Below are 55,632 nucleotides of genomic sequence, written 5' to 3' on the forward strand. Positions count from 1 at the left end.
TTTTTGGATTTGACTACCGCATTGAAATCTTCGTCCCTGCCGCCAAACGTCAGTGGGGCTACTACGTCTACCCTCTCTTGGAGGGAGATCGGTTTGTTGGCCGTCTGGAAGCCAAGGCCAACCGCAATAAAGGGGAGATTAGCATCACACAACTTTGGTCCGAACCCGGCATCCGCTGGACCGACGCGCGGGCAAAAAAACTGGACGCCGAGCTCACCCGCATGGGCCGCTTTATCGGTGCGCCAAACATTCTTTGGAACTGCCCTCGCACGCCAAATACTGGCTAAATCAGCCCCCGCCAGCGCAGCACAAGGATCACCAGCACCACAACAACCATCACGTTAAAGCTCAGCGCAGCCGCAAGATTTAGCAACGCGGCCTTGCGCCGATCCGCCACGTCAATGGTCTCCAGATGCGCAACAATCTCATCAAACGCTTTGTTCACAGCCACATCATCAGCCTGCATCATCAGTTTTGGATGCCCACCCAGACGTTGCGCCGCGACAAACACCTCGGCTTGCCGGTGCAGCCGCGATGGCACACGTCGTCCAATTTTCTTCATGGCACGGCTCAAAGTCTTGGCCCGCACACCAAATTTCTCTTTGGCCAATTCCAAAAGTCGGGCCTCTTTGGCCTGAATGTCCTGCGTCGTCATCATGCGCGCACCCTAGACTGCGGCCACAGAACACTCAACTCTGGAACCTGCCTGCGGAGCGCGCTATCACACCGCTATGTTGAACTTCATCGAACATGGCGCTGCCACTGCTGAACCGGATCTTCTCATTGTGCACGGGCTGTTTGGCTCCGGCCGCAACTGGGGCGCTATCGCAAAACGGCTTTCGGCCACCCGCCGTATTCTCTGCGTGGATCAGCGCAATCACGGCCTCAGCCCTTGGTATGACAACCATTCTTACGAGGATATGGCCGCTGACCTCGCCGAAGTTATTCAGGCGCAGGGCAAACCAATGGACGTTCTTGGACACTCCATGGGGGGTAAGGCTGCAATGGTTCTTGCCCTCACCCAACCGGAATTGGTCAACCGCTTGATTGTGGCTGACATCGCCCCGGTAGCTTACAGCCACGATCAAAACCAAAACATTCAGGCTATGCGCGCCGTTGACCTCAGCAAAGTCACCAAACGCTCCGACGCAACCGCTCAGCTAGCGCAATATCTCGACGACACCACGCTGCAAACTTTCTTCACCCAATCCTTGGACGTGAAAGAGCAGCGTTGGCGGCTGAACCTGGATGTGCTCAACCGCGAGATGCCCAAAATCCTTGATTTCCCTGATGTTGGCGGCCTCTACGGCGGCCCAACATTGTTTTTGTCGGGTGCGACCTCAGACTATGTCAGCCATGAGTACCGCCCCATCATCCGCGACAAATTTCCAAAGGCCCGCTTTGCCAAAATCACCGGTGCAGGCCATTGGTTACACGCGGAGAAACCACGCGAGTTCATCGCATCGGTGCAGGCGTGGCTGGACTTGGATCAGCGCGCGTAAAGCGCCTGTGCCACCTTCCAGCTCACCGGGAAACCAATCACAAAGCCAGCTAGCGCGACAAGAAACAACCCCATTCCGGTGTTCACACCGGTTACCAACGCGGCGATCACGCCAACACCGGCCAACGTGGACCCAATAAACAGATGTAGAATTGATGCCAAACGCAACATGGGCTGTCTCCTTCAGTTGATGACGGAGGTTTTGACAAAGATATGCGCCGCCAGCTTTGATTTGGATCAGCCCACGCTCACTTGTCGTGCGTCACTCTGCCAACAATTGCATTACCACCGCACCGCTGGTGTCAAGCAGCACCTTTTGCCCATCACGCACGCCATACGCGGTCACTTTTGCCAAGGTCTGAAAAAACGTGGTCTCTTGTTGGCCTAGATCTCCGGGGCACGCCATACGGGTTGTCGCCAGAGGCCCAAACTCCAATTGACTACCCTTTTCGGTATAGTTTCCAGTGAATCGATTGCAGCCGCTGGTGCCGCTCACACGACCATCCGGCGCAAACTTCAACTCTGGCACCCGTGCCTCTTGAACGGTGTTGCCATTCATTTGCACAACCACCCAATCGCTGCCGCTCAGGGCATTTTCAGCACGTTGAACCATTTTTTCCACCACAACATCCACGGTCTCGGGGGCATCTTCAGTCAGCGCCGCAAAACTCTGCGTGCTACGCCACATCACATTGTCGCCCACTCGGATCACCGCGCGCACGGAATAACGCCCGCGCTCATCGACCATCCCATCATCATACGTCAACTGATAGGCCACTGGCACCTGTCCGCTTGGCTTCAAGGTTTGACGCGCCAACACCGTGGATTTCACATCCATCTTGCTGACATCTTCCAGCGTGACCTCGACCAAAGCCTCCGGTGGCAACGCAATCTTTTCCCGGTATAAGACAGATCCATTGAGCGTCTGAAAATCAGCCATCGCACTGCCAGCTCCAAGGCACATTGCCAAAACCATACCCACCTTCAGGCCTGCGGATGTCTTCGTTATACCTACCATATCACTGTTCCCAACTACGTTTCTCATGTTGTCCTCAACTACCTATGCGCGAGATCCTGTTGCACCAAGGGGGAAACATCTCTTCGGCAACTCCCCGCCAATAGGCCCTCCCGAAACAAAACCCAAATTTCCGCACGTGTTACGACCTTTGCCCCCCTTGGCCTGCTTGCCTGCTCTGCTAGGCTGCCGTTATGTCCAACGATACCAAATCCCCAGTTTTGAACCGGTTCGCCCACGCGCTTGTGGTCGATGACCATCCGCTGTTCTGTGACGCCTTGGTCATGACCTTACAGGCCATCGCTCCAATTACAGAAGTTGCAACAGCCCCCTGCCTCGCCGACGCGCTAGATCGGCTTGAACACGGGCCGCACCCTGATTTGGTGGTGCTGGACTTGAACCTCCCGGACGTGGACGGTTTTGACGGCCTGCTGCGCCTGCGCAAAGCCACAAATGCCAAAGTGCTGGTGGTCTCTTCCATGGCAGACACGCGCATCATCAATGCAGCGCTCAATGCCGGTGCCGCAGGATTTGTTCCCAAACACAGCCAACGTGACATGTTTCGCCGCGCTCTTGAGGCGTTGGCACAGGACCGGATCTTCGTGCCAGAAGGCCACATGCCAACCTGCAACGAGCACGACCCAACAAAAGACGCGGTTGACCGTTTGGCCAGCTTGACCACTCAGCAAGCCCGCATCCTGGACCGCATCTGCGAAGGCAAACTCAACAAACAAATTGCATTCGAGCTGTCGATTGCTGAAACCACCGTGAAAGCCCATGTGACTGCAATCATGCGCAAACTTGGCGTTCATTCGCGCACACAGGCCGTGTTGATTGCCAAAGAAGCCAGTTTTGAGGAACACTTGCGCAGCAGCGGGTAGGCAGCCTAATCTGCCACGAGCGGCTTTGAGGAGAGCTGCGGGAGGAACGCCAGCATGGATGCCAGCACACCCTTAGCCGGGTCTCAAATTGTGCACACAGGGTTTGCGCCATGTGACGCCCCGGATGCCGTGGATCAATTGGTCGCCGCTTTGGGGACAGAGCCGTTTGCTTTGGTGATCCTGTTTGTTTCACCCAAAGCCGATCTCGATCGCTTTGTCACAGACATCTCTGGACACTTTGGCACGGCCGAAGTTGTCGGCTGTACCACAGCCGGGGAACTGGCCAAAAACGGCTATACCGAAGGTGAGATTGTGGCCGTTGGCCTGCCCCAGACCCACTTTGCCGCCCGCACATTGCTTGTGGAGGACCTCACGGACATCAACGCGGAAGCCCGCATCACTGAGATGATCCAAAACCGCAAGGCCTTGGCCGCCGACCACCCCCGCTGGACGTCAGAGTTTGCCTTCCTAATGGTCGACGGGCTCTCCACCCGCGAAGACGCACTTGCCGCAGACCTTTCCATGGGCTTGGGCCCAGTGCCATTGTTTGGCGGATCCGCCGGCGACGGCGAAGACTTCCAAAAAACCCATGTCCTTTTTCGCTCCCAATTTCACAGCAATGCTGCCGTGCTTGTACAACTGCGCTCAAACTGCCCGGTGCATGTTTTTAAAACTGACCACTTACGGCCAACCGAACAACGCATGGTCGTGACCGGCGCCAATCCAGCCACACGACGCGTGTATGAAATCAACGCCGAACCCGCCGCCCGGGAATATGCGCGCATCCTTGGCAAAGATCCCGAACAGCTCTCTACATTCACGTTTGCAGCACATCCCGTGGTCGTGCGCATAGGGGCACAAACACACGTACGTGCCATTCAGCGCGTTGCACAGAACGGCGATCTGCAATTTTTCTCTGCCATCGACGAAGGCGTTGTGCTCACCTTGGCCAAACCCGAAGATATGGTTGCACACCTGGACAGGGAGCTCAGCGCGCTGACCGGTCCAACGCCGCCCGCCATCATTTTGGGATGTGATTGTGTTTTGCGCCGTGTCGAGGCCACGCAAAAGCAGATCACCGGAGACATCTCACGCGTGCTTGCCAAACATAACGTGGTTGGATTTTCCACTTACGGGGAGCAAGTCAATTCGATGCACGTCAACCAGACGTTCACGGGCGTCGCCATCTACCCTCCGGAAACGGACTAGAACCAAAATGACAGACGCCACTCTGATCGACCCCAAAGACTCACTGGAGCGCCAAAACCAGAAACTTCTCAAGATTGTCGATACCCTCATGCGCCGCGCCGAGGCCGGCCCGGACACAACCGGCGTGGCTTATGCGCAATTTGAACGTGCTGTGATGCTTGAGGAGGAAGTCCAAACCCGCACCCGAGAGCTGGAACATGCGCTGGACCTGCTCAACACATCCAACGCATCCCTCGCCCAAGCCAACGCCGAGGCAGAAGCTGCCCGTGCCAACCTCGCCAACGCGATCGAGACTGTGCAAGAAGGTTTCGCGCTGTTTGGCGCCGACGAAAAGCTGGTGCTCTGCAATTCACGTTTTGGCAAACATATGCGCGACGTCCACGCGCGGTTCAAACCCGGTTTGCGTTTTAACGACTACGTCGACATTGTCTCCCAAAGCGCCTTCCTGGAACTGCCAGATGGCATGACTGCTGCCCAATGGGCAGAGCAGCGCATGCTACGTCACAAAGAGCAGCACGTTGTTTTCAACGCCCCTCTCGCAGGGGATCGCTGGATTCAGGTCTCTGAACACCGCACCCGCGACGGTGGCACGGTTGTGTTGCAAACAGACGTCACCGACATGATGTTGATTGAGCGACAAGAACGTGAACGCCTGCTCGACGATCAAGCCCGCCTGATCAAGGCCACTTTGGAACATCTGGATCAAGGGGTGGGGGTCTTTGACCGCGAAGCCCGTCTGGTTGGATGGAACCGCCGCATGGGGGAACTGCTCTCCATTCCGGTGCGCCGTTTTCATCTTGGCCTGCCATTTGACACGATCTTTGATCAGCTCTCCCGCAAGCTGGCCTTTCTGGAAACCGCCGATGCTGAGGCGTTGGCCAATTGGGCTGCACACGACGGGCGGCGTGCGCCATTGTCCTTTGAAGTGGAACTGGGAGAAGACCGCATCCTGGCCGTCTTTGCCCAACATATGCCGGACGGCGGCTTTGTGATCTCATTTACAGACATCACAACAGAACGCCGCGCGCTTCGGGCCACGTCCCAAGTCAACGAAACGCTTGAACGTCACGTGCAGGAACGCACCCTTGAACTACAGGATGCCTTGGCAGAAGCTGAACGTGCAAACGCCTCCAAGTCCCGTTTTGTCGCGGCCGCCAGCCATGATCTATTACAACCTCTTTCAGCAGCCAAACTCTACTTGGCTTCGCTGGAAACAGATCTGGCAGAACCAGACCAACGTGAAAGACTGACCAAAGCGGGCTCCGCCTTGCAAAGCGTCGAGCACATCCTTGGCGCACTTCTCGACATCTCCCGGCTGGACAGCGGTCGCGCCGCTGTACACGACACCCAAATCCCTCTTGGCGCTCTACTTGGGCAACTGTATGACGAGTTTGCCCCAATCGCCCGCGACAAAGGCCTGCGCTTTGATTTGCGCACCACGGACCTCTCGGTGCAGTCCGACGCAACCTATCTACGCCGTATTCTTCAAAACTTGATCGCCAACGCCCTGCGATACACCGATCATGGACGCGTCCTCGTTGCCGCTCGACGACGTGCCGACAAAATAGTTGTCGAAATCTGGGACACTGGCCCCGGCATTCCGATTGAACAGCAAGCCAAAGTGTTTGACGAATTTCACCGCGTGAATGCCGCCGCCAGCCCCGCCGAAGGTCTCGGCCTTGGCTTGGCCATTGTAGAACGGGCTTGCCGACTGCTGGCCCATCCGATGCACATGCAATCCGAACCTGGGCGCGGCACACGATTTTGCATCACACTCCCAATTCACACAGACCAAGCTGCGCCCTCCCTCCCCTCACTGGCAACGCCCAAAGCCGCCAATCCGCTGGAGCACCGCATTGTGCTCTTGGTGGAAAACGACGCCGAGCTGCGCAACGCTATTGCCATGACGTTGGAAAACTGGGGGGCGGATGTACTGGCCTGCAGCAGCGATATCGAAGCCCTCGACCTGCTGCGCGAAATCGACATCGCGCCGGACATGGTTTTGGCGGATTATCAGCTGGATCATGCAGCCACAGGAACTGACCTTATTGGGCGGCTGCGCAAAGCCTACGGGCCACTCCCTGCCTGTGTGATCAGCGCCAACCGCGGTCCCGAACTGACCGAGATTTGCCAAAGCTTGAACGCCACGTTGTTGCACAAACCGTTGGATCTGGATCAGCTGCGCACAGTGCTTACCCGCGCGTAAACACATGCCGCAAAACTGCAGAATTCGCACCACCGCAAAACAGTCGCGATACAGACGCAATACCGACGTACCTTTTGCCTCTTCCCGTTGGCCACACCAACACTTAAAACCGACCAAAGAAAAGCAGCTCGGAGCCAGCCTATGACCCGTCTTCAAATCGCCTTGGATGCCATCGATACCGCCAATGCCAAAGACCCAAAATTGGACAACGGACAACCCGAAGCCCTGCTCTACGGGCAGCGAATGACCGAAGAATGCAAACGGCTTTTTCCCAATGCTTCCGAAGCGTTACAAGTAGCGTCCAGAGGCCAACACGTCGAACGCTGGGTGCTCAAACGCGCCGATTATCCTGAAGGCCGTGCTGGCTACTTGAAATGGCGTCGTGACCTCGGCGCCCACCACGCAAACCGGGTCTCAGAAATCATGGCGGATGCAGGTTACTCTGAAGAAGATGTGACCGCAGCAGGCGCAATGTTGCGTAAAGAAGGCATCAAGCGCAATGAGCAGGTACAAGCCCTTGAAGACATTATTTGTTTTGTCTTCATCAAGTACTACTTCGCGCCTTTCGCAGCCAAGCACAGCCCTGAAAAAGTACTGAGTATCGTCGTCAAAACTGCGCGCAAAATGTCCACCGACGCGCGATCTAGAGCTTTGCAAGAATTTGACCTACCAGACGATCTCGCAGCAGCATTTGAGGCCCCGGCGGCATAAGCAAAACACCCCGCGGAGCGCTGATTGTAGCTGACTTCCAACCGTCGGCCCCGCTGCCACCAATGCAGTGGCTACAGGGCTTTGCAGTGGCTATGAGCCAGCGGCTTCCCAACTGAACCATTCGTGCCTCCACCCTTGTAATGCCAAACGCATGGAAGCGGCAACTGTCTGAAATCGCGCCAGGGTTTCCGATGTTTCTGATGTTCATGGCGGGTGGATTCTTTGTGTCAAAGCTTCTGCCGAGCCGCCTTAGCGACACAGATTTGCACCTTTTTCCGCCGTTGGGGTTTCACCCCAAATTGCCTGTAATGGGTGTCGATGGGATCAAATCCGCTCTGGCAGACCGCAAGTGGACGCAGGGTGAAAGTCACCTTCTATTGGCGGCGCACAGCTGGCTGCAGAGGCGATCCAAAACAGAGGTTAGAGCGACCGCCCTGTTGTAATTTCCGGCTCCAACTTCAACAACTGCACTGGGCTGTCCGAGCCCTGTGCAGCAAGAATAATTTCTGCCGCTTTCTGCCCAATCTCAAACCGGTGCGCATCGGTCGTCGCCAGCGGCATTGGCAAACCTTTGAGCAAATTCAAATTGTTAAATCCGGCAATTGCCAGATCCTTGGGCACTGAAAGCCCTTTGGAAAGACAAAACATATAAGCGCCAATTGAAAGAACATCACTGGAAAAATAGATGCATTCGAGTTCCGGAGAGCGTTGCGTTAACAGCTCTGTCAATGTGTTGCCGGTCTCAATAGAAGACACTCCGGAATAGAGTTCTTGATCAAACAGCGACAAGCCAGCTTCTTTGAGCTCCAGCTCAAATCCCTGCATACGTTTTTCGGCGCGGAAATCCTGCGGCATTTTTGTACCGACAAAACCAATTCTCTGGTACCCCGCCTTCAGAATTGTACGCGCCATTTTGCGTCCCGCGTCTAGATGCGAGATTCCGACACAATGTTTGATTGGATCACCGTCAACATCCATAACTTCGACGACCGGACAATCAGCATTGGCAAGCATTTTGCGCGCTGTGTCATTGTGCTCTAAGCCAGCGATAACAACACCCGCGGGCCGCCAGCTCAGCATTTCACGGATTACCTCTTCTTCTTCCTGCAAGTCATAGCCGGTAACGCCAATCACAGGCTTCAAAGCTGTGGCCTTTAAGGTCGAGCTGATGCCCGACAACACCTCTGGAAACACCGAAGAGTTCAAACTGGGGACGACCACGCCGACCAGGTTCACCGTTTTGGAAGCTAGCGCTCCGGCAATGCGATTCGGCACGTACCCAACGTCACGCGCAATCTGCTCAACTTTTTTTCGAGTGGATTCTGATACGTCCTGCGCCCCTCGCATTGCGCGTGAGGCCGTCATTTCGCTTACACCTGCCAGTTTGGCGATGTCCTTGAGAAGAAGCTTTTTTCCCATGGGCGGATGGTCTGACACAACCCAAGCCAAAGCAACCCCGAAAGCGCGCTGTCCGGAAGTTAGTTCCTCCCCTTGATTCCCATCGCATTTCACTGTAGCGATAGCGCTAACGGTGGCGCTATCGGAGCGCTGATTTGCATGTTGGGAGAATGACATGACCATCAAAATTGCCATCAACGGATTTGGCCGCATTGGCCGCGGTGTTCTGCGCGCCCTCATCGAAAGCGGCAAAAACGACATTCAAGTCGTTGCAATCAATGACCTGTCCCCGAATGATCACCTTGTTCATCTACTCAAATACGACAGCGTTCACGGCCGCTTGAACTGCGATGTCACGTTGGACGGCGACATCATGAAAGTTGCTGATCAAGAAATCCGCCTCACGGCCATTCGCGATCCTCAGGATCTGCCTTGGTCCGATGTTGATGTGGCGTACGAATGCACCGGTATCTTCACTTCAAAAGACAAAGCAGAGCTGCTTTTGAAGTCTGGCGCAAAACGTGTTTTGATTTCCGCTCCGGGCAAAGACGCTGATAAGACAGTGGTTTATGGCGTGAATGATGCAGAACTAACTCCAAAGGACATCATTGTGTCCAACGCGTCCTGTACCACCAACTGCCTTGCGCCTATTGCAAAGGTACTGGACGATGCTTTCGGCATTAAAACTGGCTACATGACCACGATCCACGCCTACACAGGCGATCAGCCAACACACGACACCAACCACAGCGACCTCTACCGCGCCCGAGCTGCCGCGCTGTCGATGATCCCGACGTCTACAGGTGCTGCCCGCGCAATTTCCCTTGTGCTTCCGCACCTTAAAGGCAAGCTGGAAGGATCCGCTGTGCGAGTTCCAACCGCAAACGTTTCCATGGTAGACTTGGTGATCAACACCAATAAACCGGCCTGCGTTGACGCCATCCACGCAGCAGTCAAAGCCGCGGCGGAAGGTCCTCTAAATGGAGTGCTTGGCTACGAGGAAGCTCCCTTGGTTTCCGCTGATTTCAACCACGATCCACATTCCTCAATTTTTGCCCCCGCCCAGACCAGTGTGACGGAAGAAGGTCTCGTTCGTGTGGTAAGTTGGTATGATAATGAGTGGGGATTCTCCAACCGCATGCTCGACACTGGCCGCCGTATGGGCGCCCTTTTGAAAGGCTAAGTTGTTATGGTTGCGCGCGTAATTCCGGTTGAACCGTTTGATCTTGTGATTTTTGGCGCTACTGGCGATCTCGCCCGGCGCAAAATTTTGCCGGGCCTGTTTCACCGGTTTCGCGCGGGCCAGATGCCGCCGGACGCTAAGATTATTGGTTCGGCACGTTCAGATATTGATAGCGCTGGATTTCGTGAGCTAATCGCAGCCGCGATAGGCGAGTTTATCCCAGAAGAATTACGGCCAGCTGAGCTGGTATCGGAATTTTTGAACCACTTAAGCTACGTACATATCGACGCGATGGGGGAGACTGGTTGGTCGGAGCTCAGAGGCATTTTGCGCCCAGAAGCCGTCCGTACATTCTATCTTTCTGTGTCTCCGTCGCTGTTTGGCGCCATCGCTGAACGCCTTAGCCACAATGATATTGCGACGCTGGAAAGCCGGATTGTGGTCGAAAAACCCTTTGGGCACGATCTGACAAGTGCACAGGCGCTTAACAAAGATCTGCTGCGCCACTTTGATGAGCAGCAAATCTACCGGATTGACCACTACCTCGGCAAAGAAACCGTTCAGAACTTGATGGCATTGCGCTTCGCCAATTCTCTTTTTGAGCCCCTTTGGAACTCAACACATATTGACCATGTACAAATCACGGTTGCTGAAAGCATCGGTGTCGCCGGTCGCGGCGGGTATTATGATCAATCAGGCGCCATGCGAGATATGGTGCAAAACCACTTGATGCAGCTGCTTTGCCTGATCGCAATGGAGCCTCCCAGCAAATTCACGTCGAATTCTGTGCGCGACGAAAAAGTCAAGGTTATCGAGGCTTTGGAGCCTGTCGCCTTGGACGACATTGTGCGCGGCCAATATCGGTCGGGCCGGGACAATCAGAGCTATTTCGACGACGTCGAAAACGCAAACAGCCGCACCGAAAGCTATATTGCGCTAAAATTAGCGGTTGGAAACTGGCGATGGGCGGGTACGCCGTTTTATCTGCGCACGGGCAAACAGCTGCGCGATCGCGCGTCCGAAATCGCTGTAGTTTTCAAGGATCCTCCCCACAATATCTTTCCAAACAAAATGGAAGGTCGCAAAGGCAATGCATTGATCATTCGTCTGCAACCGGACGAAGGCATCACCCTGCGAACAACCATCAAAGAACCCGGCCCTGGTGGCATGCGGCTCACAGAAGTTGACATGGATATGTCCTTCGCCGACGCCCTCGGTGACAGTCTGATGTCTCAGGATGCCTACGAACGTTTGATCATGGATGTGATCCGAGGCGACCAAACGCTGTTTATGCGTGGCGACGAGGTCGAGGCTGCCTGGGCTTGGGCAGACCCTCTGATCGCAGCTTGGGAAGACGCAAACCAACGTCCAGTCCCTTATGATCCGGGCAGCTCCGGCCCCGAAGAAGCCCTGATGCTGATGCATAGAGGTGGCCGCCGCTGGCGCCCCATCGGCGACTAAATCCCACAAACACGCCCCCAATTAGGAAGGATGGTTCTAATGCCACTCCACCCAACCGTTAAAAAAGTCACTGATCGTATTATCGCGCGCTCCAAACCGCATCGTGACACCTATTTGGAACGTATGGCACAAGCAGCGAGCCAAGGCCCCGCCCGGGCGCATTTGAGCTGTTCCGGACAAGCCCATGCCTACGCCGGTGCTGGCGACGACCAATCAACTCTGGCCACCGGCACCGCAGGCAACCTTGGCATTGTCACTGCTTACAACGACATGTTGTCCGCACACCAACCGTTTGAACGTTACCCAGCTCTCTTGCGTGACGCCGCTCGCACTGCCGGTGGAACTGCACAAGTCGCAGGTGGTGTGCCATCCATGTGTGACGGCGTCACCCAAGGCGAAGCCGGTATGGAACTTTCGCTGTTTTCGCGCGACGTCATTGCGCTAGCGGCGGGTGTCGCGCTCAGCCACAACACTTTTGATGCCTCCGTTTACCTTGGCGTCTGCGACAAGATTGTCCCAGGTTTGGTGATTGCGGCGCAGAGCTTTGGCCATCTTCCAGCTGTGTTCTTACCAGCCGGTCCCATGAGCACAGGTATCTCCAACGACGAAAAAGCCATGGTCCGACAGCGCTTTGCCGCAGGCGAAGCAGATCGCGCGGAACTGATGGCTTCGGAAATGGCCGCCTACCACGGCCCTGGCACCTGCACATTTTACGGCACCGCGAACACCAACCAAATGCTGATGGAATTCATGGGGCTGCACCTGCCCGGCTCCAGCTTTGTCTCCCCCAACACGGACCTGCGCGATGCTTTGACCGAAGAAGGCGCCCGGCGCGCGCTTTCGTTATCTGCGCTCGGGAACAACTATACACCGACGTGCGACATCTTAGATGAAAAAGCCTTTGTGAACGGTATTGTCGGCCTCAACGCCACAGGTGGATCCACCAACTTGCTGATACACCTGATTGCAATGGCTCGTGCTGGCGGTATCGTGTTGACTTGGGAAGACTTCGCTGAACTTTCCGACATCACACCGCTCTTGGCGCGTGTTTACCCAAATGGTCTGGCGGATGTGAACCACTTCCACGCAGCGGGCGGCCTTGGCTACATGATTGGCGAACTGCTGTCTGCCGACTTGCTGCACCCCGATACTAAAACTGTCGCGGGCGAAGGCCTTGAGAACTACACGCTTGAGCCAAAACTGCTCGACGGAGCCCTTACCTGGCAACCAGGGACCAAAACCTCGCTCAATGACAAGATTGTGCGCCCAGCTACAGATCCGTTTGCCCCCACCGGGGGGCTCGCCCGGCTGTCAGGCAACCTCGGCACGTCTGTGATGAAGATCTCCGCGGTAGCGGAGAAGCATCGCCTGGTTGAAGCGCCCGCGCGGGTGTTCCATGATCAGGACGAAGTCAAAGCTGCGTTCAAGGCAGGCAAACTGACCGAAGATGCGGTGATTGTCGTGCGGTTCCAAGGTCCCAGAGCCAATGGCATGCCGGAGTTGCACAGTTTGACTCCGCTGATGTCGATCATGCAAGGCAAAGGGCTCAAAGTTGCTTTTGTCACCGATGGACGCATGTCCGGTGCCTCTGGGAAAATTCCGGCAGCTATTCATGTCTCCCCAGAAGCGCTGGATGGTGGACCAATTGCCAAACTGCGTGACGGAGATTTGGTTCGCGTAGATGCCGAGGAGGGCACGCTTGAAGTGCTGGCTGACGACTTCGACAGTCGTCCACTGGCCACAGCCGACCTGAGCTCTTATCAACACGGAACTGGCCGCGATCTCTTTTCTGCCTTCCGCAACGCGGTGGGGCCAGCCACCACCGGCGCATCTATTTTTGAAGGATAAAACTTGATGTCGATCACTCCGCAAACCGCCAGCGAAAAAGCCCGTGAAATTTGCAACGCGGCTCCGATTGTTCCCGTACTAGTGGTCGAAGACGTCGCCCACGCAAAACCACTCGCGGAAGCCCTGGTTGCAGGCGGGCTGCCCGCTCTGGAAGTGACCCTACGCACCCCAGCCGCATTGGACGTGATACGCGCAATGGCCGACGTTCCTGGCGGTATGGTCGGCGCGGGTACGTTATTAACACCTGACGATGTTAAAGCTGCAAAAGACGCAGGGGCCACCTTCGGTGTCTCTCCGGGTGCAACCGACACATTGCTGGAAGCCTGCGAAACCGAAGGCCTACCTCTGCTCCCAGGAGCCGCATCCGCGTCAGAAGCCATGGCTCTACTGGAGCGCGGCTACAACATGCTTAAATTCTTCCCGGCCGAGGCCGCGGGCGGCGCCAAGTTTATTGGGTCCCTCGCCAGCCCCCTGCCCCAGATCAGTTTTTGCCCAACAGGTGGCGTGAGCCCTCAGAACGCCGCCGACTATCTGTCATTGTCTAACGTGGTTTGTGCGGGCGGAAGTTGGGTCGCTCCGTCCCAATTAGTCAAACAAGGCGCCTGGGACAAAATAGAGTCCCTGGCTCGCGAGGCCTCTCAACTCCCACGCTGAGCTACCAATTGCGGCGCCCGCTGATGTGATGTAGCGCGCTTTCTTCGGCAAATGGATCAACCGGTTCAGGACGGCTGAGCCGGTTGATAGATTTTATGGCCATCATCACCGCAAGCACGGCAAAGAACGCCCCGCCGATGGCTTGCCCCATCAACACGCCTGACGCGCCCCAATAGAGCCCGCCCAAAAGCGCGAGAGGCAGGGTTCCAACCGTATGCCGCCCCCAATTCACATAGGTTGAGTAAATCGGGTGCCCAAGATTGTTAAAGCAGGCGTTGCACACAAAGATCACGCCGTTGAAGAACTGCAAAAGCGCAATTGGCCCGCAAAAAAGATAAATTAAGGTCCGCATCTCACCTTCCGCATCAAACGTGTCCGCAATCAGCCCACGCGCCAGAAACAAGATCAGTGCAGACAGCAGTGTGTAGGCAAGCAGGAACTGTAACCCGGCTTTGAAGGTACCACGTACACGATCAAACAGGCCTGCCCCAAAGTTCTGTCCCACAATTGGACCAATGGCTCCAGACAAAGCAAAAACCACGGCAAACGCGACAGGCATCAATCGACCAATCACCGCCATCGCAGCCACGGCATCGGTGCCGTATCGCGCCATCTCTCGTGTGACAATTGCCGCGCCAACTGGCGAGGCCACATTTGTAAGGATCGCCGGCCCGGCAATGCCACTGATCGCCTTGGCATCCCGTTTGAGTTGACCTATTGCAGGGGCCGCATATCCTTTGTGAATCCGAATGACACACAGGACGGCGTAGCCACACATGATAAGCCGCGCCGTGACAGACGCATAGGCCGCTCCGTCCAAGCCCAAATCCAACCCAAAGATCAACACCGGGTCTAGCGCCGCATTGACTGCGCCGCCAAGAACCGTGCCCATCATGGATCTGCGCGCATCTCCATGAGCCCGCAGAACCGCCATACTGACCATGGCGAGGGACATAAAGGGCATGGTTGGGATCACAATCCACACATACCGTTTTGCGAGTGCCAATGTGTCGCCTTCAGCCCCCAGCCAAGACAAGATCGGATCAAGAAACACCAGAACACCAATTGGAATGGCCACACCAGTGAGCAATCCCAAAATAGCAACAGACGTCGCGGTCTCACGGGCCTTCTGCGGGTTTTCAGCGCCAATGGAACGCGCGGCCAACGATCCCGCCGAGATCGACAGACCGATGTTGATTGCATTGGTGAAGAACAACAACGTTCCGGCATAGCCAACCGCTGCGGCAAGCGCCTTATTTCCAAGCATAGAGATGAAAATCATGTCGACAAAGTCGACTGCAAAAATCGCCATCAACCCCACCGAAGATGTCAGCGACATCACTGCAACATGGCGCATCAACGCGCCTTGCAAGAACACAGCTTTGGCCATCAGGTTACCTGTTCGCTTTTGGTTTCCAGAGACGCGCACACTGCCACTGTGTCAAAGCAAGGCCAACCCGATTTCACACATCCTCAAAAGAAAACGCCGCTCACGAAGAGCGGCGTTTTATGGTTTTGTCTCAGCGGTTATCCGCCAAAGTCATCAAGCATGATGTCCTCACGGTCCACGCCCAAATCAAGCAGCATGTTGATCACAGACTGGTTCATGATGGGCGGACCACACATGTAGTACTCGCAGTCTTCTGGTGCCGGATGGTTCTTGAGGTATTCCTCAAACAGAACGTTATGGATGAAGCCAGTGTAGCCTCCCCAATCGTCTTCTGGGAGGGCATCAGACAACGCCACATGCCAGTCGAAGTTGTCAAACTCTGCGGCCAAACCATCAAAATCTTCGACAAAGAACATCTCACGCTTAGAGCGCGCGCCATACCAGAAGGAAATCTTCCTATCGCGGTTCTGCAAACGCTTAAGCTGATCAAAGATGTGCGAGCGCATCGGCGCCATACCTGCACCACCACCAATAAAAACCATCTCTTTGTTCGTGTCGCGTGCGAAAAACTCACCAAATGGCCCTGAGATTGTGACTTTGTCACCTGGCTTCAGGTTGAAGATGTAGGACGACATCAGGCCCGGGGGAATACCCTGACTGCCCGGAGGTGGCGAGGCGACACGCACGTTCAGCATGATCAAGCCTTTTTCATCCGGGTAGTTCGCCATGGAGTAAGCACGTTCAACAGGCTCCGTCACGGTGGACTCGTACTGCCACAGGTTAAACTTGTCCCAGTCTTCCTTGTATTCGTCCTCAATGGCAAAATCTTTGTAGCTCAGCTTGTGGGCGGGCGCTTCAATCTGAATGTACCCACCAGCGCGGAAGTTTACGTCCTCGCCTTCCGGCAACTCCAGAACCAAGTTTTTGATAAAAGTTGCAACGTTTTCGTTGGAGCGAACAGTGCACTCCCACTTCTTCACACCGAACACCTCTTCAGGCACTTCGATGTCCATGTCCTGCTTTACAGCCACCTGACAAGACAACCGGTCGCCACACGCAGCCTCACGCTTGGTGATATGGCTTTCTTCGGTTGGAAGGATCGAACCACCACCGGAGTGCACACGTACCTTACACTGCGCGCAGGTACCGCCCCCTCCGCAGGCAGACGGCACAAACAGTTTTTGCTCCGCCAAGGTTTGCAACAACTTGCCGCCAGCGGGCACTGAAATGGTTTTTTCGCCGTTGATGGTGATTTCGACGTTGCCCGTGCTCACCAGCTTGGAGCGCGCTGCCAGGATGATGGTGACCAGCGCCAAAACGATCAAGGTGAGGAGAACAACACCTAGAGTAAATGTTTCCAACTCTTCTACTCCTTAAAGTTTTACGCCGGAGAAGGACATGAAGGCCAACGCCATCAGACCTGCGGTGATAAAGGTGATGCCTAGGCCTTGAAGACCGTCGGGAATGTCGGAGTATTTGAGCTTTTCGCGTACACCGGCCATTGCTGTGATCGCCAATGCCCAACCAAAGCCGGAACTTAGGCCGTAGGTCATGCTCTCAGGGAAGTTGTAGTCACGTTCCACCATCAAGAGAGAGCCACCCAGGATGGCGCAGTTCACGGTGATCAATGGCAAGAACACACCCAGCGCGTTGTAAAGCGGCGGGAAGAACTTATCGAGCACCATCTCGAGGATCTGGACCATCGCCGCAATCACGCCGATGTAGCAAATCAGACCAAGAAAGGTCAGGTCCACATTTGGAAAGCCCGCCCAAGCCAAGGCACCAGGCGCCAGCAGATAAGTGAGAAGCAGGTTGTTGGTCGGAACCGTAATGGCTTGCACAAGCATCACAGAGATACCAAGGCCAAGCGCGGTCGAGATCTTCTTGGACACGGCAATGAACGTACACATGCCGAGGAAGAAGGAGAGCGCAAGGTTCTCAACAAAGACAGCCTTTACGGCCAGAGAGAGAAGCCCTTCCATTAGTGGCCCTCCACAACTTGAATTTTATATTCACGTTTTTCCACCTGCTCTGGTTTCCAGGCGCGAACCGCCCAGATCAGCAAGCCGATGATGAAGAACGCCGAAGGTGGCAAAAGCAACATGCCGTTAGGCACATACCAGCCACCGTTGTTCACGGTTGGCAGGATCGTGACGCCAAACAAACTGCCAGCGCCAAACAGCTCACGAATGAAACCCACAACCAGCAACAACGCGCCGTAACCAAGACCGTTGCCAACCCCATCAATGAAGCTGTCAATTGGCGGGTTCTTCATCGCAAAGGCCTCCGCACGGCCCATAACGATACAATTGGTGATAATCAGGCCAACAAACACGGACAGAGTTTTGGAAATCTCATAGGCATAGGCCTTGAGCACTTGGTCCACGATGATCACGAGGCTAGCGATGATCACCATCTGCACGATAATGCGGATGGAACCGGGAATTTGGTTGCGCAACACTGAAATGAACATCGAGCTGAACCCGGTAACCGCTGTCACTGCGAGTGCCATAACAAAGGCAACTTGCAGCGAAGATGTCACCGCCAGCGCAGAACAGATGCCCAACACTTGAAGCGTGATCGGGTTGTTGTCGACAAGCGGATCGACCAGAAGGTCTCGTTTTGTCTGGGCCATCAGATGCCTCCCGACTTCAGATTTTCAAGGAACGGGCCAAATCCAGCTTCGCCCATCCAGAACCGCACAAGGTTGTCGACACCAACAGACGTCAACGTCGCGCCAGCAAGCGCATCAACATGGTAGTCAACGCCAGCAGGAGGCACGGATTTGGCAACAGTGATCTGCAAGCTGCCATCTTCATCTGCCAGCTTCTTACCACCCCAAAGAGTTTTCCAACGTGGGTTGTCCACTTCAGCACCCAGACCCGGTGTCTCGCCGTGGTCGTAGAACTGTAGGCCAAAGATGTCGTTGCCATTTTCTTCAAGTGCGATGAACCCATAAAGCGTTGACCAAAGGCCATAGCCATGGATCGGCAGGATCACTTTATCCAGAGACCCGTCGTCATTGCGCAGCAAGTAGACCGTAGCGAATTTTGTCTGACGGCCAATGCCTGCCGGGTCGTCACTTAGACGCACGGAAAGCTCAGGGTCAGCCGCCGCGGCGCGGTCATCAAAGGTTGCCGCGTCAAACGCGTCGGTGAAGGTGCCAGTTTCCAGCTCAACCACCTGAGGTTCAAACACACTGAACCCCTCCAGCACGTCCATGCCCGGCTCAAAAAGACCAGCCACCTGAAGAACGTTGGCCTGTTTATCCTTGAGCTTATTCTGCTCCTGCAACGGCCGTAGCGCCACAGACACAGCAGACACAATCATCGAGGCCACAAGACAGAGGCTTACGGCAATGAAGACCGTCTTACCAACGCTGTCCGGCGGAGCCGCCAGAAAGCGGGCAATGGGCCCTTTGTTTTGGTTGGGAGCGTCAGACATTACGACGGGCCCTCCGTTTGATATTTGCTTGCACAACAAAGTAGTCGATCAGCGGTGCAAAGACGTTACCGAAGAGGATCGCGAGCATCATGCCTTCTGGGAAGGCTGGGTTGATGACGCGGATCATGACAACCATGAACCCAATCAGTGCCCCGTAGATGTAGCGCCCCATGTTGGTATGGGAGGCAGACACCGGCTCGGTGACCATGAACACCATGCCAAAGGCGAAGCCCCCGACAACAAAGTGCCAGTACCAAGGCATTGCGAACATTGGGTTGGTGTCGGAACCAATCACGTTAAGCAACAATGAGAAGCCAATCATGCCGGCCATACATCCAACAACCAAGCGCCAGTTGGCGATCTTGGTGATCAGCAGGAATGCCAAACCGATCAGACAAGCCAGTGCGGACACTTCACCGATAGACCCTTGGACAGTCCCCACAAAGGAGTTCATCCAGTTCATGCCGTTTGCGGCCAGCTCCTGATAGCCCTGAGACGCGCCAATCGACAGAGCCGTAGCGCCAGAGAACCCGTCCACCGGCGTCCAGATTGTGTCACCGGACATATTCGCCGGATATGCGAAATAGAGGAAGGCACGCCCTGTCAAAGCTGGGTTGAGGAAGTTTTTGCCGGTACCGCCAAAGACTTCCTTACCGATAACCACGCCAAAGCTGATGCCCAATGCCACCTGCCACAATGGGGCCGCTGGAGGCATGATCAGTGCGAAGAGCATGGAGGTTACAAGGAAGCCTTCGTTGACTTCGTGGCCACGCACTGTGGCAAACAACACTTCCCAAATACCGCCAACAACCAGTGTGGTGATGTAGATGGGTAAGAAATACAGTAAGCCATGTGCAAAGTTTGCCAGCGGGTTTGAGGCGTCAAAGCCTATGCCCAGCAAGGAGATGATCCACGCTCGCCAGCCGGATGGGTCGATTGTCTCGTAAGCCGAGTTTACCTGCAGACCGACATTATACAGCCCCATGATGATACAGGGGATGGTCGCGATCACGACGTAGGTCATGATCCGCTTCATATCGACGTAAGACCGTGCATGTGGCGCGGCTTTGGTCACAGCCTTAGGCGTGTAGATAAAGCTCTCGACCATTTCATAGATCGGGAACAGTTTTTCGTATTTGCCACCTTTTACAAAGTGCGGCTCAATACGATCAAAGAAGTTGCGCAACCCCATGGTTAACCCTCCCTCTCAATCTTAGTCAGGCTATCGCGGAGCGCTTCGCCATATTCATATTTTGCAGGACAAGAGAACCCCACGAGACCGAGGTCTTCTTCGTCCAGCTCCAGAGCGCCCAGCTTTTGCGCTTCGTCTGTGTCCATCACCAACAAAGCTCGCAGCAGTTGTGTTGGCAGGAAGTCCTGCGGCATTAGTTTTTCGAAGGTACCCAGCGGCACCATTGCCCGGCGACCGCCATTCAAATTGGTGCTTAGCGGGTAAAGCTTTTTAGAAAAAGCAGAACCCAAGACGGGCAAAAGGCTATACTTGGAAGACATCGGGCGGATCCAGCCCATCAGGATCTGCTTGTGATCCTCTTCCATAATTGTCACCTGACGGGCGTAGCGCCCCAAGAAAGTGACAACATCTTCTCCTGCGTGGCCGCTCAAAACAGAGCCGGACACCAAGCGTACGGGTAGATCAGATGAAAATTCACCTTTGGTCAGTTCGAGGAGCGAGGCACCTTCAACAGTGCGAACTAATCGTGGCTTGTCACACAGTGGGCCGCTCAGCGCGACAACGCGACTGGCATCAATCTTGCCAGCCTCCAGTAAACGCCCAATGGCGATCACATCATGAAACCCGATGGTCCACACGGTTTTGGACGCCGAAGGTGGCTCCAAGAAATGCATGTGCGTACCAGCCAAGCCAGCAGGATGCGGACCAGAGAAGGTCGCCACTGTCACGCCATCAGCACTTGGCACATTGGCGCCCTGCGCATGGCACAGATACGTTGCGCCGTCGGTCAGTTTTGTGATTGCAACCAAGCCCTGAACAAAGGCATCGCCAGCGTCTGCGATCACAACCTCAGGATCCCCCGCCAAAGGCTCTGTGTCCATCGCGTTTACGTAGATCGCAGCAGGTGCAGCATCCGGTGTCGGAACCTTCGAATAAGGCCGCGTGCGGAACGACGTCCAAAGCCCTGCAGCGCAAAGCCGCTCCACCAGACCGCCCCGGGTAGACACATCGCCTACTGCCGCAAAGTCCTTTGGTTCGGCCGCCGAAGGATCAACTTCGATTTCCACACTAAGCAAAAGCCGCCGTGCGCCGCGGTTGATCGCCTTCACACGCCCAGACACAGGAGAGACGACTTTGACGTCCATCGTGTCCTTATGCGTAAGAATTGGATCACCTGCGGCCACTACATCTCCTTCTGACACGGAGATACGCGGCTTCAGTCCTATATAGTCGCCTCCCAACACGGCCACGGTTTTCACCGGGGCGGCGTCGTGTATCTCTCCCGAGGCCGGCGCGCCGGTAATCGGAAGATTCAGGCCTTTTTTGAGCGCAAAATGCTGCACGTCAATCACATCCCGTCGTTTCTGGTTCGTCTTCGATTTTCTGATCTGTCGCGCATGCCTATACGTGTTCCACGCGCGCGCAACCAGCCCTTAAACTGCCACTTTTCTATTGTTTCTCCCCCTTGAGAGCAATAAAGATCGTCAACAACAATGCGGATACCTCGCAGCCCTGAAAATCCAGGCCACGGCCTTGTTTTGTTCCCGCACCGCACAGAGAACTTCTTAGAATGACCGCTCTCTCTCGACGCAGCTTTATCTTCATGACCTTGGCGCTTGCTGCCTGCAAGCGCGGCGCAGCGGATCTTTTGTTAAGCGGGCAGACAATGGGCACCTCCTACACGGTGGTGGCCGTTGAGCCACCCGGCGGCTTGGATGAAGGTGGTCTCAAGGCCGCCATTGATGCTGTGCTGGCGGATATTGATCAAAAGATGTCCAACTGGAATCCGGTCTCCGAGATTTCTCAGATCAACGCGCTCTCAGCCGACACCCCCCACACTTTGAGCGCCGACATGCTAACACTTTTGAACGCCGCCAATGGCGTACACAAAAACAGCGATGGTCAATTCGATCTGACTTTGGGGCCATTAATAGATCTCTGGGGGTTTGGAGCGCAAAAACCAACCAGCCGCATTCCCAGCGACAGTGATGTGACCGAAGCCATGCATTCCGTGGGGCAGACGAACACTGTCTTGCTGGAAGGCAGCACCCTGACAAAATCCCGTGACGGCACACAGATGTATTTGTCCGCAATTGGAAAAGGCTATGGTGTGGACCGCCTCGGGGACGCGCTGCGCGCGTTGGGTGTCACTGACTTCATGGTGGAAATTGGCGGTGACATCATCACCTCAGGCCAGAATGCTGAAGGCATGCCATGGCAAATCGCCATTGAAACACCTGACGCACGACAGCGCAGCTTCCTCAAAGTACTCGGTGTTTCTAACCTTGGCATGGCCACATCGGGCGATTACAGAAACTACTTTGAGCAAGAGGGCGTCCGCTACAGTCACATCATTGATGCGCAAACAGGCCGCCCAGTGACGCACCCCACAGCCTCCGTGACCGTTTTGACGCAAAACGCTATGCTGGCGGACGCCTGGGCAACAGCCCTACTGGTGCTTGGCAAAGACCGCGGCATGGAAATTGCAGAGCGTCAAAATCTCGCGGCCTTGTTTATCGACCGTGAGGTCACATCTGGTAAGATGCACTTCAAAACCTACGCCACCGATCAATTCGCCAGCATTCAACATAGCTAACCTCTTCAAAGGACACTAAGCGATGGAAACCTTTATGCTCACATTTGTATTGCTGCTTCTGGTCACGCTGGGAATGGCTGTTGGTGTGATGTTTCGTGGGCGCACGATTAAAGGCTCCTGTGGTGGCCTAAATGCCATAAGTGGTGCAGACAAATGTGTTGTGTGCAGCAAAGACATTGACCCGGACAGCCCTCTTCGCGAACGCCTGCAGTGCCCCCGTGCTAAGAAAATGCTGGAGCAGATGCAGGAAGAAGATCGCATCTAACCCCGTTCAATCTGTGGAATTCCGAAGGCGTCTCTTTGAGGCGCCTTATCCATTTGTTGCGATGGGCATCAAGCCCACGCTCAAAAGACACAGCGCAGCTGTCAATCCAAACAGCCAAAGCTGCCAACGCGGCCCCTCCTCTTTCCACACACAGCGATAGCGATGGCCCGCCAAGCAAGCCAAAACAAAAAGCACAGTGGCTAGCCACGGCGAAAGCACAACGTCAGGCAAAAGAAAAATCCCCAAAAGCAGATTCAACAGTTAGGCTGGACACATAGAGACAGAGAATTTTCTACGCAAGGAGCCTTAAATGCCCAGTTCCTATCAAGCCCCGAATCGCAAGTCGGAGGCCAAAACCAAATCCAGGAGCCAAACCACGGACACAAACACGGCCTCCGATGTCGCCACGGTCAAAAATATTCTGGACCAGAAAGGCGACAGTGTTTTTTCGATTCGCCCCCAAGATACGCTCGGAGACGCCGTCAAAGTGCTAAAGGAACGCGGGATTGGGGCCCTTTTGGTCACGGACGCAAACGGAGCGCTTCAGGGCATTTTGTCAGAGCGTGATATCGTTCGAAAACTCGCCGAAACCCCCGGCCAAACGCTTCCAAAACAAGTATCAGAAGTGATGACCACATCAGTGCAGACTTGCACGCCTGATGAACCAATGGTGTCAGTTTTACGCCGCATGACAGAGGGTCGGTTCCGGCACATGCCAATCGCCGATGCCTCGGGGCTTGTCGGGATGGTCACAATTGGAGATCTGGTCAATTATCGCCTTATGGAGCTTGAACATGAGGCGCTGCAGCTTAAGCAACTGATTGTTGGCTAACCCCTGTACAGCCGCCGCGAAAAAACAAAGGGCCGAGTGATCGGCCCTTGAAAATCAAATCATTTGAGAGATTTGGTGCGGTCGAGAAGACTCGAACTTCCACGGGTGTTACCCCACAGCGACCTCAACGCTGCGCGTCTACCAATTCCGCCACGACCGCACTTGCCCTGGTGGGTGAGGGGCTAATACCGCCGCTGGTTGGGGATGTGAAGCGAAAAATGACGGGCACTGATTTTTTTTCCGGTTGGCTGAAGTCAGGTCAAAATTTCCTCATTTCAAACGCTCGACTCGCTACAAAGATTGCACCGTTCCGAAGAGAAGCTTAGGTGGGACTGTGACGGCAGCGGAACGAGGCTTAAAATGGTGGAATGGATTCACTCCGACACTCTGGTCGACTATGACCAAGCACTTTCATTCATGGAAAATCGCGCAGAAGCCATCGCGCGTGGCGACGCAGACGAATGTATCTGGTTTCTGGAGCACCCGCCGCTCTACACCGCAGGAACTTCTGCCAAACGGGAAGATTTGACGGATCCGAATAGATTTCCAGTGTTTGAGGCAAAACGCGGTGGTCAATACACTTACCACGGGCCAGGACAACGGGTGGTCTATGTCATGCTGGATCTCAACAAACGTGGCAAAGACATCCGCGCATTTGTGAAAAATCTCGAAGCCTGGGTAATCGCGACATTGGCCGACTTCAACCTCTCAGGCGAAATTCGTGACGGCCGCGTTGGGGTCTGGATTGCGCGGGACGACAAACCCTTACAGGCCAACGGTCACAAAGCCGAAGACAAGATCGCAGCCATAGGTATTCGGCTCAAACGGTGGGTGAGTTTTCACGGCATTTCGGTAAATGTGGAACCCGACCTCTCCCATTTTGATGGCATTGTCCCGTGTGGCATTACCGAACACGGCGTCACGTCCCTCGTCGATCTGGGACTTCCGGTTACAATGGATGACGTCGACGTTGCGCTCAAACGCCAATTTGGAGAAATCTTTGGCAGCTAGACTCCGTCTCAGAGCAACCTTCCAACTGAGACCACACGCAGCACGCGAACCGTTTGTTAACTATCTCAGAGCTAATCTCAGGATTAGAAACGCTGTCTGTGATGTTGCCTAGCCTGTGTGATTCTCACGTTTCACAATGCGTTTTATGGAAAAAAGGTGGAACACCTTATGCTGCTGCGTACCGTATTCACGTCTGTGTATCTTGGAATAACGGTCCTATCTGGTGCTGCTATTGCCCAGGAAACTGTTGCCAAAATGGACACATCCGTCCTTGGAGAATTGGGCAATTTTGCCGGCCAATCCACGGGCGTTTTGACCCTCCCTTCCCCCAGTCTTTCCCGCACAATCGAAAACAATCGTGCTTTGGAACTTTCGGAGTCTACGTCACCGCAGCACGCCACAAGGCCCGCACGCCGGGGGTCACTAAAGGATAGGATTCGCTTTGAGGTGCAAAACACTGCCATTTACGGTGTATTTTCTGGTGGGGGACAGCCTGGCGCAACCGATGGAGTTGTGGGGGTCGGCGTGGAACGGCCGCTTGACCGTGGATTGGCGCTTAACTTGGAGCTGTTCCAACACACCTCCAAAGCAAGACGCACCGGCAATGCGGAAGATGACACCAAAGCAACCCTGAAACTGCTCTTCCGCTTCTAAACAATTCGCCCCCACCACAGCAGATTCCCCCGCGCCCGATCGTCGCGGCTGCTGTCCATTGGTCCTATTCCGGCGTAAATTGATTTGCACATCGCGCCTCATTGACCGAAACTCCAGTCAAGGAAATACGCGCCAATTTTTTGAACATCTAACGAGGAATCTCTCATGAAGTTTGTTGTTGCAGCAGCCACGGCGGCTCTACTCGTCGCTTCGCCCGCCACTGCCGAAGGCGACGTTGAAGCCGGTGAAAAGGCATTCAAGAGGTGCAAAGCATGCCACTCGGTTGTGAACCCGGACGGTGACGTGCTGTACAAAGGTGGAAAAACCGGACCAAACCTCTACGGCATTGTTGGTCGGACCATTGGCTCTGAAGACTTCAAATACGGCGCAGGCCTCTTGGAAGCCAATGAAGCCGGTGTGACTTGGACTGAAGAGGCTCTGGCGGCTTATGTTGTCGATCCCAAAGCGTGGCTGGGCGATAACGGCTACGCCACGAAGTCCAAAATGTCCTTCAAGCTGAAAAAGGGTGGCGACGATGTTTTTGCCTACCTCGCATCTCTAGCTCCAGCTGCCGAAGCAGAAGTCGAAGAAAAATCAGAATAAGACATACGCATCTTAGCAAAAGAGCCCCACGCAGCGAACACTGCATGGGGCTCTTTTCAACTGGATTGAGCATGCGCCTTAACGCAAAGCACTCAACTGTTATTCCAGCTCAATCAACAGGTCCTTGGCATCGATCTGGCCACCTGCTGAGGTATGAACAGCCTTAATGGTTGCATCACGTTCCGCATGAATACCGGTTTCCATTTTCATGGCCTCAATGGTCAAGAGGAGATCGCCCTCTTTCACTTGCGCCCCCACCGAGACTGCCACAGAGGCCACAACACCTGGCATTGGTGCGCCGATATGATTGGCGTTTCCAACTTCCGCTTTGGGCCGCGACGCTGTTGACGCTTTCACCAAACGGTTGGGAACACGGATAACTCGAGGTTGACCATTGAGCTCAAAGAAGACTTTCACTTCGCCGTTCTCATCGGTTTCACCGATCGCTTGAAGACGAATTTCAAGCGTTTTGCCCGGATCAATTTCAGCTGCGATTTCTTCACCTGGCTCCATACCGTAGAAGAAGGTTTTGGTTGGAAGCGCACGCACTGGGCCATATTGGCGGTGACGCCCCATGTAGTCGAGGAAGACTTTTGGATACATGAGGTAGCCGTTGAGATCCTCATCATCCACCTCAAACCCGTTGAGTTCGTTTGAGGCTTCGGCGCGACTGGCCTCAAGGTCAATTGGCTCGAGGTGTTTTCCAGGGCGTTCGAGGTTCGGTTTCTCGCCTTTAAGAACTTTGTCTATGATGGCTGATGGAAAACCGCCATGCGGTTGACCAAGGTTGCCGCGCAACATGTCGACAACCGAGTCTGGGAAGGACAGATCTGTGCTTGGGTCTTCCACCTCATCACGAGTCAAACCCTGCGACACCATCATAAGTGCCATGTCACCCACCACCTTGGATGACGGTGTCACTTTAACAATGTCACCAAACATTTGGTTTACGTCAGCATAGGTCTGCGCAACTTCGTGCCAGCGTTCTTCAAGCCCAAGACTGCGCGCCTGTGCCTTAAGGTTGGTGAACTGGCCACCAGGCATTTCGTGCAAGTAAACCTCAGACGCAGGGGCTGCCAGACCGCTTTCAAAAGCGGTGTACTGCGCGCGGACGCCTTCCCAATAGTCGCTGATTTCACGCACAGCCTTAATGTCCAAACCGGTGTCGCGATCCGTATTGCGCGTGGCCTCGACAATCGATCCCAAGCATGGCTGCGATGTGCCGCCAGAGAATGCATCCATAGCGGCATCCACTGCATCCACACCAGCATCTGCCGCTGCGAGGATTGTCGCCGCAGCAATGCCAGACGTGTCGTGGGTGTGGAAGTGAATTGGCAAACCCACTTCCTCTTTCAACGCCTTAATCAACACACGCGCGGAGGCTGGTTTCAACAGGCCAGCCATATCCTTGAGGCCAAGCACATGTGCGCCCGCGGCTTCGAGGTCTTTCGCCATATTGACGTAGTAGCTGATGTCATACTTGGCGCGGTTCGGATCGAGGATGTCACCAGTGTAGCAAATTGTGCCCTCACAAATTTTGCCGCTGTCAATGACCGCGTCCATGGCCACGCGCATGTTCTCAACCCAATTCAGGCTGTCAAACACACGGAACACATCAACACCGGTTTCGGCGGCCTGCTTCACAAAAGCTTCAACCACGTTGTCTGGATAGTTAGTGTAGCCCACACCATTGGAAGCGCGCAGCAACATCTGGGTCAACACATTTGGCATAGCCACACGCAGATCACGCAAACGCTGCCATGGGCATTCCTGCAAGAAACGATACGCCACATCAAAGGTCGCGCCGCCCCAGCATTCCACAGAGAACAGATCAGAAAGATTGGCGGCATAAGACGGCGCCACTTTGATCATGTCGATAGACCGCATACGAGTTGCGAGTAAGGACTGATGCCCGTCACGCATGGTTGTGTCTGTCAGAAGCAGCCTTTTCTGATCTTTCATCCAATTGGCAACAGCCTGTGCACCATGCTCGTCCAGCAAGTTACGCGTGCCAGGTTTGATGTCACCATGTTTGGCCGGAGGCACGGGTTCTTTTAGGTCCGCAGCCGGCATCGGGCGATCAGTGGTTTCCGGATGCCCGTTTACAGAGATATCGGCGATATAGGTGAGTACTTTGGTGCCCCGGTCGCGACGCTTTTCAAAGTTAAACAATTCCTCAGTCTCATCAATAAACGTGGTCGTGTACTGATTGTTGAGAAACGTCGGGTGCTTCAGCAGGTTTTCGACAAAAGCGATGTTGGTGGACACGCCCCGCACACGAAATTCGCGCAAAGCACGATCCATACGGGCGATAGCCTTCTCCGGGGTTGGGGCCCATGCGGTAACTTTGGTCAGCAATGAGTCGTAGTAGCGCGTGATCACGCCACCTGCGTATGCAGTGCCGCCATCCAAACGGATGCCCATTCCGGTTGCGGATCGGTACGCTGTGATGCGGCCGTAGTCCGGAATGAAGTTGTTTTGTGGATCTTCCGTGGTCACACGGGTTTGCAATGCGTGACCATTCAACCGGATGTCGTATTGGCTGGACTTTCCGGTGGCTTCCGCCAGAGATTTGCCTTCCGCAATCAGGATTTGCGCCTGAACGATGTCGATACCAGTGACTTCCTCAGTCACAGTATGCTCGACCTGCACCCGCGGGTTCACTTCGATGAAGTAGAACTTGCCGCTTTCCATATCCATTAGGAATTCGACGGTCCCGGCACATTCATAGTTCACATGGGCGCAGATTTTTCGACCCAACTCACAAATCTCTTCGCGCTGCGCTTCAGACAAGTAGGGCGCAGGGGCCCGTTCCACCACTTTCTGATTGCGGCGCTGCACGGAACAGTCACGTTCATACAGGTGGTAGATGTTGCCTTTGGTGTCGCCAAGTATCTGAACTTCCACGTGGCGCGCACGCGTGATCATCTTCTCTAGGTAACCTTCACCATTGCCAAAGGCGGCTTCGGCTTCCCGGCGACCTTCCAAAACCTTCTCTTCAAGTTCGTCTTCACTAAAAATCGGGCGCATACCGCGACCGCCGCCGCCCCAGGATGCTTTTAACATCAGGGGATAGCCAACGTCAGCGGCTTCATTCTTTACCGCATCCATTTCGTCACCGAGCACATCCGTTGCGGGAATGACTGGCACGCCTGCTTCAACGGCAACCTTACGAGCGGAGGCTTTGTCGCCCAGCGCACGCATGGTTTCCGCCTTCGGGCCAATGAAAGTGATGCCATTGGCCGTACAGGCATCCACAAAATCCGGGTTCTCAGACAGCAGACCGTAGCCCGGGTGGATCGCATCTGCGCCACACTCCTTGGCCACGCGAATGATTTCATCAATACTCAGATAGGCAGCTACCGGCCCTAACCCCTCACCGATGCGGTAAGCTTCGTCCGCTTTAAAGCGATGAAGACCAAGTTTGTCTTCCTCAGCAAAGACCGCCACGGTCTTCTTACCCATCTCGTTGGCAGCGCGCATCACACGAATCGCAATTTCGCCACGGTTGGCAATCAGGATTTTGGAAAATTCAGGCATCGGCAGGGTCCCCTCTATGGCACTGTCGGTGTTTGACCGAATTGCTACAAGCTCGCCGCACCGCAGCGCAATACCCACTGACCCTGATTCTGAAATATTTCTGTTACATTTTGCGCTCGAGTTGTTTCCGAACGGAATAAAACTACCGTGAACAGCGTTTCTGCGCAGTTGAATTGCGCAAACTCTCACGCCATGTGCTTAATAATCAAAATATGGAATGTAAAAATGCTGACCCGTCGTCGCTTTTCTCTGACCCTTGGCTTGCTCACCCTGATCCCAGCTGGCGCCTTTGCAGATTCAAAAACACTCACCGCTGAGGAGGCCTATGCCCGCGTGCAATCTGGCGAACTGATCCTGATTGACGTGCGCACCCCGCAAGAATGGCAGGACAGTGGCGTGGCCGAAGGGGCCTGGCCGCTTGACATGCGGGAACAGGACTTTGGCCGTTGGATCATGGCGACACTGAAACGAAACCCAAACCGCGATGTGGCAGTCATCTGTCGATCCGGCAACCGAAGCGGCCGCTTGATGGAGCTGTTTGCACAAAATGGCATCAACGGTGTGCTGGACGTTACCGAGGGCATGCTTGGCGGCCCGCGTGGCAAAGGTTGGATTCCATCTGGATTGCCTATCGTCAGTGCCAATGAGGCTTATGAGGCCATGCCCAAAGACCTGACCGCTAACTGATCCGTTAGAAAGGTTGAAGTCCGTTTGGAACGTCGCAAAAGTGTTCCAGGCCAAGTTGCCCCATATTGGCACGCAGGTCTTGCTGGAGAATATCAACCAAATGCGCTGGACCGCCTGCACCTAACGCCGCAATCGCGTAGTGGAACGGGCGTCCCATCATCACAAAATTTGCCCCCAGGGCCAAAGCCCGCAGGATATCCAGGCCGGTTTCAAAGCCGCTGTCGACGATCAACGGCAGTCTCGTCGCCGCACGGATATTAGGCAGCACCTCAATTGGCGTTGGCGCCGCATCGAACTGCCGGCCCGCATGATTGGAGAGCCAAAGCGCATCCACGCCCATGGCTTCAAGCTTTGCGCCATCTGCCTGGCGCAACACGCCTTTCACAACAAAAGCCCCCTCCCAATTATCACGCAACCACTGCACATAGTCCCAATCCGGAGAAGTGCGCAGCAGGTAACCCGCGTGGGCAGTAGAGCTCAAACCAGACATCTGCCCGGCGTAGTCATCAATCAGTTTCATACGCGGCATGCCTGACTGTGCTGTTGCCAAAGCCCAGGCCGGTCGCATGGCAACCTGCGCAAGTAAGCGGGGCGTGAGTTTGGGCGGCGTTGTCAGGCCGGACCGCACTTGCCGTTCGCGCCGACTTGCGGAAGGGACATCCACCGTCAACACCAGTGTCGAGAAGCCAGCTGCTTTGACCCGCTGCAACAAGTCTTTGCGAATGTCTTCGTCGCGAGGTGGGTAGAGCTGAAACCATCCATTTTGCCCAATATCCGGTGCCAAATCTTCTGGCGTCTGTGTCGCAACGGTACTGAGCGTATAGGGAATATTGGCGGCGACAGCAGCCCGCGCCAAGGTCTTCTCTGCGTTGGGCCATATGAGCCCCGACATGCCTACAGGCGCAATTCCCACCGGAAGATCATAAACTTGCCCCATGAGAGACCCAGACACCTCTGGTGCGCTCTCGCCATGCAAGATGGACGGTACAAACAAGACCTCATCCAGCTTTTGACGATTACGCGCCTTTGTGTGTTCTTCCCCTGTAGCGCTATCCAAATATTCCCAAACAAACTTGGGAACGCGCTTTTGGGCGCGACTGCGCAAGTCGCTCAAGGCGGGGTATTGGGCATGAAAATCCATATGGGGACCGTCATACGCCCTATGAAAAATGTCCAGCGCGACTTGCATTTTGGCCGCTCAACCTTCAATGGAACATAAGAAGAACAGGCTTTTGCCTCTCCGTGGTTTGCGATAGGGTGACGTCCATGAGCAGTTTTGACGAATTTGACGCCTTCGAAGGTGCCTCCCTGTCGGCGCGGGCCATGGCTCCACGCCCGATGCCTTATCTTGACCAACTCAACCCCGCCCAACGCGAAGCGGTTGAGAAACTGGACGGTCCGGTTTTGATGTTGGCTGGTGCTGGCACCGGCAAAACCAAAGCCCTGACTGCGCGGATTGTGCATCTACTCAACACCAATCGCGCACGGCCAAACGAGATTCTGGCAGTGACCTTCACCAACAAAGCTGCGCGGGAAATGAAAAACCGTGTTGGCAACATGTTGGGGCATCAGATCGAAGGCGTGCCGTGGCTGGGCACTTTTCACGCGATCTGCGTGAAACTTTTGCGCCGCCATGCCGAACTGGTGGGACTGAAGAGCAATTTCACGATTCTGGACACCGATGATCAATTGCGTTTGCTCAAGCAATTGGTGGCCGCAGCCAATATCGATGACAAACGTTGGCCCGCGCGACAGCTGGCCTCACTGATTGATGGCTGGAAGAACCGGGCGCTGACGCCCGAAAAACTGCCTGCCGCTGATGCAGGGGCTTACAATCACATGGGCGGGCAGCTCTACGCGCAATATCAAACCCGCCTGAAAGAACTCAACGCGGTGGATTTTGGTGATCTGCTTTTGCATATGGTCACGATTTTTCAGGACCACCCGGATGTGCTGGCCAACTATCAACGCTGGTTCCGCTATATTCTTGTGGACGAATATCAGGATACCAACGTGGCGCAGTATCTGTGGCTGCGGCTTCTGGCCTCGGCGCACAAGAACATCTGTTGCGTGGGGGATGATGATCAGTCGATTTATGGTTGGCGCGGGGCTGAGGTGGGCAACATCCTGCGGTTCGAAAAGGATTTTCCCGGTGCGCATGTGGTGCGGCTGGAACAAAACTACCGCTCCACTGGCAATATTCTGGCCGCAGCCTCCAATGTTATTCGCGGCAATGAAAACCGGCTTGGTAAGGAGCTTTGGACCGAGGCTGACATGGGCGAGAAAGTACGTCTGATTGGTCATTGGGACGGAGATGAAGAAGCCCGTTGGGTAGGCGAAGAAGTTGAGGCCATGCAGCGTGGCACGCGTGGCAGTGACCCCAAGTCCCTAGAAGACATGGCGATTCTGGTGCGAGCCTCCCACCAAATGCGCGCGTTTGAGGATCGGTTCCTCACCATCGGACTGCCCTATCGCGTGATTGGCGGGCCACGATTCTATGAGCGTTTGGAAATCCGCGACGCGATGGCCTACTTCCGCGTGGTGGTCAGCCCGGACGACGATCTGGCATTTGAGCGCATCGTGAACACACCCAAGCGCGGGTTAGGCAATGTGGCACAACAGAAAATTCAGACCTCTGCGCGTGCCAACGGCGTGAGCCTTGTAGAAGGCGCTCGTATCCTGCTTGAAGAAAAGGGCATTGGCGGCAAAGGCGCTAAAGAGCTGGGCATCTTGATTGACGGAATAGACCGTTGGCGCAAGCAAGGCACCGCGCCTGTTATCGAGGTGCCGTTGGATGACGACGACGTCATTGATGATGGCGTCACACAAACCACCATGCGGCTTCAGGAAGGTCATGCCGAGTTGAACCATGTTGAACTGGCGCAGGTGATTCTGGACGAGGCGGGTTACACGGCCATGTGGCAGAATGACAAAACACCGGAAGCACCGGGGCGGCTGGAAAACCTAAAGGAACTGGTCAAAGCCTTGGAAGGGTTCGACAACCTTCAAGGCTTCCTAGAGCACGTCAGCCTAATCATGGACAATGAAAGCGAGGATGCGGAGCAGAAGATTTCAATCATGACGCTGCATGCCGCCAAAGGGTTGGAGTTCCCTGCGGTGTTCCTGCCCGGGTGGGAAGATGGGCTATTTCCATCTCAGCGCTCTATGGATGAGACCGGCATCAAGGGCCTCGAGGAGGAACGGCGGTTGGCTTACGTGGGCATCACGCGGGCCGAAGAGATTTGCACAATTTCCTTTGCTGGGAACCGCCGTGTGTTTGGCCAATGGCAGAATCAAATGCCAAGTCGGTTTATTGATGAACTCTCTGACGAAAATGTCGAAGTCCTCACCCCGCCCGGCCTGTATGGTCACAGCGGAGGGTCACGTGATTCTGGCGGAGGCTTTGGCCAGTCAGGGTTGGAAAGCTCTGCCATGAAAGCAGATGGATACAACTCTCCAGGCTGGAAACGTCTGCAATCCCGCGCAGGACAATATGGCACAAGCCAACCAAAAGAAAGCAAGGCCGCCGCAATTGACCTCACAGCAGTGAGCAGCTTTACCGTTGGCGACCGCGTATTCCATCAAAAGTTTGGCTATGGCGCTGTGACCGGAATTGAGGGTGACAAGCTGACCATCAACTTTGAAAAAGCGGGAGAAAAGAAGGTTGTCGCGCGCTTCATCAGCGCGACTGATGACATTCCGTTCTGACCTTGCGTCGATGCCTGGGCGCGCAGTTGACAGTTTTCCGCCAGCTTCGTTGACTGGAGGTCCAGACAGGAGGACCTCATGATTTTCTATGATTGCGCGACAGCGCCCAGCCCACGGCGGGCGCGCATGTTCCTTGCTGAAAAAGGGCTAGAGATAGAAACGCGGCAGGTCGATCTGCGCAATGATGGCCACCGCGCGCCGGAGTTTTTGGCGCTGAATCAACACGGTACGGTGCCGGTTCTCACCACTGACGAAGGGCTGAACCTCACTGAGAACATAGCGATTGCTGGCTATCTTGAGGCCTTTCAACCCGAGCCGCCGTTGATGGGCGCCACGCCAGACGAAAAGGGTTCAGTGCTGATGTGGAACGCGATTTGTGAGTTTCATGGCGGCATGTCGATTGCCGAAACGCTGCGCAATGCCTCCCCTGCCCTCAAAGGCCGCGCGCTGCCTGGGGCTGTCAACTATGACCAAATCCCGGTGCTGGCCGAACGTGGAGTCAAGCGCTTGCAACTGTTTTACACCACATTGGAGAAACGCTTGCAGGAGCGCCCCTGGCTGGCCGGCGACAGTTTCACTATGGCGGATATCACCGGTTACGTGTTTTGCGACTTTGCGCGAATCGTGAAGATGACCCCACCCGAGGAAAACACGGCCACCCAGGCCTGGCTCGACAAGATTTCCTCCCGCCCCAGCGCAAAAGCGTAAGGCCACCATCAACCCACTCTTAGGGCGCTCTTCGGGGCGCCTTTTTTTGTTGTGCGTCAGTGTTTTGGGGAGAGAAGGCAGCGGCGACATCAGGGAGGAGGAGAGATGTCGCCGCGCTTCACACAAAGCGCTCAGGGAGGAGGAGAGAGCGCCTTGATGCCGGTGACCCCGCGACGGGATCGAATTTCAAGTGCGACGGTGCCAGGGAGGAGGAGAGGCACCGTCGCTCTAGTTTCAAGTGCCCTCAGGGAGGAGCGAGGGCGCTTGATACCGTTGGGCCAATGGGCCCGAATTTTGTGCGACGACACCAGGGAGGAGGAGAGGTGCCGTCGCTATTTCAAGTCACTCCAGGGAGGAGGAGAGGAGCAACTTGAGCTCATTGGACCGTTCTGGTCCTGTGTTCGCTACGACGACACCAGGGAGGAGGAGAGGTATCGTCGCAGTAGTGGAAGGCCTGAGGGAGGAGCGGCCTTCCGAATTCTTATGCCTCGCGGCTTGCTTCAATCGCCAAGCGGCGGATCATCGAGCGGCTCAAACCCAAGTCGGCCAGTTCGCGGTCAGAGAGCTGATTCAGCTCATTGTACGTCGCGCGGTAAACGCGGTACTGACGGAAGCGTTCTGCTGCGTTGGCGAAAAAAACCGAAAGGCCGGAGGCTTTAGGTGCTGCCAAGGAGGTATGGTTTGCTACATATGCCATTGTCGTTTCTTTCAGTCTGGTAGAGTGTCTGTTCGCTGTTGTGTTGGTGATATAGGCTGATGCTGCATCTGCACAATAGCTGCCTTGGCAAAGCAGTTATGCATTCAGCGAATACCAGACGTTACGTCAAGGTAAACTAGAGAGAAATTAACCAAGGTGCGGAATTGGTTGAAGAAATGTAAACGAATTCTTACATCCAAAATGAGAAAGTGCCGCAATTGTGCACTTGCAGCATAGGAGTTGTGCATGTCCGTCAGCAAAGAAGAAGTACAGGCCGTTTTGCAAAAAATTGCGCTGCCAGACGGTGGCGATCTGATGTCCCGCGATTTTGTTCGCGCGTTGAGCATTCGCGAAAGTTCTGTGCAGTTTGTTATTGAAGCGCCCAACCCTGATATAGCACGGCTGATGGAGCCGTTGCGTAAAATGGCGGAAGCGGCCGTTGCCGCGCTGGACGGGGTCGACTCGGTGCAGGTGGCATTGACGGCGCATGAGAGCGCCCCTGCCCCCAAACAACCGGCACCCAGTCTAAAAATTGGCGGACATCCAAAACCCCAATCCGGACCGATGAAAGTCGCTGGCGTGGATCGCATACTTGCGGTGGGCTCCGGCAAAGGGGGCGTGGGCAAATCCACCGTGTCGTCCAACCTCGCTGTGGCGTTGGCCAAGCAAGGCCGCAAAGTGGGTTTGCTGGATGCGGACATCTATGGTCCAAGTCAGCCACGTATGATGGGTGTCAACAAACGGCCCGCAAGTCCCGATGGGAAAACCATTATTCCGCTTGAGGCCCATGGCGTTACCATCATGTCGCTGGGCTTCATGCTGGACGACGACAAGCCGGTTGTCTGGCGGGGACCGATGCTAATGGGCGCGTTGCAGCAGATGTTAACCCAGGTGCAATGGGGTGATCTGGATGTGTTGATTGTGGACTTGCCGCCCGGAACTGGCGACGTGCAATTGACGCTGTGTCAGAAGACGGAACTGACCGGTGCCATTGTGGTGAGCACACCGCAGGATGTGGCTTTGCTCGACGCGCGCAAGGCGCTTGGCATGTTTGATCAACTGAAGACGCCAGTGCTGGGACTCATTGAAAACATGAGTCTTTTCCACTGTCCAAAGTGTGGACATGAGGCGCATATCTTTGGTCACGGCGGCGTGGCGGCGGAGGCTGAAAAGCTTGGCGTGCCGCTGCTTGGGGCGCTGCCAATAGATCTGGACACGCGGCTTGCTGGAGATGGCGGCACGCCAATTGCCGCTGGGGACAGCGACATGGCGCAGGCCTATGCGCAGATTGCCAGCGGCCTGGTGCGGGGTGGGATGGCCTAAGCCATCCCTGCCTTATAGTCAGCCGTAGATCTCGCCAATTAGGATCTGCGGCTGAATGTTGGTGAAATTGGCAATGTCCGCCATCACGGGACCGGCCGCCTTCATCGCGACATCCATAGCCTCTTGATTTGCAAAGGTAATTGTTGCAATCGCGTGAAACGGCGCAGGCACGTCCGGGCCACCAGCGAGCCCTTTGGACGCCTGAGCGCTGGCGATGTGGGCCCCCATATGCTCTCCAACCAAGTCCATGTGGGTGGTGGCGTAATACGCGTGATCAAAAGTGGTGCCCTCGCCCACTGGGTACAGCACTTGTAGTGTGACAGCCATGATATTTCCCTCCTCTGACGGTGTGGAAGGCAGCCTAGCAGTGGATCGCATTTGGCGCAAAATTCGGGGGAATTAACCTGCTGTTGCCCCGCAAAAGCCTCCAAAAATCACGTCGGTAAAACGTCTGTATTACGACAGTTTTGCGGGAGTGCGTTTTTGAGCGCCCTGGAATGGATCGAATCAGGAAAAGCGTGACAGCACCGCGCGGGCAACAGCCCCTTCCGGCAACGCGCGTTCAGTGTTGCGGTGAAACCTTGTCACGCAGGAAATCATCAAGGTCGGCATAGAGTTGCTTGCGCTCCTCCTCTGACAGGAAGCTGCCAATCTCCACACTGCGCCCATTGCCTGAGAGTGTCACATAGTCCGCCACGGGTCCGCCGTGGGCATGTAGCTCAACCCGGACCCAATAGACGTTACAGGCCCACTCTTGGGCAGCGCCACGCGCCGGGACATGACGCAGGTGCAGTATATCGCCTTGCAAGCTAAGCTCTTCCAGGATCTCGCCGTCTTTGTAAGAGCGCTCCAGCCCCCACCAGAGCCCGCCCACCATGATCAGGGTAAACGGTAGGATGCCCCAGAGCGCCACCGACCCCAAGAGGCCATATAGCGGGAGCGTTCCCATGATGAATGCAAACAGAATCATCGCGGCGAACCCGCGGCGCGGCAAAGAGCGGTGTGGCCAAAGCGTTAGGACAGGTTGATCGGGGGATCGAGGCTTGGTCCAGCGATACGGCATTTGGGGAACCTTGTGACAGGGAGGGGCCAGCCCCTCTAGCGCGCAGGCGCGCAATTCACCCCGGGATATTTGGGGAATGAGAAAGCGAAGATGTCGCGAGTGCAGCTCATGCCGTGCCTTTGCCGCGCGCAAGCAAAACATAGCGGCCCAAAACCGATGGGTCGTTGGGCGTATAGGTGATGTCAGCAAACCCCTCGGCTTGCAAAATGTTGAGGTATTCAGCCGGAGACAGGCTGCCGTGGTAGACCGGCTCTCCGGCAACGATACCTGTGACTTCGCCTTCATCGTCTCCCACCGTCAGAAGCAGGTGACCGCCGGGTTTGAGGTGGTTGAGAATCACCGGCAACGCCGCGCGTTGCTCACCGGGGCTGAGGTGGAAAAACGCATCCCAGCTGAGGATAGCATCAAAGGTATGGCCAAGGTCGAACTGGCGCATGTCAGCGACCTGAAACGCGCCGCGTGGCACGTTGGATTGTGCCCGGTCGATCATGGCGGCGCTGGCATCAACACCGGTGAGGCCGTGACCTAGGTTTGTGAGGTAAGCCGCCAGCGGGCGCCCGGACCCGCAGCCCAGATCAAGCAGTGCGGATGGCGTTGGTAAGCCCTCCAGCCAGCGGGAAAGCCAGTCGCGCTCGCGCAGAGTGGTGTCACGCCCGATGTCCCATGCTTCGGCCTGACGCTCATAAACGTCTGCCATGCCCGCTTTGATCGTTGCGAAGTCCGGAGTGGATGACATTGAAATCACCTCAATTGAAAAGAAAGAGGCCCCGGGCAGTGCTGCGCCGGGGCCTCTTAGATCTGTTAACTGAGAGGCCTCACATTAGTGAGAGTGGCCTTTGTCCCAGTCTTCCTGCTTTGGCAGGATTTCGAAGGTGTGCTCTGGTGGTGGGCATGGGAGTGTCCATTCCAGAGTGTCCGCGTACTCGTTCCAGTAGTTGTTCTCGGTCACTTTCGCGCCGCGCAGCAGCGAGTAGATCACAATGCCGAAGAAGAACAGGAAGGAAGCAAAGGACAGGAACGCGCCGTAGGAGCTGATCTTGTTCCAGTATGCGAAGGCTTCCGGATAATCGATGTAGCGACGTGGCATGCCCTGACGACCCAAGAAGTGCTGTGGGAAGAAGGTCAGGTTGGCGCCAATGAAGAATGTCCAGAAGTGCAGCTTGCCCGCCCATTCAGGGTAATGACGACCAGTCATTTTGCCGAAGTAGAAGTAGATACCGGCAAAGATGGCAAACACAGCACCGAGGCTCATCACGTAGTGGAAGTGCGCAACCACATAGTATGTGTCGTGGTAGTAGCGGTCCACAGAGGCTTGGCTCAGAACGATCCCGGTCACACCACCTGCGGTGAAGAGGAACAGGAAGCCAAAGGCCCAGAGCATTGGGGTTTTGAACTCGATGGAGCCGCCCCACATGGTGGCGATCCAAGAGAAGATCTTAACGCCCGTTGGCACCGCGATGACCATGGTGGCCAGCATGAAGTAGGACTGCTGCGTCAGTGACATGCCCACGGTGTACATGTGGTGCGCCCAAACAACGAAGCCCAGCGCGCCAATCGCGATGATCGCCCAAACCATAGGCAAGTAACCGAAGACCGGCTTACGCGCGAAGGTCGCAATCACGTGGGAGATGATGCCGAAGCCTGGCAGGATCACGATGTACACTTCCGGGTGGCCGAAGAACCACAGGATGTGCTGATACAGGATCGGGTCGCCGCCGCCAGCAGGGTCAAAGAAGGTGGTGCCGAAGTTTCGGTCGGTCAGCAACATGGTGATTGCGCCGGCCAGAACTGGCAGGGCCAGAAGGATCAGCCACGCGGTCACAAAGATGGACCAAGCAAACAGAGGCACTTTAAACAGGGTCATGCCAGGGGCACGCATGTTCAGGAAGGTGGTGATGATGTTGATCGCACCCAGGATCGATGAGGCACCGGAGACGTGCACCGCAAAGATCGCGAGGTCCATCGACATGCCGCCTTCGTTGGTGGAAAGCGGCGGATAGAGCACCCACCCCACACCAGAGCCAAGCTGGTCATTGCCGCCAGGCGCCAACATCGAAGCGACACCCAACAGAGTACCCGCCACATACAGCCACAAAGACAGGTTGTTCATCCGTGGGAACGCCATATCCGGCGCACCAATTTGCAGCGGCATGAAGTAGTTGCCAAAGCCGCCAAACAGCGCCGGGATGACCACAAAGAACATCATCAGGACGCCGTGATAGGTGATCAAAACGTTCCACAGGTGGCCGTTTGGCGTACAGGGACCGTCGCCGCCGCCCAAGAAGCGCGCGCCTTCCAGGCACATGTATTGAACACCCGGATCCATCAGCTCCAAGCGCATCAGCACTGTGAAGAAAACGGAGATCAGACCGGCAAGCGCCGAAATGATCAAATAAAGGATGCCAATGTCCTTATGGTTTGTGGACATGAACCAGCGGGTGAAAAAACCGCGCTCGTCGTGATGGTCCTGGCCTTGAATGGCTGCGTCTGCCATGCGTTGCCTCCTGTTGAATTATATCTGGGCGGGCGGAATCCCGCTTACGCCTGGTTCCCGGCCGTTTTAGGGTGCTGAGCGCGGCGTCGCAATCACAGTATTTGATATAGATCAAAAAAATTGTCGCAGGGGGGCGTGTTTGGTGCTGGGATCGAGGCGATTTGTTCAACCTTTGTTCCAAATTCACGCTAAGGTGGTGAGGGTCACGGAGGAATCAGGACATGCGCAGAGATCAGAAATACACGGCATTTTTGGGCCTGCACACCGGTGACAGCGCCTTTGTCATGCCAAACCCCTGGGATGCGGGCAGCGCGCGGGTGCTGGCGGCGGAAGGTTTTGGCGCTTTGGCAACCACCAGTGCAGGGGCGGCGGTGACTCAAGGGTTGCGAGATGGCGCGGAGAGCATGACCCGGGCGGCGATTCTCTCTAATGCGGCGGAGATTGTGACTGCAACTGACTTGCCAGTCTCGGCAGATCTGGAAGATGGGTTTGGTTTGGCGCCTGAGACATGTGCCAAAACCATCGCCATGGCGGCAGAGGTTGGCCTGATTGGCGGCTCGCTTGAAGATGCGACCGGCGGCGAGGATGGCGGCATCATGGACATGGGGCTGGCGGTAGAGCGAATAGCGGCCGCGGCGGAAGCGGCCAAAGCACATCAGTTTGTGTTGACCGCACGGGCAGAGAACTATCTGCACGGGCGGCCGGACCTGAAAGACACCATTGCGCGATTGCAAGCATTTGAGGCGGCGGGCGCGGATGTGCTCTATGCGCCGGGGTTGCCTGATCTCGACGCAATTCGGGCGGTGTGTTCCGAAGTCGGTAAACCAGTGAATGTGGTAATGGGGCTGCGGCCGCCCTTTTTCACGGTTCAGGAATTGTCTGAAGCGGGCGTAAAGCGAGTCAGCGTTGGTGGCTCTCTCGCGCGATTGGCGTATGGCGCGGTGCAACAGGCGATGCGGGCGGTTTTGCAAGACGGCGAGTTTGCTTATGCGGACAAAGCCATGCCGGGAACCGAACTTATGGGGCTGATGCGCGCGGCGCCCACCACACGTGCCTAACAAAGAAACGCCCGCGTTGGGGGGCGCGGGCGTTTCAGGTGCTCCAAGACATGCGGCGCCGGGACACTGGCGCCGGGTTGTCACATCTCGAAGACATTCGTGAACCGGACACCTATCATGGACGGCGTTTCTGAAAGCTGCTGTCTGGCGTGCCTTTGTGACAGCGGGGGATCACCGGGAAAGTGTCCGTCAGGAAGTAAGCATAAGTGCCTCTTGGATAATCAGTGGTTTTTACAAAAGCGCCGTTGCACGCGTCTAAACTGCCAGCGCCTGAAACATACATATAGTCCTGCACAAAAGCGCCGTCGTGGCGGCCGGAGGGTCCGTTGCCAGTGCGATTGCCGGATTTGAGACGGTAGGAGCTGGTCATGTGCGTGACGCGGCCTTTCACCGTGGCGGTGATGGCGTAGATTGGGAAGCCGTCAGCCGCGTAGCCAATCAACGGCGACTCAGCGTGGCGTGACCACCCCAGTTTCTGCATCAAGCCCACGGGCAGACCGTGATAGTGATACGCACCGGTTGGTTGCACATGGGCGTAGTTGGCATCCAAGCCAAGCGGCACCGCGCCCCCGAGAGCCTCATATTGCCAGCCGGAGCGCGGGTTGCCGCGCCAGAACTCCGCCGCACCGGGATCAAACGGCACGCCGTTAACTGCGACGCCAAACGTGCCAAGGTGGCCTTGCACACTACGCGCCGCTTTTTTAGGGCTGAGCGGTACGGTGAACTGATAATTCTGCGCCTCGATGCGATGGGGATTGCCGCTGTTGGGGAAGCGACCAACTTTATGGGATGGGATCCCATTGGACCTGATCACCCGCTTGGTGCCTTTCTTGGAAATGCTGACCTTACTGCGGCCGGCATTTTTGCTGGCTTTCACCAATTGCAACGGTTCCGTTTCTGTGGCCGTGTGTTGCCGCATGGGTGGGCGGCCTTGTGCGTCGCTGCTGGCGGCGGCGCCCACCACAATGGCCACGGCCAAGAGGCCGAGTTTTACGTTCTCCAACAAAGTCATGTGCTTCCCTCCAGAAACCCTACGGCATGACGGTCACAGGCCCCTGCCCGTCTTCGCCAAAATCCAACAACAGGGTGAAAATGCCAGGCACCGCATCGTCAAAACGCAAAGTCAGCTTTTGCTCTTCAAGTCCGCCAGCGGGGATTTCGAAGGGCAGTTTCAATCCTGACAGCTGGGCCACATCGGTTGAAAGGGCTTCAAGCGTCATTGCGGCGGTTCCGGCGTTGTAAAATGTCAGCACCAAATCCAGACGGTGCTTGCGGCGCCGTGTGACCGTTGTGGTCACCGTCAGGTGGCCCATACCATGGCCAGAATGCGCAAGTGCACCTACAGGTGCCATCAATAGGGTGGCCAGAACACTGCGGCGCGTGAATGTCAGTTTGGTGTCTGTCATGGGAGGTAATACGCGCTCTCTTTTGGGTTCCGTCGGTGAAAAATCAAAAACACATTTTTTTCTGTGAGGCGACATTTTCCTCTTGCAGCCCGCCGAGACTCTTTATATTCCACGCCTCACCCAAGGAAGCGGGCGTAGCTCAGGGGTAGAGCATAACCTTGCCAAGGTTAGGGTCGGGCGTTCGAATCGCCTCGCCCGCTCCAATATCTCCCTCGCGGAGAGAGTGAACAAGGCGCGGATTTATCCGCGCCTTTTCGCGTTTCTGGGTGTTTCTTCAGTCTTGAAAAATTCTACCCGATTGAAGGGATTTCTTTCGAATTGGGGGTTGCGGTCTGCCATGGGGGGCGCTAAATCACGGCCATCCAAACGGTGCGGGCGTAGCTCAGGGGTAGAGCATAACCTTGCCAAGGTTAGGGTCGGGCGTTCGAATCGCCTCGCCCGCTCCATTTGGATCAAACGCTAAAAGGCGCCAGGACTTTCCGGCGCCTTTTGCTTTTCTCACATAATCTGAATGGGTTGCGGTGACGGGCGCAATAAGTACGCCCGCCGGATCTTTGCCTCAGATCGCTTCGGCCAACTGCGTTGCCAAGGCATTCTGCCGCTGAACCACTGAGGCCAGGTTGATGCTGGTCATATGACCGTCGCGCACGATTTGGCGCCCTTCGACAAAAAGATCGCGCACGGTGGTTGGCCCGGCCAGAAGAATCGCCGCCTGATCCCAGCTGCCAGCGCTGTGTACGCCGGTCACGTCCCAGATCGCGATATCGGCCCGTTTACCCACGGCGATCTGACCACAATCATGACGGCCCAGCACCTCTGCCCCGCCCCGCGTGGCAATTTCAAGTGCTTCGCGGGGGGACATGGCATCCGCGCCCAAAGCGACTCGCTGCAGCAACATAGCCTGACGCGCCTCAGCTACCAGATTACCTGCATCATTAGAGGCGGATCCGTCGACACCAAGACCTACCGGTACTTTGGCGTCGCGCATGGCGCGCACGGGCGCGATGCCGCTGCCAAGGCGGCAGTTGGAGCACGGACAATGCGCCACGCCGGTTTTGGTGCGGGCAAAGAGGTCTATTTCGCTTTGATCCAACTTCACACAATGCGCGTGCCAGACGTCTTCGCCCACCCAGCCAAGTTCTTCGGCGTATTGGCCGGGGCGGCAGCCGAAGTTTTCCAGTGAATAGGCAATGTCCTCGTCATTCTCAGCGAGGTGGGTGTGCAACATCACGCCTTTGTCCCGCGCCAAGATGGCAGCTTCGCGCATCAGGTCTCGGGTCACGGAGAACGGCGAACAAGGCGCCACGCCAACACGCACCATGCTGCCGTCGCGGGCGTCGTGGTGGGTGTCGATCAGGCGAATGGCGTCTTTCAGAATGGCGTCTTCTTTTTCAACCAATGAGTCCGGCGGCAAGCCACCGTCACTCTCGCCAATGCTCATGGCGCCACGGGTGGGATGAAAGCGCATACCCACCTCTTTGGCAGCCTCGATGGAGTCATCCAGACGCGAACCGTTGGGATAGAGGTAAAGATGGTCAGAGGTCAGCGTGCAGCCAGAGAGCGCCAGCTCTGCCAAGCCAATTTGCGCTGAGATGTTCATCTCTTCCGGGCCAAAGCGCGACCAGATCGGATAAAGCCGTTGCAGCCACCCAAAGAGTAAGGCGTCCTGGCCACCCGGCACCGCGCGAGTCAGGGTTTGATAAAGATGGTGGTGGGTGTTCACCAAGCCAGGTGTGACCACGCAGCCATTGGCAAAGACGGTCTCGCCGTCGGTGGCGAGGTTCTCACCAATCTCGGTGATCACACCGCCTTTGATGCGAATATCATGCTTCGCCAGTTCGCGGCGGTTGTCATCCATGGTCAGAACGGTTTGAGCCGATTTGATCAGAGTTTCGGTGGCTTTTGCCATATGCGCATTCCTTGGGCCAAAAGAGGGCCCGATTCGGTTGCGATATGCGGCACAGCGACAGAATGCGGGCAAAGGACTCGCTGTGCCCGACAATCATAGCGAAACGTAGGGGCCGCAATCAAGGGTGGCGCAAGTTAGCCCTCTTGCAGAAGCGCCAGCGCTTGCGCGTGTAAACCTTTGTTGGCGGCGGCGAGCACTTGGCCACCGCCATGCGCAGGGTCGCCTTGCCAGTTGGTGACCACACCGCCAGCAGCTTCAATCACGGCAATGGGGGCCTGGATATCGTAGGCGTTGAGGCCGGCCTCAATCACCAGATCAATCTGGCCAGCCGCCAGAAGCGCATAGGCATAACAATCCATACCGTACCGGGTGAGTTTGGTTTGGGATGCGACACGCTCAAAACCTGCGCGTTCTGCTTCGGTGCCGACTTCGGGGAAAGTGGTGAAGATCACGGCCTCCGCCAAAGTCGCCGTGCCCCGTGTTTTCAGTGGCTTCATACCCTGCGGACCATCAGCTTCAGCCACGCCAAAACCACCTCTGAAACGCTCGCCAATGTAAGGCTGGTCAATCACGCCGTAGATCGGGCCATTTTCATCAGACAAAGCAATTAGAACACCCCACGTTGGGGTGCCGGAGATAAACGCGCGGGTGCCGTCGATCGGATCCAACACCCAGGTCAGCCCGCTGCAGCCTTCGGATTTGCCAAATTCCTCGCCAAAAATGCCGTCTTGCGGGCGATGCTCAGCCAGTACAGCCCGCATCGCCTGCTCGGCAGCTCGATCTGCCACGGTCACAGGATCAAACCCGTCAGACAATTTGTTGTCTGCGGTCAGTGTGGAGCTGCGAAAGTGGGGAAGAATGGCCGCGCGGGCCGCATCTGCCATGGCATCTGCTACGACAATCAAGTCATTCTGTTCTGATGTCATCGGTCACAGTCTCCGCTCTGGCGCTCGCGCCATGGCTAGACCAGAGCGGGAGTGGACTCAAGCGACGTCAGACAACACGCGGGCGAGTTCAAACAAACGCCTGCGTTGGTTTTCCGGAATGGCGTAGTAGCTGCGGATCAGATCCAACGCTTCTTTGTCCGCCATGATGTCAGCCGGCACGCTGCCGGAGCTTGCGCCATCGCTGTCGCTTTCCAGACCCTCAAAGAAAAAGCTCACAGGCACGTCAAGCGCGTCAGAAATGTCCCAAAGCCGAGAGGCGCTGACACGGTTGGCACCCGTTTCATACTTTTGAATTTGTTGAAACTTTATGCCGACTTGCTCTGCCAATTGTTGCTGAGTCATCCCTGTCAGCCACCGGCGTTGGCGGATTCTTTTGCCAACATGCACGTCCACTGGATGTGTCATCACACGTCTCCTCCGAATGAAATATCGGGGCGCAGCCAACAACCATGCAGTCGCCCAGCAGCGTCACCAACTCGTTTAGTGAAGTAATCGCGCATCCCTTTCGCGATAATTCACTCTAGCAGTTTTCGCCTTATAATCAAGGGAAAGAATGTGTCTTACCCCTTCTGGATAGAGTGGGCCATACAATCGGGGATTGTCATTTTTGCATTTTTAGGTCTAGGGAAATGTTCTGCCGCAGGGTGACGTCGTGTCGCAATCCTCTGTTTTCAAGGGATCAGCTTTGACTTGAACACTGAGCGCTGTGTATTCGATTCCCAGATGAGGAGAATTTAGATGCGCGCCTTTCAAGTTACATCCCACGACGCCCCCCCAAGCCTTGTAGACATTGCCAAGCCGGAACCTGGCCCTGGCGAGGTCCGCATAAAGATCAAAGCCTGCGCGTTGAACTTTGGTGATTTGCTGATGATCAAGGGCACTTATCAAGCCACCCCGCCAGTGCCGTTCACGCTGGGCATGGAAGTGGCCGGGGTTGTGGACGCCTTGGGGCCGGATACAAACGGGCCAGAAGTGGGCTCTGATGTGCTGGTTTTTGGGGGTAGCGGCGGCTTGGCCGACTATGGCGTTTATCCCGCAGAGAGCATCGTCCCTCTGCCAAACGGCATGAGCTATGAGGACGCTGCGGCCTTTCCTGTGGCCTATGGCACAAGCCACGTCGCGTTGGATCATCGTGCTAGATTGCAGCCAGGAGAGAACCTCTTGGTGCTTGGCGCGGCAGGTGGTGTCGGCCTCGCAGCCGTGGAACTCGGCAAGCTGATGGGTGCCAATGTGATTGCCTGCGCGCGCGGAGCTGACAAGCTGAAGGTCGCGCAGGCGGCGGGCGCGGACCACCTGATTGACGCCACAGCCGCAGACATCCGCGCAGAAGTGAAAGCCTTGGGCGGCGCCGATGTGGTTTATGATCCAGTTGGCGGCGACCAATTCAAAGCCGCCTTTCGTGCCTGCAACCCTGAAGCGCGCCTCTTGCCTTTGGGATTTGCCAGTGGAGAGGTCCCACAAATTCCTGCCAACCACCTGCTGGTGAAAAACCTGACGGTGATTGGTCTCTATTGGGGCGGGTATCTGTCATTCAAGCCAGAGGTGTTGACCGGCAGCATGCGCACGCTGTTTGGCTGGTACGGCGAAGGTAAACTGAAACCACATGTCAGCCATGCCTTGCCGTTGGCGCAGGCCGCAGACGCCTATGAGCTTCTACGCAGCCGTAAATCCACCGGTAAGGTGGTCGTCACACTCGACTAGAGGCTAGCCCACCACTCCAAGCCGCGGCGGGCTTTCGACCGGCGCGTGCATGGACAGGAAACTCTTGCGGATCAGCTCGGCCAGATGGGCGATGACATCGCCTTTGGCCTGCTCCGCGCCATACATATTGATGTGCTGCTCACCCAATTCGGGCAGGGCTCCGCCGTGATCAATGACCTCCAGATGGCGTGGCTCTGTGCCAAGCAACATCTCCCCAACCCCCAGATCAGCTGCAATTGTCGCCTCAACTGTGCGATCAGATTCGGTCTCCAGCGCGGAATCCCATTCGATGCCAGCGCGATCCAGTGCCGCAATCGCCCGTTGCCGGAACAGGCATTGACGTGCAGAGGCAAAGGGGAACGGCCGACGGCGCCAACTCGCCCCACCCGGCGCACCAATCCACACCAAAGGCAAAGTGCACAGCCCTTCGGCCCCGTCTGGTGTGTTGGTTTCCGTGGTCAAAATGAGGTCAATCTCACCTTTGTCAAACAGCTGCTTCAGCTCAAGCGTATAAGACGAACACAAATTGACTTTCACGCGTGGAAAGGCGGCGGCGAACTGCTGCATGACACGCGGGATTGTTGGATAGACAATATCATGTGGCACACCAAGAGTGACCGACCCTTCAAATTCGTCGTGGCTTAAGCGGCGCATGATTTCATCGTTGAGCGTGACCATGCGACGGGCATACCCCAGCATTTGCTCCCCGGCCGGCGTGAGGGCGATACCGCGGCCCGTGCGATCCAGGAGCGCAACGCCAATCAGCTCCTCAAGCCGTTTGAGCTGCATGGAAACCGCTGATTGCGTGAGATGCAGGAAACCGGCTGCTTTGGTCACACCCCCCATATCGGCAACAGCGACAAAGCTTCGGAGCGTGGTTACATCAAGATTGCGCATAGCTTTCCCTCTTTAGATCACTGTTTTTGAACATTCATCATGAAATGTGATGAAGTCCGTCACAAACATTCGCTTTCTAAATACACACACTCCCCGATATACATCAAGTAATTTGATGCACACGCCAAGATCAATCACAATTCAGGAAAGGAACGACCCATGGCCTTCATCACCACTTCTTCCGCGAGCTCCCGTGGTTCCAAGTTTTCCCTGTCCCGCCTGACGCAAGCCTTTGCCGTCCTACGTCAGCGCCGCCAGCTGTCACAGCTGGATGCCACTGCCCTGCGCGACATGGGTTTGACCCAAACAGATGTGGACTGCGAGTTGAGTCGCTCCGCGTGGGACGTTCCCGCACATTGGCGCGGCTGAGACAACCATTAACACTGATGCGGATTTTCGCCGGTTAAACGGCGGAAATCCTTGAATTCACGCCCCCCGTCACCGATATTCAACGTTGAAACCCTCTGAACGTCAGGTTCTGGGGGCAATAAAGTAAACTCGGAGGCTTTGATGGCTGAATTTGACACGATCCGCGGCACGGCTACGGCCAGCGCGGCTCATATTGACGTGGGCCTGCGCGCCCACATGAACAAAGTCTACGGCAACATGTCCGTGGGCATGTTGATCACCTTTGCTGCCGCTTGGGCGCTGTCCGGCCTGGCCGTGACCTCTGATCCATCTGGTGCCGTTGCTCAGATTGGCGCAGACAAATACCTCACATCGCTCGGCCACACGCTGTATGCGTCCCCTCTGAAGTGGGTGCTCATGTTTGCTCCACTGGCGATGGTGTTTGGCTTTGGCGCCGCAATCAACCGCCTGTCTGCCGCTGGTGCACAGCTGTTCTTCTTTGTCTTTGCGGCCCTGATGGGCGCATCGATCAGCTCGATCTTCCTGGTGTTCACCGGTGAGTCGATCATCCACACCTTCCTGATCACCGCGATCGCCTTTGCGGGTCTGTCGCTCTACGGCTACACCACCAAGAAGAACCTGTCCGGTCTGGGCACCTTCCTGATGATGGGTCTGATCGGCCTGATCGTGGCATCGATTGTGAACATCTTCCTGCAGTCTTCTGCGATGGCGTTTGCGATTTCTGCAATTGGTGTTCTGATCTTTGCCGCGCTGACCGCATATGACACCCAGAAGATCAAAAACGACTATATCGCACACGCCCAGCACGGCGACAGCGAATGGTTGGGCAAAGCCGCCATCATGGGTGCGCTGACCCTGTATCTGGACTTCATCAACCTGTTCATGTTCCTGCTGCAGTTCCTCGGCAACCGCGAGTGATCTGAATAGAATAGCAATTGAAAAGGCCGGTCATTGCGACCGGCCTTTTTTGTTTCAGGCGTATTCCGGAGCGCTGAGGCTGCGCCGCATTTGGATCGCCGGAAAGTGCACGCCAGGGGCCAAGGTGAGCTCCACCTCCGAGGTTTCCTCAAACCCCATAGCTTCATAGAACGGCCGTGCGGTGTATGTGCTCATGCAGCTCATCTGGCGCATCCCATGTGCCTCAGCAGAGGCAAGAGACACGTCAATCAACGACCGCGCAACCCCACGGCGCAGCCAGTCAGGGCGTGTCGCCACATGGCGCACATGACCGAGATCGGTGCCACTTACACCGCGAGACGGGCTGAGATCCGTCCAGCCCCCTGCCCCAACAATGGCATCAGTTTCCGCACATTCAGCAACAAAATAGGTGCCGCAGGCCAAGAGCGACGCCCGTGCTTTGGTAATCAACGGCAGCGCATCCTCAAGCACAGCGTCTTCATAGTCCTGCGGCAGCAAATCCGGGTAGGATTGTGCAAACAGGTCAGAAACGGCCTGACGATCATCAAGCGAAGCGGGGCGGATAAAAAAGGGGTGGGGCATTTGGAACCCTCCTGAAGAAAACGTTTTTTGTTTTTCAGGCGCGGGTTTTTTAAAAAGCAAAAAGCCGCGCCTTGGTGCGGCGCGGCTTTTGCATGTGTCTCAGAAAGCGATCTTACTTGATCTTGCCTTCTTTGTACTCGACATGCTTGCGCACCACCGGGTCGTATTTACGGACGACCATTTTTTCGGTCATCGTGCGTGCGTTTTTCTTGGTCACGTAGAAATGGCCCGTGCCCGCGGTCGAGTTCAGACGGATCTTGATGGTCGTCGGCTTCGCCATTGTACTTCTCCTGCGCCGGGGCACAGATACCCCGTGTAAATCTCTTGAAGCCCGCCTTTTAATGATGGCTGGAGCCGAGTCAATGGGGTTGGCGCGGGATTCCCCAAGAAAAGTACAATCCCGCCAAAATAACTCCACGTCGTGGCTTTGCAGGCCGGAAACGAAGCGGTAATTTTGCCCAACTACAAAGAGGACAACCTCTTTGAAAGGGAAAACACATGGCTTGGTTCTGGATCGCAACAACGATTCCCGTCGCGCTTTTGGCGCTTGGCGGGCTGTTGGGCGGCTTATGGGCGGTGGCCGCTCTGATTTACATGACCAGCCTGATCCATGTGATGGATCGCCTGGTGCAAGGTGCTGCGGTCAAAACTGGTGAGGGTGGAGAGTTTCCAAGCGGGATGCGACTGTCGCTGGTGCTGGGTCTTGCGCATTTTCCGTTGATGATCGTTGCGGTGTTGGCGCTGGCGGGTGTCACAGGGATCAGCCTTGGCGCCAAGGTTTGCTGTTTCATCGCGTTTGGACTGTTCTTTGGACAGGTGAGCAATGCCAATGCCCATGAGTTGATCCACAAGGCGGCGCGATTTCCGCGCAGGCTGGGCATGTGGGTCTATATCTCGCTGCTGTTTGGGCATCACACCTCTGCCCATCCCAAGGTGCATCATATCTGGGTGGCCACGGAGAAGGACCCAAACAGCCCAAGAGAAGGGGAGAATTTCTATCAGTTCTGGCCGCGAGCCTGGGTTGGGTCGTTTAAGGCCGGATGGCAGGCCGAAAATGCCATGCGCGCGCGCGCCGGTGGCCGCAAGTCTCTACTGCATCCCTATGTGATCTATATCGGCGGCGCGGTGCTTTGCCTTGCGGTGGCGGTGTGGTTGGCGGGGTTGGGCGGCGTGCTGGCCTATGTGGCACTGGCAAGCTACGGCAGCATGCAGCTTTTGTTGTCAGACTATGTGCAGCACTACGGGTTGCATCGGCTTTTGCGTGAGAACGGCAAGCCGGAACCGGTGGGGCCAGAGCACAGCTGGAACGCGCCGCAGCTCTTTACGTCTGCGTTGATGCTGAACGCCCCGCGTCATTCAGACCACCATATGGCGCCAACGCGGGATTATCCCGCGCTTCGCCTAGACCCGGAGGTTATGCCAATCCTACCGCAGTCCTTGCCGCTGATGGCAATTCTGGCACTCTGGCCGCGCCTTTGGCGGCAGGTGATGGACCCACGGGTGGCAAAACTGCGCGCATCACAGCAATGAGACTGGATTGACCGCCCCGGCTGGGGCAGCATGTGGCACATGAAATATTTGAGCATAATATGTGCGTTGCTGGGCAGCGCAGCAGCGGCACAGGACGCCATGTCTGCGGCAGAATTTGAAGCTTACGTAGCAGGTAAAACACTGTTCTATGAAGCTGATGGGCGGCGTTACGGCGTTGAAGAATACCTGTCTGACCGAAGGGTGCGATGGGCGTTCCTGGATGGCAGCGGCCAATGCAAAGACGGCTATTGGTACGAAGAGGCCGGTCAGATTTGTTTTGTCTACGAGGACAGTCCCGGGGCTCAGTGCTGGAGTTTTTATGAAGATCCACGTGGCCTGAGCGCCAAATTCGAAAACGAACCGGACGGGCGACTGCTCTACGAAATTGAGGACACCAACGACGAAATGCTGTGCCTTGGGCCCGATGTTGGCGTCTAACACCCAACCTTAAAAGAGGTTACCCTGCTCAGGCGGGGGCGCCTTTTTGGGTTTTGGCTTGGCAGCAGGTTTTGGCTTGACTGGGGCCGGTGAGGCCGCAGCGGTGCTTGCGCCCTGCCCCACAGCCATACGGCCATCGGCGAATTGGATTTCTATCGCGCTTGCCTGCGCAGCAGCCTCCACAGTTTTCACAACAGCCCCATCGCCACGCACAACCGCGTAGCCACGTTCCAACGTGGCCTCATAGCCCAATGACCCGCGCATCCGTTCGAGCGATGCAATCTGATTGCGCAGCGTTTGGTTGCGATGTTCCCCCAAAGATTTCAGGCGCTGAACCATGTTTTCCAAACGCTCTCGACGGCGCAAGATGTCTCGCGTCAGTCCGTCTGCAGACAAGCGATCTGCATGACGACCCAGCTTTTGGCGCCGAATTTCAATCATGCGATTGAGAGTTTCGCCACTTAAGCCACCACTGGATTTAGCCAAGGCGACGCGGCGGGTTTGTACTCCGGATTGCAAGGCACGTGGCAATGCATCAGCAGCCGTGTCTAACCGCTGGCGCGGGGTTTGCAGCAGAGTGTCGGCACGCGGCAGCGCACGGGCCAAATCACGCAAACGCTGATCTCGTTGGCGCAGTCCCTGCTCCAGGCCACGTGTGAGGCGCGCGCCTTGCTCTTCAACCCAGGCCAACATGTCGAGCCGCACGGGCACGGCCAGTTCAGCTGCAGCGGTTGGGGTTGGCGCTCGTTTGTCGGAGACAAAGTCGATCAGTGTTGTATCGGTTTCGTGGCCGACGGCAGAGATCAGCGGAATGTCAGACGCTGCCGCCGCACGGGCGACCACCTCTTCGTTGAAGCCCCAAAGGTCTTCGATGCTGCCACCGCCACGGGCGACAATGATCAGATCGGGACGCGGCATGGAGCCGCCGGGGGTCATTTGGTTAAAGCCATCAATGGCGTTGGCGACTTGCTTGGCACATTGTTCGCCTTGCACTGCAACAGGCCACAGCAGCACCTTGCGTGGGAAGCGATCCCGCAATCGGTGCAGGATATCGCGGATCACAGCCCCGCTGGGAGAGGTGACCACGCCAATGATTTCCGGCAGATAGGGCAGCGGCTTTTTGAGCTCCTGCGCAAACAGGCCTTCGGCCTGCAACATGGTTTTGCGCTTTTCCAGCATCGCCATCAGCGCGCCGACACCTGCCGGCTTCAGGTCTTCGATCACCAGTTGGTATTTGGATTGTCCCGGAAAGGTGGTGAGGCGCCCGGTGGCAACCACTTCCATGCCTTCTTCGGGACGGGTGGAAACACGTGCAGCGACGCCTTTCCACATCACACCCGCAATCACAGAGCGGTCGTCTTTCAAATCGAGATAGACGTGGCCCGAGCGCGGAAACGACACCCGACCAATTTCACCTTTGATGCGCACATGAGAGAACTCGCCCTCGATCATGCGCTTGATGGCACCGGAAAGTTCGGTGACGCTGAATTCCGGGGCGTTTTCGCCCTCTCGTGGGTCGTCGATCAGATCAGACATGGGTGCGCTGCTCAGTTCCCTTGTTTCCTGTGCCCGGCCACCTTAGAACGCCGCTAAGCGGAGGCCAAGCGGAAGGCGGCAACATGAACATTCTTATTCTCGGCAGCGGTGGACGTGAGCATGCATTGGCATGGGCGGTGATGCAGAACCCGAAATGCGACAAGCTGATTGTGGCACCGGGCAATGCGGGCATCGCGCAGATCGCGGAATGTGCCAGCTTTGACATCGAGGATGGCGGCGAGGTTGTGACCTTTGTGGCAGCCAATGCAATTGACTTTGTCATCGTCGGCCCAGAAGCCCCTCTGGCAAACGGCGTCGCGGATCGCCTGCGTGAGGCGGGCGTGCTGGTGTTTGGCCCATCCAAAGCCGCGGCACGGCTGGAAGCCTCCAAGAGCTTCACCAAAGAGATTTGTGATGCAGCCAACGCACCCACAGCGGGCTACGGCCATTTCACCGATGCAGAAGCCGCCAAGGCCTACATCCGCGAACAGGGCGCGCCCATTGTGGTGAAAGCCGACGGTTTGGCCGCGGGCAAAGGCGTGATTGTGGCGATGGATTTGCAAACCGCCTTGGATGCGGTGGACGACATGTTTGGCGGTGCCTTTGGTGGCGCGGGCGCTGAAGTGGTTGTCGAAGAGTTCATGGAAGGCGAAGAGGCCTCCTTCTTTATCCTATGTGACGGCAAGACCGCTTTGCCGGTTGGCACCGCGCAAGACCACAAGCGGGTGGGCGAAGGTGACACCGGGCCAAACACCGGCGGCATGGGTGCTTATTCCCCTGCGCCAGTGCTGTCTGATGAGATTGCACAGAAAGCGCTGGATGAGATTGTGCAGCCGACCATTGATGAGATGGCCAAGCGCGGCACGCCGTACCAAGGTGTGCTGTACGTCGGTCTGATGATCAAAGACGGCCAGCCACGTCTGGTGGAATACAACGTGCGCTTTGGCGATCCGGAATGTCAGGTGCTGATGATGCGCCTCGGCGCGCAGGCGATGGACCTGATGCATTCCGCCGCCGAAGAGCGTCTTCATGAGACGCAGGTAAACTGGGCGGATGATCACGCGATCACAGTGGTGATGGCGGCCAATGGCTATCCTGGGTCGTATGAGAAGGGCTCCGTGATTGACGGGCTCGATGCGATCGCAGCGGACAGCAAGAACATGGTGTTCCACGCTGGCACCACTGCGAAAGACGGGCAGATCACTGCGACAGGCGGTCGTGTGCTGAACGTGACCGCAAGGGGCGCGAGCCTGCAGGAAGCGCGGGATCGGGCCTATGCCATGGTGGATGCGATTGATTGGCCTGGCGGGTTTTATCGCCGAGATATTGGCTGGCGTGCGCTTTGAGCCACACCTGACACGTAGTTCTGCGGGCGTTGCGCCAAGGTGTGCAGCGCCCTATTCTCCGCCTGAATTGGGGGAGATGACATGACCATTTCGGTGGAAGACGCCTTTGCCACGGGCGATTTTGTGGAACTGGCGTTCAGCTTTGCGCCGGTGGGCATTGTGGTGACTGAAAACCGCGTGATCCGCGATTGCAATCAGACCTTTGCCGACATGTTCCGCTATGAGCGTGCAGCGCTCAAAGACAGCACTTTTGCGATCCTTTATCCCACACAGGAAGAGTTCACTAATATTCGCAATCGCGGTGTGCAGGAGCTGCGCGAGGGCAATTTTTATTGGGATGAACGCGTGATGATGCGGCGCGGCGGCGAGATGTTCTGGTGCCGCGTGCGCGGGCATACATTTACGCCGGAAGACCCGCTGCAACGCGCGGTATGGAGCTTTGCGGATATTTCTGGCTCTCGCCCCTATCATCCGCTGACTCGGCGTGAACGGGAGGTGTTTTCGCTTCTGGCCGAGGGGCTGACCAGCAAAGAAATTGCCATCAAACTGGAGATGAGCAATCGCACGGTGGAGGTGCATCGCGGCAAGTTGCTCAAGAAATTTGGCGTGTCCAACACCGCGAGCCTGTTCCAGTCATTGGGAGCGATTGGCACGCGGCATATTTATTCCGCCAGCGACGGGACTGTGCGATAGCTGCTTGAGGGGCCAGCCCCTCTAGCGC

General features: G+C 56.1%; 55 protein-coding genes and 3 tRNA genes (1 of these 58 cut by a window edge). 30 read left to right on the plus strand and 28 right to left on the minus strand.

Translation table 11 applies throughout. The features are described 5' to 3' along the window. Window positions 1-287 carry the end of a winged helix-turn-helix domain-containing protein gene (locus QOL67_RS13645; RefSeq protein WP_283426532.1) on the plus strand. Its footprint begins 892 nt before the window's first position, so only the last 287 of its 1,179 coding nucleotides appear in the window; its start codon lies beyond the left edge, outside the window; its stop codon occupies window positions 285-287. Here QOL67_RS13645 and QOL67_RS13650 read toward each other — a convergent pair. Continuing rightward, window positions 284-658 (minus strand): hypothetical protein, encoded by a 375-nt coding sequence (locus QOL67_RS13650; RefSeq protein WP_283426533.1) that lies wholly within the window; start codon window positions 656-658, stop codon window positions 284-286. The genes QOL67_RS13645 and QOL67_RS13650 overlap by 4 nt on opposite strands. Window positions 659-731: 73 nt before the next feature. On the opposite strand from QOL67_RS13650, the gene QOL67_RS13655 reads away from it, so the two are divergent. Then, window positions 732-1,502 (plus strand): alpha/beta fold hydrolase, encoded by a 771-nt coding sequence (locus QOL67_RS13655; RefSeq protein WP_283426534.1) that lies wholly within the window; start codon window positions 732-734, stop codon window positions 1,500-1,502. Here the strand turns inward: QOL67_RS13655 and QOL67_RS13660 are convergent. Together QOL67_RS13660 and QOL67_RS13665 are read right to left on the minus strand one after the other, a co-directional pair. Beyond that, complete coding sequence (locus QOL67_RS13660) at window positions 1,490-1,672, minus strand: hypothetical protein (protein ID WP_283426535.1); 183 nt, start codon at window positions 1,670-1,672, stop codon at window positions 1,490-1,492. The genes QOL67_RS13655 and QOL67_RS13660 overlap by 13 nt on opposite strands. A 91-nt stretch (window positions 1,673-1,763) precedes the next feature. Beyond that, window positions 1,764-2,519 (minus strand): META domain-containing protein, encoded by a 756-nt coding sequence (locus QOL67_RS13665; protein WP_283426536.1) that lies wholly within the window; start codon window positions 2,517-2,519, stop codon window positions 1,764-1,766. 191 nt (window positions 2,520-2,710) lie between these two features. Here QOL67_RS13665 and QOL67_RS13670 point away from each other — a divergent pair, with 191 nt between their 5' ends. The 4 genes from QOL67_RS13670 to QOL67_RS13685 all read left to right on the plus strand — a co-directional run bounded on the left by QOL67_RS13670 (window position 2,711) and on the right by QOL67_RS13685 (window position 7,523). After that, the gene (locus QOL67_RS13670; protein ID WP_283426537.1) at window positions 2,711-3,397 is read left to right on the plus strand and encodes a response regulator transcription factor; all 687 of its coding nucleotides are present in this window, start codon (window positions 2,711-2,713) and stop codon (window positions 3,395-3,397) included. 54 nt (window positions 3,398-3,451) lie between these two features. Continuing rightward, complete coding sequence (locus QOL67_RS13675; RefSeq protein WP_283426538.1) at window positions 3,452-4,606, plus strand: FIST N-terminal domain-containing protein; 1,155 nt, start codon at window positions 3,452-3,454, stop codon at window positions 4,604-4,606. A gap of 7 nt (window positions 4,607-4,613) precedes the next feature. After that, window positions 4,614-6,812 carry a hybrid sensor histidine kinase/response regulator gene (locus QOL67_RS13680; RefSeq protein WP_283426539.1) on the plus strand — a complete coding sequence of 733 codons (2,199 nt, stop codon included), beginning with the start codon at window positions 4,614-4,616 and terminating at the stop codon, window positions 6,810-6,812. Window positions 6,813-6,953: 141 nt separating this feature from the next. Next, window positions 6,954-7,523, plus strand: a complete 570-nt coding sequence (locus QOL67_RS13685) for a DUF4202 domain-containing protein (protein WP_283426540.1) — start codon at window positions 6,954-6,956, stop codon at window positions 7,521-7,523. A 420-nt stretch (window positions 7,524-7,943) separates the two neighbouring features. Here QOL67_RS13685 and QOL67_RS13690 read toward each other — a convergent pair whose 3' ends face one another. Further along, window positions 7,944-8,942 carry a LacI family DNA-binding transcriptional regulator gene (locus tag QOL67_RS13690; RefSeq protein WP_283426541.1) on the minus strand — a complete coding sequence of 333 codons (999 nt, stop codon included), beginning with the start codon at window positions 8,940-8,942 and terminating at the stop codon, window positions 7,944-7,946. Between the two features lie 154 nt (window positions 8,943-9,096). Here QOL67_RS13690 and gap point away from each other — a divergent pair, with 154 nt between their 5' ends. The 4 genes from gap to QOL67_RS13710 are packed head-to-tail and all read left to right on the plus strand — an operon-like array spanning window position 9,097 to window position 14,067. Beyond that, window positions 9,097-10,104: a type I glyceraldehyde-3-phosphate dehydrogenase gene (gene gap / locus QOL67_RS13695; protein ID WP_283426542.1), complete on the plus strand. Its 1,008-nt coding sequence runs from the start codon at window positions 9,097-9,099 to the stop codon at window positions 10,102-10,104. 6 nt (window positions 10,105-10,110) lie between these two features. Beyond that, window positions 10,111-11,565 (plus strand): glucose-6-phosphate dehydrogenase, encoded by a 1,455-nt coding sequence (zwf, locus tag QOL67_RS13700; protein ID WP_283426543.1) that lies wholly within the window; start codon window positions 10,111-10,113, stop codon window positions 11,563-11,565. 39 nt (window positions 11,566-11,604) lie between these two features. Then, window positions 11,605-13,413 (plus strand): phosphogluconate dehydratase, encoded by a 1,809-nt coding sequence (gene edd / locus QOL67_RS13705; protein ID WP_283426544.1) that lies wholly within the window; start codon window positions 11,605-11,607, stop codon window positions 13,411-13,413. A gap of 6 nt (window positions 13,414-13,419) precedes the next feature. Then, window positions 13,420-14,067: a bifunctional 4-hydroxy-2-oxoglutarate aldolase/2-dehydro-3-deoxy-phosphogluconate aldolase gene (locus QOL67_RS13710; RefSeq protein WP_283426545.1), complete on the plus strand. Its 648-nt coding sequence runs from the start codon at window positions 13,420-13,422 to the stop codon at window positions 14,065-14,067. Window position 14,068: 1 nt separating this feature from the next. On the opposite strand, the gene QOL67_RS13715 is transcribed toward QOL67_RS13710, so the two are convergent. From QOL67_RS13715 to QOL67_RS13745, 7 genes are all read right to left on the minus strand, one after another. Continuing rightward, complete coding sequence (locus QOL67_RS13715) at window positions 14,069-15,457, minus strand: MATE family efflux transporter (RefSeq protein WP_283426546.1); 1,389 nt, start codon at window positions 15,455-15,457, stop codon at window positions 14,069-14,071. Between the two features lie 137 nt (window positions 15,458-15,594). Continuing rightward, window positions 15,595-16,818 (minus strand): NADH:ubiquinone reductase (Na(+)-transporting) subunit F, encoded by a 1,224-nt coding sequence (gene nqrF / locus QOL67_RS13720; RefSeq protein WP_283426547.1) that lies wholly within the window; start codon window positions 16,816-16,818, stop codon window positions 15,595-15,597. Window positions 16,819-16,830: 12 nt separating this feature from the next. Further along, a complete protein-coding gene (nqrE, locus tag QOL67_RS13725) occupies window positions 16,831-17,439 on the minus strand; it encodes an NADH:ubiquinone reductase (Na(+)-transporting) subunit E (RefSeq protein WP_283426548.1) in 609 nt (202 codons plus the stop codon). Further along, on the minus strand, window positions 17,439-18,092 hold the full coding sequence (locus tag QOL67_RS13730) for an NADH:ubiquinone reductase (Na(+)-transporting) subunit D (RefSeq protein WP_283426549.1): 654 nt from the start codon (window positions 18,090-18,092) through the stop codon (window positions 17,439-17,441). The genes nqrE and QOL67_RS13730 overlap by 1 nt, the downstream gene beginning before the upstream one ends. Continuing rightward, the gene (locus QOL67_RS13735; RefSeq protein WP_283426550.1) at window positions 18,092-18,901 is read right to left on the minus strand and encodes a Na(+)-translocating NADH-quinone reductase subunit C; all 810 of its coding nucleotides are present in this window, start codon (window positions 18,899-18,901) and stop codon (window positions 18,092-18,094) included. Before QOL67_RS13735 ends, QOL67_RS13730 begins: the two co-directional genes overlap by 1 nt. After that, entirely contained in the window at window positions 18,894-20,093 is a 1,200-nt protein-coding gene (locus QOL67_RS13740) for an NADH:ubiquinone reductase (Na(+)-transporting) subunit B (RefSeq protein ID WP_283426551.1), read from the minus strand. Before QOL67_RS13740 ends, QOL67_RS13735 begins: the two co-directional genes overlap by 8 nt. Window positions 20,094-20,095: 2 nt before the next feature. After that, on the minus strand, window positions 20,096-21,436 hold the full coding sequence (locus QOL67_RS13745) for a Na(+)-translocating NADH-quinone reductase subunit A (RefSeq protein WP_283426552.1): 1,341 nt from the start codon (window positions 21,434-21,436) through the stop codon (window positions 20,096-20,098). A gap of 227 nt (window positions 21,437-21,663) precedes the next feature. Here QOL67_RS13745 and QOL67_RS13750 point away from each other — a divergent pair, with 227 nt between their 5' ends. From QOL67_RS13750 to QOL67_RS13765, 3 genes are all read left to right on the plus strand, one after another. Beyond that, a complete protein-coding gene (locus tag QOL67_RS13750; protein WP_283426553.1) occupies window positions 21,664-22,689 on the plus strand; it encodes an FAD:protein FMN transferase in 1,026 nt (341 codons plus the stop codon). Window positions 22,690-22,711: 22 nt separating this feature from the next. Then, window positions 22,712-22,954 carry a (Na+)-NQR maturation NqrM gene (gene nqrM / locus QOL67_RS13755; protein ID WP_283426554.1) on the plus strand — a complete coding sequence of 81 codons (243 nt, stop codon included), beginning with the start codon at window positions 22,712-22,714 and terminating at the stop codon, window positions 22,952-22,954. Window positions 22,955-23,264: 310 nt separating this feature from the next. Beyond that, the gene (locus QOL67_RS13765) at window positions 23,265-23,786 is read left to right on the plus strand and encodes a CBS domain-containing protein (protein WP_283426556.1); all 522 of its coding nucleotides are present in this window, start codon (window positions 23,265-23,267) and stop codon (window positions 23,784-23,786) included. Between the two features lie 73 nt (window positions 23,787-23,859). Here the strand turns inward: QOL67_RS13765 and QOL67_RS13770 are convergent. Continuing rightward, window positions 23,860-23,946, minus strand: a tRNA-Leu gene (locus QOL67_RS13770). Between the two features lie 200 nt (window positions 23,947-24,146). Here QOL67_RS13770 and lipB point away from each other — a divergent pair. The 3 genes from lipB to QOL67_RS13785 all read left to right on the plus strand — a co-directional run bounded on the left by lipB (window position 24,147) and on the right by QOL67_RS13785 (window position 26,054). Further along, on the plus strand, window positions 24,147-24,797 hold the full coding sequence (lipB, locus tag QOL67_RS13775; RefSeq protein WP_283426557.1) for a lipoyl(octanoyl) transferase LipB: 651 nt from the start codon (window positions 24,147-24,149) through the stop codon (window positions 24,795-24,797). 525 nt (window positions 24,798-25,322) lie between these two features. Further along, a complete protein-coding gene (locus QOL67_RS13780; RefSeq protein ID WP_283426558.1) occupies window positions 25,323-25,451 on the plus strand; it encodes a hypothetical protein in 129 nt (42 codons plus the stop codon). Between the two features lie 165 nt (window positions 25,452-25,616). Then, window positions 25,617-26,054, plus strand: a complete 438-nt coding sequence (locus QOL67_RS13785) for a c-type cytochrome (RefSeq protein ID WP_283426559.1) — start codon at window positions 25,617-25,619, stop codon at window positions 26,052-26,054. A gap of 99 nt (window positions 26,055-26,153) precedes the next feature. Here QOL67_RS13785 and pyc read toward each other — a convergent pair whose 3' ends face one another. Beyond that, complete coding sequence (gene pyc / locus QOL67_RS13790) at window positions 26,154-29,594, minus strand: pyruvate carboxylase (RefSeq protein ID WP_283426560.1); 3,441 nt, start codon at window positions 29,592-29,594, stop codon at window positions 26,154-26,156. Window positions 29,595-29,819: 225 nt separating this feature from the next. On the opposite strand from pyc, the gene QOL67_RS13795 reads away from it, so the two are divergent. Continuing rightward, complete coding sequence (locus QOL67_RS13795) at window positions 29,820-30,281, plus strand: rhodanese-like domain-containing protein (protein ID WP_283426561.1); 462 nt, start codon at window positions 29,820-29,822, stop codon at window positions 30,279-30,281. 4 nt (window positions 30,282-30,285) lie between these two features. On the opposite strand, the gene QOL67_RS13800 is transcribed toward QOL67_RS13795, so the two are convergent. Next, window positions 30,286-31,422, minus strand: coding sequence for an alpha-hydroxy acid oxidase (locus tag QOL67_RS13800; protein ID WP_283426850.1), 1,137 nt, complete (start codon window positions 31,420-31,422; stop codon window positions 30,286-30,288). 125 nt (window positions 31,423-31,547) lie between these two features. Here QOL67_RS13800 and QOL67_RS13805 point away from each other — a divergent pair, with 125 nt between their 5' ends. Both QOL67_RS13805 and QOL67_RS13810 read left to right on the plus strand, forming a co-directional pair. Then, entirely contained in the window at window positions 31,548-33,989 is a 2,442-nt protein-coding gene (locus QOL67_RS13805) for an ATP-dependent helicase (protein WP_283426562.1), read from the plus strand. Between the two features lie 78 nt (window positions 33,990-34,067). Further along, window positions 34,068-34,697: a glutathione S-transferase family protein gene (locus QOL67_RS13810; RefSeq protein WP_283426563.1), complete on the plus strand. Its 630-nt coding sequence runs from the start codon at window positions 34,068-34,070 to the stop codon at window positions 34,695-34,697. A gap of 481 nt (window positions 34,698-35,178) precedes the next feature. Here QOL67_RS13810 and QOL67_RS13815 read toward each other — a convergent pair whose 3' ends face one another. After that, complete coding sequence (locus QOL67_RS13815; RefSeq protein WP_283426564.1) at window positions 35,179-35,394, minus strand: DUF1127 domain-containing protein; 216 nt, start codon at window positions 35,392-35,394, stop codon at window positions 35,179-35,181. Window positions 35,395-35,640: 246 nt separating this feature from the next. On the opposite strand from QOL67_RS13815, the gene QOL67_RS13820 reads away from it, so the two are divergent. Beyond that, window positions 35,641-36,717: an Mrp/NBP35 family ATP-binding protein gene (locus QOL67_RS13820; protein ID WP_283426565.1), complete on the plus strand. Its 1,077-nt coding sequence runs from the start codon at window positions 35,641-35,643 to the stop codon at window positions 36,715-36,717. Window positions 36,718-36,735: 18 nt separating this feature from the next. Here QOL67_RS13820 and QOL67_RS13825 read toward each other — a convergent pair whose 3' ends face one another. The 4 genes from QOL67_RS13825 to ctaD form a co-directional block, all read right to left on the minus strand. After that, window positions 36,736-37,044, minus strand: a complete 309-nt coding sequence (locus tag QOL67_RS13825; RefSeq protein WP_283426566.1) for an EthD family reductase — start codon at window positions 37,042-37,044, stop codon at window positions 36,736-36,738. A gap of 235 nt (window positions 37,045-37,279) precedes the next feature. Next, window positions 37,280-37,780 (minus strand): DUF2244 domain-containing protein, encoded by a 501-nt coding sequence (locus QOL67_RS13830; protein ID WP_283426567.1) that lies wholly within the window; start codon window positions 37,778-37,780, stop codon window positions 37,280-37,282. Between the two features lie 106 nt (window positions 37,781-37,886). Continuing rightward, the gene (locus QOL67_RS13835; protein WP_283426568.1) at window positions 37,887-38,516 is read right to left on the minus strand and encodes a class I SAM-dependent methyltransferase; all 630 of its coding nucleotides are present in this window, start codon (window positions 38,514-38,516) and stop codon (window positions 37,887-37,889) included. An 84-nt stretch (window positions 38,517-38,600) separates the two neighbouring features. Then, window positions 38,601-40,274, minus strand: a complete 1,674-nt coding sequence (ctaD, locus tag QOL67_RS13840) for a cytochrome c oxidase subunit I (protein WP_283426569.1) — start codon at window positions 40,272-40,274, stop codon at window positions 38,601-38,603. A 221-nt stretch (window positions 40,275-40,495) separates the two neighbouring features. On the opposite strand from ctaD, the gene QOL67_RS13845 reads away from it, so the two are divergent. Next, entirely contained in the window at window positions 40,496-41,332 is an 837-nt protein-coding gene (locus tag QOL67_RS13845) for an isocitrate lyase/PEP mutase family protein (protein WP_283426570.1), read from the plus strand. A 115-nt stretch (window positions 41,333-41,447) separates the two neighbouring features. Here the strand turns inward: QOL67_RS13845 and QOL67_RS13850 are convergent, their stop codons facing one another. Then, complete coding sequence (locus tag QOL67_RS13850; RefSeq protein WP_283426571.1) at window positions 41,448-42,344, minus strand: YHYH protein; 897 nt, start codon at window positions 42,342-42,344, stop codon at window positions 41,448-41,450. A gap of 19 nt (window positions 42,345-42,363) precedes the next feature. Then, the gene (locus QOL67_RS13855) at window positions 42,364-42,738 is read right to left on the minus strand and encodes a hypothetical protein (protein ID WP_283426572.1); all 375 of its coding nucleotides are present in this window, start codon (window positions 42,736-42,738) and stop codon (window positions 42,364-42,366) included. A 128-nt stretch (window positions 42,739-42,866) separates the two neighbouring features. Between QOL67_RS13855 and QOL67_RS13860 the strand changes: the two genes are divergently transcribed. Together QOL67_RS13860 and QOL67_RS13865 are read left to right on the plus strand one after the other, a co-directional pair. Continuing rightward, window positions 42,867-42,941 (plus strand) — tRNA-Gly (locus tag QOL67_RS13860). Window positions 42,942-43,109: 168 nt separating this feature from the next. Continuing rightward, a tRNA-Gly gene (locus QOL67_RS13865) sits at window positions 43,110-43,184 on the plus strand. Window positions 43,185-43,297: 113 nt separating this feature from the next. Here the strand turns inward: QOL67_RS13865 and QOL67_RS13870 are convergent. From QOL67_RS13870 to QOL67_RS13880, 3 genes are all read right to left on the minus strand, one after another. Further along, on the minus strand, window positions 43,298-44,647 hold the full coding sequence (locus QOL67_RS13870) for an 8-oxoguanine deaminase (RefSeq protein ID WP_283426573.1): 1,350 nt from the start codon (window positions 44,645-44,647) through the stop codon (window positions 43,298-43,300). A 134-nt stretch (window positions 44,648-44,781) separates the two neighbouring features. After that, window positions 44,782-45,573: a histidinol-phosphatase gene (gene hisN / locus QOL67_RS13875; RefSeq protein ID WP_283426574.1), complete on the minus strand. Its 792-nt coding sequence runs from the start codon at window positions 45,571-45,573 to the stop codon at window positions 44,782-44,784. Between the two features lie 57 nt (window positions 45,574-45,630). Next, on the minus strand, window positions 45,631-45,999 hold the full coding sequence (locus QOL67_RS13880) for a helix-turn-helix domain-containing protein (RefSeq protein WP_164645348.1): 369 nt from the start codon (window positions 45,997-45,999) through the stop codon (window positions 45,631-45,633). A 333-nt stretch (window positions 46,000-46,332) separates the two neighbouring features. Between QOL67_RS13880 and QOL67_RS13885 the strand changes: the two genes are divergently transcribed. Continuing rightward, window positions 46,333-47,295, plus strand: coding sequence for an NADPH:quinone oxidoreductase family protein (locus tag QOL67_RS13885; RefSeq protein ID WP_283426575.1), 963 nt, complete (start codon window positions 46,333-46,335; stop codon window positions 47,293-47,295). Window positions 47,296-47,298: 3 nt separating this feature from the next. Here the strand turns inward: QOL67_RS13885 and QOL67_RS13890 are convergent, their stop codons facing one another. After that, a complete protein-coding gene (locus tag QOL67_RS13890; RefSeq protein WP_283426576.1) occupies window positions 47,299-48,192 on the minus strand; it encodes a LysR family transcriptional regulator in 894 nt (297 codons plus the stop codon). A gap of 159 nt (window positions 48,193-48,351) precedes the next feature. Here QOL67_RS13890 and QOL67_RS13895 point away from each other — a divergent pair, with 159 nt between their 5' ends. Both QOL67_RS13895 and QOL67_RS13900 read left to right on the plus strand, forming a co-directional pair. Next, complete coding sequence (locus tag QOL67_RS13895) at window positions 48,352-48,561, plus strand: DUF1127 domain-containing protein (protein WP_283426577.1); 210 nt, start codon at window positions 48,352-48,354, stop codon at window positions 48,559-48,561. 141 nt (window positions 48,562-48,702) lie between these two features. Next, window positions 48,703-49,479 (plus strand): Bax inhibitor-1/YccA family protein, encoded by a 777-nt coding sequence (locus QOL67_RS13900; RefSeq protein WP_283426578.1) that lies wholly within the window; start codon window positions 48,703-48,705, stop codon window positions 49,477-49,479. Between the two features lie 54 nt (window positions 49,480-49,533). On the opposite strand, the gene QOL67_RS13905 is transcribed toward QOL67_RS13900, so the two are convergent. Next, entirely contained in the window at window positions 49,534-50,061 is a 528-nt protein-coding gene (locus tag QOL67_RS13905) for a GNAT family N-acetyltransferase (RefSeq protein WP_283426579.1), read from the minus strand. 112 nt (window positions 50,062-50,173) lie between these two features. Continuing rightward, entirely contained in the window at window positions 50,174-50,341 is a 168-nt protein-coding gene (gene rpmG, locus QOL67_RS13910; protein WP_007814563.1) for a 50S ribosomal protein L33, read from the minus strand. Window positions 50,342-50,559: 218 nt separating this feature from the next. On the opposite strand from rpmG, the gene QOL67_RS13915 reads away from it, so the two are divergent. Then, complete coding sequence (locus tag QOL67_RS13915) at window positions 50,560-51,591, plus strand: alkane 1-monooxygenase (RefSeq protein WP_283426580.1); 1,032 nt, start codon at window positions 50,560-50,562, stop codon at window positions 51,589-51,591. 39 nt (window positions 51,592-51,630) lie between these two features. After that, window positions 51,631-52,029 (plus strand): hypothetical protein, encoded by a 399-nt coding sequence (locus QOL67_RS13920; RefSeq protein WP_283426581.1) that lies wholly within the window; start codon window positions 51,631-51,633, stop codon window positions 52,027-52,029. Window positions 52,030-52,038: 9 nt separating this feature from the next. On the opposite strand, the gene xseA is transcribed toward QOL67_RS13920, so the two are convergent. Next, window positions 52,039-53,565 carry an exodeoxyribonuclease VII large subunit gene (gene xseA, locus QOL67_RS13925; protein WP_283426582.1) on the minus strand — a complete coding sequence of 509 codons (1,527 nt, stop codon included), beginning with the start codon at window positions 53,563-53,565 and terminating at the stop codon, window positions 52,039-52,041. A gap of 83 nt (window positions 53,566-53,648) precedes the next feature. Between xseA and purD the strand changes: the two genes are divergently transcribed. Further along, window positions 53,649-54,911 (plus strand): phosphoribosylamine--glycine ligase, encoded by a 1,263-nt coding sequence (gene purD / locus QOL67_RS13930; protein ID WP_283426583.1) that lies wholly within the window; start codon window positions 53,649-53,651, stop codon window positions 54,909-54,911. Between the two features lie 81 nt (window positions 54,912-54,992). After that, complete coding sequence (locus QOL67_RS13935) at window positions 54,993-55,604, plus strand: LuxR C-terminal-related transcriptional regulator (protein ID WP_283426584.1); 612 nt, start codon at window positions 54,993-54,995, stop codon at window positions 55,602-55,604. Window positions 55,605-55,632: the final 28 nt, after the last annotated feature.

This window comes from Shimia sagamensis, from assembly GCF_900182745.1.
GTDB lineage: Bacteria > Pseudomonadota > Alphaproteobacteria > Rhodobacterales > Rhodobacteraceae > Shimia > Shimia sagamensis.

Bases quoted from the DNA above. Each gene is read 5' to 3' on its own strand.
- QOL67_RS13650 (WP_283426533.1), bottom strand. From the start codon at position 658: ATGATGACGACGCAGGACATTCAGGCCAAAGAGGCCCGACTTTTGGAA.
- QOL67_RS13655 (WP_283426534.1), top strand. From the start codon at position 732: ATGTTGAACTTCATCGAACATGGCGCTGCCACTGCTGAACCGGATCTT.
- QOL67_RS13660 (WP_283426535.1), bottom strand. From the start codon at position 1,672: ATGTTGCGTTTGGCATCAATTCTACATCTGTTTATTGGGTCCACGTTG.
- QOL67_RS13665 (WP_283426536.1), bottom strand. From the start codon at position 2,519: ATGGTAGGTATAACGAAGACATCCGCAGGCCTGAAGGTGGGTATGGTT.
- QOL67_RS13670 (WP_283426537.1), top strand. From the start codon at position 2,711: ATGTCCAACGATACCAAATCCCCAGTTTTGAACCGGTTCGCCCACGCG.
- QOL67_RS13675 (WP_283426538.1), top strand. From the start codon at position 3,452: ATGGATGCCAGCACACCCTTAGCCGGGTCTCAAATTGTGCACACAGGG.
- QOL67_RS13680 (WP_283426539.1), top strand. From the start codon at position 4,614: ATGACAGACGCCACTCTGATCGACCCCAAAGACTCACTGGAGCGCCAA.
- QOL67_RS13685 (WP_283426540.1), top strand. From the start codon at position 6,954: ATGACCCGTCTTCAAATCGCCTTGGATGCCATCGATACCGCCAATGCC.
- QOL67_RS13690 (WP_283426541.1), bottom strand. From the start codon at position 8,942: ATGGGAAAAAAGCTTCTTCTCAAGGACATCGCCAAACTGGCAGGTGTA.
- gap (WP_283426542.1), top strand. From the start codon at position 9,097: ATGACCATCAAAATTGCCATCAACGGATTTGGCCGCATTGGCCGCGGT.
- zwf (WP_283426543.1), top strand. From the start codon at position 10,111: ATGGTTGCGCGCGTAATTCCGGTTGAACCGTTTGATCTTGTGATTTTT.
- edd (WP_283426544.1), top strand. From the start codon at position 11,605: ATGCCACTCCACCCAACCGTTAAAAAAGTCACTGATCGTATTATCGCG.
- QOL67_RS13710 (WP_283426545.1), top strand. From the start codon at position 13,420: ATGTCGATCACTCCGCAAACCGCCAGCGAAAAAGCCCGTGAAATTTGC.
- QOL67_RS13715 (WP_283426546.1), bottom strand. From the start codon at position 15,457: ATGGCCAAAGCTGTGTTCTTGCAAGGCGCGTTGATGCGCCATGTTGCA.
- nqrE (WP_283426548.1), bottom strand. From the start codon at position 17,439: ATGGAAGGGCTTCTCTCTCTGGCCGTAAAGGCTGTCTTTGTTGAGAAC.
- QOL67_RS13730 (WP_283426549.1), bottom strand. From the start codon at position 18,092: ATGGCCCAGACAAAACGAGACCTTCTGGTCGATCCGCTTGTCGACAAC.
- QOL67_RS13735 (WP_283426550.1), bottom strand. From the start codon at position 18,901: ATGTCTGACGCTCCCAACCAAAACAAAGGGCCCATTGCCCGCTTTCTG.
- QOL67_RS13740 (WP_283426551.1), bottom strand. From the start codon at position 20,093: ATGGGGTTGCGCAACTTCTTTGATCGTATTGAGCCGCACTTTGTAAAA.
- QOL67_RS13750 (WP_283426553.1), top strand. From the start codon at position 21,664: ATGACCGCTCTCTCTCGACGCAGCTTTATCTTCATGACCTTGGCGCTT.
- nqrM (WP_283426554.1), top strand. From the start codon at position 22,712: ATGGAAACCTTTATGCTCACATTTGTATTGCTGCTTCTGGTCACGCTG.
- QOL67_RS13765 (WP_283426556.1), top strand. From the start codon at position 23,265: ATGCCCAGTTCCTATCAAGCCCCGAATCGCAAGTCGGAGGCCAAAACC.
- lipB (WP_283426557.1), top strand. From the start codon at position 24,147: ATGGTGGAATGGATTCACTCCGACACTCTGGTCGACTATGACCAAGCA.
- QOL67_RS13785 (WP_283426559.1), top strand. From the start codon at position 25,617: ATGAAGTTTGTTGTTGCAGCAGCCACGGCGGCTCTACTCGTCGCTTCG.
- pyc (WP_283426560.1), bottom strand. From the start codon at position 29,594: ATGCCTGAATTTTCCAAAATCCTGATTGCCAACCGTGGCGAAATTGCG.
- QOL67_RS13795 (WP_283426561.1), top strand. From the start codon at position 29,820: ATGCTGACCCGTCGTCGCTTTTCTCTGACCCTTGGCTTGCTCACCCTG.
- QOL67_RS13800 (WP_283426850.1), bottom strand. From the start codon at position 31,422: ATGGATTTTCATGCCCAATACCCCGCCTTGAGCGACTTGCGCAGTCGC.
- QOL67_RS13805 (WP_283426562.1), top strand. From the start codon at position 31,548: ATGAGCAGTTTTGACGAATTTGACGCCTTCGAAGGTGCCTCCCTGTCG.
- QOL67_RS13810 (WP_283426563.1), top strand. From the start codon at position 34,068: ATGATTTTCTATGATTGCGCGACAGCGCCCAGCCCACGGCGGGCGCGC.
- QOL67_RS13815 (WP_283426564.1), bottom strand. From the start codon at position 35,394: ATGGCATATGTAGCAAACCATACCTCCTTGGCAGCACCTAAAGCCTCC.
- QOL67_RS13820 (WP_283426565.1), top strand. From the start codon at position 35,641: ATGTCCGTCAGCAAAGAAGAAGTACAGGCCGTTTTGCAAAAAATTGCG.
- QOL67_RS13825 (WP_283426566.1), bottom strand. From the start codon at position 37,044: ATGGCTGTCACACTACAAGTGCTGTACCCAGTGGGCGAGGGCACCACT.
- QOL67_RS13830 (WP_283426567.1), bottom strand. From the start codon at position 37,780: ATGCCGTATCGCTGGACCAAGCCTCGATCCCCCGATCAACCTGTCCTA.
- QOL67_RS13835 (WP_283426568.1), bottom strand. From the start codon at position 38,516: ATGTCATCCACTCCGGACTTCGCAACGATCAAAGCGGGCATGGCAGAC.
- ctaD (WP_283426569.1), bottom strand. From the start codon at position 40,274: ATGGCAGACGCAGCCATTCAAGGCCAGGACCATCACGACGAGCGCGGT.
- QOL67_RS13845 (WP_283426570.1), top strand. From the start codon at position 40,496: ATGCGCAGAGATCAGAAATACACGGCATTTTTGGGCCTGCACACCGGT.
- QOL67_RS13850 (WP_283426571.1), bottom strand. From the start codon at position 42,344: ATGACTTTGTTGGAGAACGTAAAACTCGGCCTCTTGGCCGTGGCCATT.
- QOL67_RS13855 (WP_283426572.1), bottom strand. From the start codon at position 42,738: ATGACAGACACCAAACTGACATTCACGCGCCGCAGTGTTCTGGCCACC.
- QOL67_RS13870 (WP_283426573.1), bottom strand. From the start codon at position 44,647: ATGGCAAAAGCCACCGAAACTCTGATCAAATCGGCTCAAACCGTTCTG.
- hisN (WP_283426574.1), bottom strand. From the start codon at position 45,573: ATGACATCAGAACAGAATGACTTGATTGTCGTAGCAGATGCCATGGCA.
- QOL67_RS13880 (WP_164645348.1), bottom strand. From the start codon at position 45,999: ATGACACATCCAGTGGACGTGCATGTTGGCAAAAGAATCCGCCAACGC.
- QOL67_RS13885 (WP_283426575.1), top strand. From the start codon at position 46,333: ATGCGCGCCTTTCAAGTTACATCCCACGACGCCCCCCCAAGCCTTGTA.
- QOL67_RS13890 (WP_283426576.1), bottom strand. From the start codon at position 48,192: ATGCGCAATCTTGATGTAACCACGCTCCGAAGCTTTGTCGCTGTTGCC.
- QOL67_RS13895 (WP_283426577.1), top strand. From the start codon at position 48,352: ATGGCCTTCATCACCACTTCTTCCGCGAGCTCCCGTGGTTCCAAGTTT.
- QOL67_RS13900 (WP_283426578.1), top strand. From the start codon at position 48,703: ATGGCTGAATTTGACACGATCCGCGGCACGGCTACGGCCAGCGCGGCT.
- QOL67_RS13905 (WP_283426579.1), bottom strand. From the start codon at position 50,061: ATGCCCCACCCCTTTTTTATCCGCCCCGCTTCGCTTGATGATCGTCAG.
- rpmG (WP_007814563.1), bottom strand. From the start codon at position 50,341: ATGGCGAAGCCGACGACCATCAAGATCCGTCTGAACTCGACCGCGGGC.
- QOL67_RS13915 (WP_283426580.1), top strand. From the start codon at position 50,560: ATGGCTTGGTTCTGGATCGCAACAACGATTCCCGTCGCGCTTTTGGCG.
- QOL67_RS13920 (WP_283426581.1), top strand. From the start codon at position 51,631: ATGAAATATTTGAGCATAATATGTGCGTTGCTGGGCAGCGCAGCAGCG.
- xseA (WP_283426582.1), bottom strand. From the start codon at position 53,565: ATGTCTGATCTGATCGACGACCCACGAGAGGGCGAAAACGCCCCGGAA.
- purD (WP_283426583.1), top strand. From the start codon at position 53,649: ATGAACATTCTTATTCTCGGCAGCGGTGGACGTGAGCATGCATTGGCA.
- QOL67_RS13935 (WP_283426584.1), top strand. From the start codon at position 54,993: ATGACCATTTCGGTGGAAGACGCCTTTGCCACGGGCGATTTTGTGGAA.